Source organism: Devosia sp. XK-2 (assembly GCF_037113415.1).
In the GTDB taxonomy this organism is placed as follows: domain Bacteria; phylum Pseudomonadota; class Alphaproteobacteria; order Rhizobiales; family Devosiaceae; genus Devosia.
Genome location: NZ_CP146608.1, coordinates 1073640 through 1130880, shown reverse-complemented (window position 1 = coordinate 1130880; position 57241 = coordinate 1073640). Strand labels below are relative to the sequence as shown.

The 57241-nt window shown below is 61.2% G+C and carries 52 protein-coding genes and 1 pseudogene (2 of these 53 only partly in view); 24 read left to right on the top strand and 29 right to left on the bottom strand.

Annotated features, from left to right (window positions below; genetic code table 11):
- Positions 1–3815 carry the 3' portion of an NAD-glutamate dehydrogenase gene (locus tag V8Z65_RS05440; RefSeq protein ID WP_338723051.1) on the top strand. Its footprint begins 859 nt before the window's first position, so 3815 of the gene's 4674 nt are visible here — the last part of the coding sequence; its start codon lies off the left edge, out of view; its stop codon occupies positions 3813–3815.
- Between the two features lie 16 nt (positions 3816–3831).
- Here the strand turns inward: V8Z65_RS05440 and V8Z65_RS05435 are convergent, their stop codons facing one another.
- The 4 genes from V8Z65_RS05435 to V8Z65_RS05420 form a co-directional block, all read right to left on the bottom strand.
- The gene (locus tag V8Z65_RS05435) at positions 3832–4566 is read right to left on the bottom strand and encodes an amino acid ABC transporter ATP-binding protein (RefSeq protein WP_338723050.1); all 735 of its coding nucleotides are present in this window, start codon (positions 4564–4566) and stop codon (positions 3832–3834) included.
- Complete coding sequence (locus V8Z65_RS05430) at positions 4544–5203, bottom strand: amino acid ABC transporter permease (RefSeq protein ID WP_338723049.1); 660 nt, start codon at positions 5201–5203, stop codon at positions 4544–4546. The genes V8Z65_RS05435 and V8Z65_RS05430 overlap by 23 nt, the downstream gene beginning before the upstream one ends.
- Entirely contained in the window at positions 5203–5871 is a 669-nt protein-coding gene (locus V8Z65_RS05425; RefSeq protein ID WP_338723048.1) for an amino acid ABC transporter permease, read from the bottom strand. The genes V8Z65_RS05430 and V8Z65_RS05425 overlap by 1 nt, the downstream gene beginning before the upstream one ends.
- A gap of 69 nt (positions 5872–5940) precedes the next feature.
- Positions 5941–6723, bottom strand: a complete 783-nt coding sequence (locus V8Z65_RS05420) for a transporter substrate-binding domain-containing protein (protein WP_338723047.1) — start codon at positions 6721–6723, stop codon at positions 5941–5943.
- Between the two features lie 388 nt (positions 6724–7111).
- Between V8Z65_RS05420 and V8Z65_RS05415 the strand changes: the two genes are divergently transcribed.
- From V8Z65_RS05415 to V8Z65_RS05370, 10 genes are all read left to right on the top strand, one after another.
- On the top strand, positions 7112–8059 hold the full coding sequence (locus V8Z65_RS05415; RefSeq protein WP_338723046.1) for a class 1 fructose-bisphosphatase: 948 nt from the start codon (positions 7112–7114) through the stop codon (positions 8057–8059).
- 122 nt (positions 8060–8181) lie between these two features.
- A complete protein-coding gene (locus V8Z65_RS05410; RefSeq protein ID WP_338723955.1) occupies positions 8182–9438 on the top strand; it encodes an AGE family epimerase/isomerase in 1257 nt (418 codons plus the stop codon).
- A 62-nt stretch (positions 9439–9500) separates the two neighbouring features.
- A complete protein-coding gene (locus V8Z65_RS05405) occupies positions 9501–10286 on the top strand; it encodes an SDR family NAD(P)-dependent oxidoreductase (protein WP_338723045.1) in 786 nt (261 codons plus the stop codon).
- Between the two features lie 96 nt (positions 10287–10382).
- The gene (nadC, locus tag V8Z65_RS05400) at positions 10383–11255 is read left to right on the top strand and encodes a carboxylating nicotinate-nucleotide diphosphorylase (RefSeq protein ID WP_338723044.1); all 873 of its coding nucleotides are present in this window, start codon (positions 10383–10385) and stop codon (positions 11253–11255) included.
- Positions 11252–12076, top strand: a complete 825-nt coding sequence (cysQ, locus tag V8Z65_RS05395; RefSeq protein ID WP_338723042.1) for a 3'(2'),5'-bisphosphate nucleotidase CysQ — start codon at positions 11252–11254, stop codon at positions 12074–12076. Before nadC ends, cysQ begins: the two co-directional genes overlap by 4 nt.
- 186 nt (positions 12077–12262) lie before the next feature.
- The gene (locus tag V8Z65_RS05390; protein WP_338723040.1) at positions 12263–12811 is read left to right on the top strand and encodes a PadR family transcriptional regulator; all 549 of its coding nucleotides are present in this window, start codon (positions 12263–12265) and stop codon (positions 12809–12811) included.
- 17 nt (positions 12812–12828) lie between these two features.
- A complete protein-coding gene (locus V8Z65_RS05385) occupies positions 12829–14046 on the top strand; it encodes an efflux RND transporter periplasmic adaptor subunit (protein ID WP_338723038.1) in 1218 nt (405 codons plus the stop codon).
- A gap of 41 nt (positions 14047–14087) precedes the next feature.
- Positions 14088–17393: an efflux RND transporter permease subunit gene (locus tag V8Z65_RS05380; protein ID WP_338723037.1), complete on the top strand. Its 3306-nt coding sequence runs from the start codon at positions 14088–14090 to the stop codon at positions 17391–17393.
- 116 nt (positions 17394–17509) lie between these two features.
- Positions 17510–17740 (top strand): type II toxin-antitoxin system prevent-host-death family antitoxin, encoded by a 231-nt coding sequence (locus V8Z65_RS05375; protein ID WP_338723036.1) that lies wholly within the window; start codon positions 17510–17512, stop codon positions 17738–17740.
- Between the two features lie 3 nt (positions 17741–17743).
- Positions 17744–18124 (top strand): type II toxin-antitoxin system death-on-curing family toxin, encoded by a 381-nt coding sequence (locus tag V8Z65_RS05370; protein WP_338723035.1) that lies wholly within the window; start codon positions 17744–17746, stop codon positions 18122–18124.
- Here V8Z65_RS05370 and V8Z65_RS05365 read toward each other — a convergent pair.
- Positions 18121–18945 (bottom strand): LysR family transcriptional regulator, encoded by an 825-nt coding sequence (locus tag V8Z65_RS05365; RefSeq protein ID WP_338723034.1) that lies wholly within the window; start codon positions 18943–18945, stop codon positions 18121–18123. The two genes, V8Z65_RS05370 and V8Z65_RS05365, sit on opposite strands and share 4 nt — an antisense overlap.
- A 92-nt stretch (positions 18946–19037) precedes the next feature.
- Here V8Z65_RS05365 and V8Z65_RS05360 point away from each other — a divergent pair, with 92 nt between their 5' ends.
- The gene (locus tag V8Z65_RS05360; RefSeq protein WP_338723033.1) at positions 19038–19439 is read left to right on the top strand and encodes an MAPEG family protein; all 402 of its coding nucleotides are present in this window, start codon (positions 19038–19040) and stop codon (positions 19437–19439) included.
- A 164-nt stretch (positions 19440–19603) separates the two neighbouring features.
- Here the strand turns inward: V8Z65_RS05360 and V8Z65_RS05355 are convergent, their stop codons facing one another.
- The 10 genes from V8Z65_RS05355 to V8Z65_RS05310 form a co-directional block, all read right to left on the bottom strand.
- Positions 19604–21499, bottom strand: a complete 1896-nt coding sequence (locus V8Z65_RS05355) for an ABC transporter ATP-binding protein/permease (RefSeq protein WP_338723032.1) — start codon at positions 21497–21499, stop codon at positions 19604–19606.
- Positions 21499–21819: a metalloregulator ArsR/SmtB family transcription factor gene (locus V8Z65_RS05350; protein WP_338723031.1), complete on the bottom strand. Its 321-nt coding sequence runs from the start codon at positions 21817–21819 to the stop codon at positions 21499–21501. Before V8Z65_RS05350 ends, V8Z65_RS05355 begins: the two co-directional genes overlap by 1 nt.
- A 148-nt stretch (positions 21820–21967) precedes the next feature.
- Positions 21968–23686: a LysM peptidoglycan-binding domain-containing protein gene (locus V8Z65_RS05345; RefSeq protein ID WP_338723030.1), complete on the bottom strand. Its 1719-nt coding sequence runs from the start codon at positions 23684–23686 to the stop codon at positions 21968–21970.
- Positions 23687–23859: 173 nt separating this feature from the next.
- Entirely contained in the window at positions 23860–25503 is a 1644-nt protein-coding gene (gene cimA, locus V8Z65_RS05340) for a citramalate synthase (RefSeq protein WP_338723029.1), read from the bottom strand.
- Between the two features lie 18 nt (positions 25504–25521).
- Complete coding sequence (locus tag V8Z65_RS05335) at positions 25522–26016, bottom strand: GFA family protein (RefSeq protein WP_338723028.1); 495 nt, start codon at positions 26014–26016, stop codon at positions 25522–25524.
- On the bottom strand, positions 26016–26489 hold the full coding sequence (locus V8Z65_RS05330) for a GFA family protein (protein WP_338723027.1): 474 nt from the start codon (positions 26487–26489) through the stop codon (positions 26016–26018). Before V8Z65_RS05330 ends, V8Z65_RS05335 begins: the two co-directional genes overlap by 1 nt.
- Positions 26476–26859: a VOC family protein gene (locus tag V8Z65_RS05325; protein ID WP_338723026.1), complete on the bottom strand. Its 384-nt coding sequence runs from the start codon at positions 26857–26859 to the stop codon at positions 26476–26478. Before V8Z65_RS05325 ends, V8Z65_RS05330 begins: the two co-directional genes overlap by 14 nt.
- Positions 26860–26925: 66 nt before the next feature.
- On the bottom strand, positions 26926–28344 hold the full coding sequence (gene cysS / locus V8Z65_RS05320) for a cysteine--tRNA ligase (RefSeq protein WP_338723024.1): 1419 nt from the start codon (positions 28342–28344) through the stop codon (positions 26926–26928).
- Positions 28345–28597: 253 nt separating this feature from the next.
- The gene (locus V8Z65_RS05315) at positions 28598–29047 is read right to left on the bottom strand and encodes a cytochrome c (RefSeq protein WP_338723022.1); all 450 of its coding nucleotides are present in this window, start codon (positions 29045–29047) and stop codon (positions 28598–28600) included.
- A 111-nt stretch (positions 29048–29158) separates the two neighbouring features.
- Complete coding sequence (locus V8Z65_RS05310) at positions 29159–30166, bottom strand: fumarylacetoacetate hydrolase family protein (RefSeq protein ID WP_338723021.1); 1008 nt, start codon at positions 30164–30166, stop codon at positions 29159–29161.
- Between the two features lie 141 nt (positions 30167–30307).
- On the opposite strand from V8Z65_RS05310, the gene V8Z65_RS05305 reads away from it, so the two are divergent.
- Positions 30308–31447, top strand: a complete 1140-nt coding sequence (locus V8Z65_RS05305) for a DUF2865 domain-containing protein (protein ID WP_338723020.1) — start codon at positions 30308–30310, stop codon at positions 31445–31447.
- Here V8Z65_RS05305 and gltX read toward each other — a convergent pair.
- Together gltX and V8Z65_RS05295 are read right to left on the bottom strand one after the other, a co-directional pair.
- Positions 31392–32720 carry a glutamate--tRNA ligase gene (gene gltX / locus V8Z65_RS05300; protein WP_338723019.1) on the bottom strand — a complete coding sequence of 443 codons (1329 nt, stop codon included), beginning with the start codon at positions 32718–32720 and terminating at the stop codon, positions 31392–31394. The genes V8Z65_RS05305 and gltX overlap by 56 nt on opposite strands.
- Positions 32717–34384, bottom strand: a complete 1668-nt coding sequence (locus V8Z65_RS05295) for an NAD+ synthase (protein ID WP_338723018.1) — start codon at positions 34382–34384, stop codon at positions 32717–32719. Before V8Z65_RS05295 ends, gltX begins: the two co-directional genes overlap by 4 nt.
- Positions 34385–34627: 243 nt before the next feature.
- On the opposite strand from V8Z65_RS05295, the gene V8Z65_RS05290 reads away from it, so the two are divergent.
- Positions 34628–35053: a response regulator gene (locus tag V8Z65_RS05290; protein WP_338723017.1), complete on the top strand. Its 426-nt coding sequence runs from the start codon at positions 34628–34630 to the stop codon at positions 35051–35053.
- A gap of 35 nt (positions 35054–35088) precedes the next feature.
- Here V8Z65_RS05290 and V8Z65_RS05285 read toward each other — a convergent pair whose 3' ends face one another.
- From V8Z65_RS05285 to rpiA, 5 genes are all read right to left on the bottom strand, one after another.
- Entirely contained in the window at positions 35089–36615 is a 1527-nt protein-coding gene (locus V8Z65_RS05285; RefSeq protein WP_338723016.1) for a PAS domain S-box protein, read from the bottom strand.
- A gap of 94 nt (positions 36616–36709) precedes the next feature.
- The gene (locus V8Z65_RS05280; protein ID WP_338723015.1) at positions 36710–38086 is read right to left on the bottom strand and encodes a 3-deoxy-7-phosphoheptulonate synthase class II; all 1377 of its coding nucleotides are present in this window, start codon (positions 38084–38086) and stop codon (positions 36710–36712) included.
- A 78-nt stretch (positions 38087–38164) separates the two neighbouring features.
- Positions 38165–39538: a glutathione-disulfide reductase gene (gor, locus tag V8Z65_RS05275; RefSeq protein ID WP_338723014.1), complete on the bottom strand. Its 1374-nt coding sequence runs from the start codon at positions 39536–39538 to the stop codon at positions 38165–38167.
- Positions 39539–39772: 234 nt separating this feature from the next.
- Complete coding sequence (locus V8Z65_RS05270) at positions 39773–40249, bottom strand: DUF2059 domain-containing protein (protein WP_338723013.1); 477 nt, start codon at positions 40247–40249, stop codon at positions 39773–39775.
- Between the two features lie 71 nt (positions 40250–40320).
- Complete coding sequence (gene rpiA, locus V8Z65_RS05265) at positions 40321–41019, bottom strand: ribose-5-phosphate isomerase RpiA (protein ID WP_338723954.1); 699 nt, start codon at positions 41017–41019, stop codon at positions 40321–40323.
- Positions 41020–41268: 249 nt separating this feature from the next.
- On the opposite strand from rpiA, the gene V8Z65_RS05260 reads away from it, so the two are divergent.
- Positions 41269–41859, top strand: coding sequence for a L,D-transpeptidase (locus V8Z65_RS05260; RefSeq protein WP_338723012.1), 591 nt, complete (start codon positions 41269–41271; stop codon positions 41857–41859).
- Between the two features lie 93 nt (positions 41860–41952).
- Entirely contained in the window at positions 41953–42966 is a 1014-nt protein-coding gene (gene moaA, locus V8Z65_RS05255) for a GTP 3',8-cyclase MoaA (protein ID WP_338723953.1), read from the top strand.
- On the opposite strand, the gene V8Z65_RS05250 is transcribed toward moaA, so the two are convergent.
- Together V8Z65_RS05250 and V8Z65_RS05245 are read right to left on the bottom strand one after the other, a co-directional pair.
- Positions 42963–43370 (bottom strand): VOC family protein, encoded by a 408-nt coding sequence (locus V8Z65_RS05250; RefSeq protein WP_338723011.1) that lies wholly within the window; start codon positions 43368–43370, stop codon positions 42963–42965. The genes moaA and V8Z65_RS05250 overlap by 4 nt on opposite strands.
- 9 nt (positions 43371–43379) lie before the next feature.
- Positions 43380–43859 carry an Lrp/AsnC family transcriptional regulator gene (locus V8Z65_RS05245; RefSeq protein WP_338723010.1) on the bottom strand — a complete coding sequence of 160 codons (480 nt, stop codon included), beginning with the start codon at positions 43857–43859 and terminating at the stop codon, positions 43380–43382.
- A gap of 299 nt (positions 43860–44158) precedes the next feature.
- Between V8Z65_RS05245 and V8Z65_RS05240 the strand changes: the two genes are divergently transcribed.
- Together V8Z65_RS05240 and V8Z65_RS05235 are read left to right on the top strand one after the other, a co-directional pair.
- Entirely contained in the window at positions 44159–45691 is a 1533-nt protein-coding gene (locus tag V8Z65_RS05240; RefSeq protein WP_338723009.1) for a HAMP domain-containing sensor histidine kinase, read from the top strand.
- Between the two features lie 71 nt (positions 45692–45762).
- Positions 45763–46404, top strand: coding sequence for a DUF6683 family protein (locus V8Z65_RS05235; RefSeq protein ID WP_338723007.1), 642 nt, complete (start codon positions 45763–45765; stop codon positions 46402–46404).
- Here V8Z65_RS05235 and cobT read toward each other — a convergent pair.
- The gene (gene cobT / locus V8Z65_RS05230) at positions 46401–47420 is read right to left on the bottom strand and encodes a nicotinate-nucleotide--dimethylbenzimidazole phosphoribosyltransferase (protein ID WP_338723005.1); all 1020 of its coding nucleotides are present in this window, start codon (positions 47418–47420) and stop codon (positions 46401–46403) included. The genes V8Z65_RS05235 and cobT overlap by 4 nt on opposite strands.
- Positions 47421–47484: 64 nt before the next feature.
- On the opposite strand from cobT, the gene V8Z65_RS05225 reads away from it, so the two are divergent.
- Both V8Z65_RS05225 and V8Z65_RS05220 read left to right on the top strand, forming a co-directional pair.
- Positions 47485–48336, top strand: coding sequence for an adenosylcobinamide-GDP ribazoletransferase (locus V8Z65_RS05225; protein ID WP_338723003.1), 852 nt, complete (start codon positions 47485–47487; stop codon positions 48334–48336).
- A gap of 62 nt (positions 48337–48398) precedes the next feature.
- Positions 48399–49085, top strand: coding sequence for a TIGR02281 family clan AA aspartic protease (locus tag V8Z65_RS05220; protein ID WP_338723002.1), 687 nt, complete (start codon positions 48399–48401; stop codon positions 49083–49085).
- A 67-nt stretch (positions 49086–49152) separates the two neighbouring features.
- Here V8Z65_RS05220 and V8Z65_RS05215 read toward each other — a convergent pair whose 3' ends face one another.
- Both V8Z65_RS05215 and dusA read right to left on the bottom strand, forming a co-directional pair.
- On the bottom strand, positions 49153–50856 hold the full coding sequence (locus tag V8Z65_RS05215) for an alpha/beta fold hydrolase (RefSeq protein WP_338723001.1): 1704 nt from the start codon (positions 50854–50856) through the stop codon (positions 49153–49155).
- Between the two features lie 165 nt (positions 50857–51021).
- A complete protein-coding gene (gene dusA, locus V8Z65_RS05210; RefSeq protein ID WP_338722999.1) occupies positions 51022–52014 on the bottom strand; it encodes a tRNA dihydrouridine(20/20a) synthase DusA in 993 nt (330 codons plus the stop codon).
- A 47-nt stretch (positions 52015–52061) separates the two neighbouring features.
- Here dusA and V8Z65_RS05205 point away from each other — a divergent pair.
- Positions 52062–52262: pseudogene (locus tag V8Z65_RS05205) on the top strand (pyocin activator PrtN family protein); the annotation flags it as partial.
- Between the two features lie 32 nt (positions 52263–52294).
- On the opposite strand, the gene V8Z65_RS05200 reads toward V8Z65_RS05205, so the two are convergent.
- Positions 52295–53386 (bottom strand): acyltransferase, encoded by a 1092-nt coding sequence (locus tag V8Z65_RS05200; RefSeq protein ID WP_338722998.1) that lies wholly within the window; start codon positions 53384–53386, stop codon positions 52295–52297.
- Positions 53387–53907: 521 nt separating this feature from the next.
- On the opposite strand from V8Z65_RS05200, the gene V8Z65_RS05195 reads away from it, so the two are divergent.
- The 3 genes from V8Z65_RS05195 (at position 53908) to V8Z65_RS05185 (ending at position 57191) form a co-directional block, all read left to right on the top strand.
- The gene (locus V8Z65_RS05195; protein ID WP_338722997.1) at positions 53908–54357 is read left to right on the top strand and encodes a universal stress protein; all 450 of its coding nucleotides are present in this window, start codon (positions 53908–53910) and stop codon (positions 54355–54357) included.
- A gap of 73 nt (positions 54358–54430) precedes the next feature.
- Positions 54431–55804, top strand: coding sequence for an FGGY-family carbohydrate kinase (locus V8Z65_RS05190; protein ID WP_338722996.1), 1374 nt, complete (start codon positions 54431–54433; stop codon positions 55802–55804).
- A 37-nt stretch (positions 55805–55841) separates the two neighbouring features.
- On the top strand, positions 55842–57191 hold the full coding sequence (locus V8Z65_RS05185) for an NAD(P)/FAD-dependent oxidoreductase (RefSeq protein WP_338722995.1): 1350 nt from the start codon (positions 55842–55844) through the stop codon (positions 57189–57191).
- Here V8Z65_RS05185 and V8Z65_RS05180 read toward each other — a convergent pair.
- On the bottom strand, positions 57128–57241 hold the 3' portion of the coding sequence (locus V8Z65_RS05180; RefSeq protein ID WP_338722994.1) for a DMT family transporter. The gene runs 801 nt beyond the window's last position; 114 of the gene's 915 nt are visible here — the last part of the coding sequence; its start codon lies beyond the right edge, outside the window; it ends in the stop codon at positions 57128–57130. The genes V8Z65_RS05185 and V8Z65_RS05180 overlap by 64 nt on opposite strands.

Here is a 57241-nt window from a genome sequence, read left to right as displayed (position 1 = left end):
GGGCGGCGAGCGGCGAATTGCGGGTGGTGGGGCATTATACGGCGCAGGCTCTGGCCACGCCGCACACCGAGGTGCCGATCATCCGGCGCAAGATCGCCGAGGTGATGCGGCAGTCCGGCGTCGACCCGCTAGGCCATGCGGGCCGCACCCTGCTTGGGGCGCTGGATAGTTATCCGCGCGATGAACTGTTCCAGATCGACACGGCGCAATTGGCGGAGTTCGCCGGGACCATTGCCGGTCTTTATGATCGGCCGCGCGTGCGCGTTTTGCCGCGCATCGACCGGTTCGACAATTTCGTCTCCATTCTCGTTTACGTGCCGCGCGACCGCTATGACGGGACTGTCCGGGCGCGGATCGCCGATTATCTGGCCGGTATCTATGACGGGCGGGTCTCGGCCTATTATCCCAATTTCCCCGAGGGCGACCTGGTTCGGCTGCATGTCATTATCGGGCGCAATGGGGGCGCCACGCCGCGGCCTGAGCGCCGGGAGCTGGAGGTGAGCGTAGAGGCCCTGACCCACGATTTTTCCGACATGCTCATGGCGGCGGCGCCCGAAGCGGGGCGGGCCAGCGACTGGAAACAGGCCTTTTCCGCCGCCTATCAGAGTCGAAACAGCGCCACCGATGCCTTGCGCGACATCGGCGTCTTCGAGGGCCTAGGCGACGATGGCATTGCCATTCGGCTTTCGACGCGGATCGGCGCGGATGGCACGCTCAGCCTCAAATTCTACCATGAGGGCACGGCCATTCCGCTTTCGGACCGGGTGCCCATGCTGGAGCATTTCGGCTTTCGGGTGATCGACGAGCGGACCTATACGATCGTGCCGCGCGACGGGGTCGCGCGCTATCTGCACGACATGGTGATCGAGCTCGCCGAGGATGCCGGCATCGACATATTGGCGCGGGCCGAAGCGATCGAGGCCGGGCTGCTGGCCGTGTGGAACGGCGATACGGAGAGCGACCAGCTCAACTCGCTGGTCACGCTGGCGGGCCTGGACTGGAGCGAGGCGGCGCTCTTACGGGCACTTTCGCGCTATCTGCGACAGGTCGGCACATCGCATTCGCAGCGCTATATCGCGCAGGCCATGGTGACGCAAAGGGGCGCGGCGGCGGCTCTGGTGGCGCTGTTCGCGGCACTGCATGATCCCATGCTTGCGGATCGTGAAGCAGCGGCAGAGACGGCGCGCGGCCAGATTGCCGCTGAACTCGACCGGATCACCTCACTGGACGAGGACACAATCGTCCGGCGGTTCCAGAACCTGATTGAAGCGTCGCTGCGGACCAATGCCTGGCAACGCAACGAGCAGGGCCACAGGCGACCGGCCCTCGCCATCAAATTCGACAGCGGCAAGGTGGAGGGCATGGTTGCCCCCCGGCCCTATCGCGAAATTTCGGTCTATTCGCCGCGCGTCGAAGGCGTGCATCTGCGGTTCGGAGCCATTGCCCGCGGCGGCTTGCGGTGGTCGGACCGGCCGGAGGATTTCCGGACCGAGGTGCTGGGGCTGGTCAAGGCGCAGCAGGTCAAGAACGCGGTCATCGTGCCTGTCGGTGCCAAGGGTGGATTTGTGCCCAAACGACTTTCTGCCGGCATGGCGCGCGAAGCGTGGCTGGCGGAGGGCACGGAAAGCTACAAGATATTTGTCGGCACGCTGCTCGATGTAACGGACAATCTGGTCGAGGGCGTGGTGGTTCCGCCCGCCGACACGGTGCGGCGAGATGGCGACGATCCCTATCTGGTTGTGGCCGCCGACAAGGGGACAGCGAGCTTTTCCGATATCGCCAACAACATTGCCATGGCGCGCGGCTTCTGGCTGGGCGACGCTTTCGCCTCGGGCGGTTCAGCGGGCTATGACCACAAGAAGATGGGCATAACGGCCCGCGGCGGCTGGGAGGCGGTGAAACGTCATTTCCGCGAAATGGACCGCGATATCCAGAAAGAGCCCTTCACCGTTGTCGGCGTGGGGGACATGAGCGGGGATGTGTTCGGCAACGGCATGTTGCTCAGCCGCGAAATCCGGTTGGTGGCGGCATTCGACCATCGCGATATCTTCATCGACCCCAACCCGGATGCGGCGGCGAGCTTTGCCGAGCGCGACAGGCTGTTCAAGCTGCCGCGGTCCAGTTGGCAGGACTATGACAAAAGCCTGATCTCGCCCGGTGGCGGGGTATTTTCACGCGCGCTCAAATCCATTCCGCTGAGCGCCGAAATCAAGGCCCTGCTTGGCCTGGACAAGGATGCGGCGACGCCGGCCGAGGTGATGAAGGCGATCCTGATAGCCGATGTGGACCTGCTCTGGTTCGGCGGTATCGGCACCTATATCAAGGCGGCTGACGAGGATGACAGCGTGGTGGGCGACCGCGCCAATGATGCGATACGCGTTACGGCCGCCGACATTCGCGCCAAGGTGGTGGGCGAAGGCGCCAATCTGGGCGTGACCCAGCGCGGGCGTATCGCCTATGCACTCCGGGGCGGACGCATCAATAGCGATGCCATCGACAATTCGGCCGGCGTCAATTCGTCCGACCTTGAGGTCAATATCAAGATCGCCATGGCTTCGGTTGTCGCGTCGGGACAATTGGCGATGGCGGAGCGCAATGCATTCCTCGCCTCGATGACCGAGGAGGTGGCGGCGCTGTGCCTGCGCAATAATTACCTGCAGACCCTGGCCATATCGCTGGCCGAACGCGCGGGGCTGGCGGAATTGCCCGACCACCGCGTGCTGATGGAGGACCTGGAAGCGCGCGGTCTGCTCAACCGGAAAGTGGAGTTTCTCCCCAGCGATGCGGTAATGGATGCGCGGGCGACAGAGGGCAAGGGCCTGACCCGGCCGGAACTGGCCGTTATCCTGGCCTATGCCAAGCTGACCCTGTTCGATGATCTGCTGAACGGCACCGCCGTCGACGATCCCTATCTGGCTGGCGAACTGTTCCGCTATTTCCCCGAGACGCTGCACAAGAGCTATCCCGAGCAGGTTGAAAGCCATCGGCTGAAACGCGAGGTGATTGCCACGGTGCTCGCCAATGCCATGATCAATCGCGGCGGGCCCGCCTTCGTGTCCGAACTGACGGCAGCGACCAGCGCCAGCGCGGGCGAGGTCGCACTGGCCTATGCGGCGGTGCGCGATGCCTATGGCCTGAGCGCCTTGAACGCGGAAATCGACGCATTGGACGGCGCCTTGCCCGGTTCGGTGCAATTGGCTCTCTATGCACAGGTGGAGGCCCTTTTGCGGCAGGAGGCATTGTGGTTCCTGCGCAATGGATCGGTTACCGAGGGGCTGGCCGAGCTGGTGGCGCGACACCGCGAGGGCGTGGCGCAACTGATCGCGACAGAGGGACTGCTCCCTGCGGACCAACGCCACTTGCTTGACGTTCGGATCAGCAATCTCGCAGCGCAGGGCGTTCCCATCGCTCTTGCGGAGAGTATCGGCGCCCTGCCCTTCCTCAGCCATGCCAGCGACATCGTCCTGGTAGCCGAGCGCAGCGGTGTTGATGTCGTGAGTGCAGCCAAGGCCTATTTCGGCGTGGCCGGGCTGTTCGACCTGTTCCGTATTATCGAAGATGGCCGCGCCATCATTCTGGGTGACCGTTTCGACAGGATGGCGCTGGACCGCGCATTGGCCAATCTGATGCGGGCGCTGCGCGACCTGACGTCTGACGTGCTGGCGGCGGGCTCGGTTGACGACTTCGTATCGCGCGGCTCGGTGGGCGTGGCCCGCAGCGTCGCTGCCGTCAAGGAACTAACGGAGGGGGGCATCACCGTTTCGCGTCTCAGCGTGGCTGCCGGTTTGCTCGCCGACCTGGCGCGGGAATCCTGAAGGGACAGGCGGCCAGTCAGGCCGCCTGGCTCATTCCCAGGAATTGCTGCAATTCGGGGGTCTTTGGATTGGCAAAGACCTCTTCGGGCGGCCCGATTTCGTGAACCCGCCCCTGATGCATGAAGACGACGCGCGAGCAGACGTCGCGGGCAAAGCGCATTTCGTGGGTGACCATGACCAGGGTCATGCCCTCGGCGACCAGCCCTTTGACCACGGCCAACACCTCGGCCACCAGCTCAGGATCGAGCGCCGAGGTGATCTCATCGCACAAAAGGGCGATGGGCTGCATGGCCAGGGCCCGGGCGATAGCCACGCGCTGCTGCTGCCCGCCGGAGAGCTGGTCGGGATAGGCGTCGAACTTTTCACTCAACCCCACGCGCTCAAGCATGTCGCGGGCGATGGCGGCGGCCTGCTCCTTGGGTGTTTTCTTGACCACCATTTGCGAGAGCATAACGTTGCGGCCTGCCGTCAAATGCGGGAAGAGATTGAACTGCTGGAAGATCATGCCGACCTTGAGACGCAATTCGCGCAGAGCGCTGGCATCGGTCAGCAATTGCGCTCCGGACACCGAAATCGACCCGGAATCAATGGTTTCCAGGCCATTGATGCAGCGCAGCAGGGTCGACTTGCCCGAGCCAGACTTGCCGATGATGGCAATGACTTCACCCCGGGCAATATCGATGTCGATGCCCTTGAGCACTTCGTTTGAGCCGAAGCTCTTGCGGACGTCAGTGATGGCTATGAGCGACATTGAGTCTTTTCTCCAGGATCTGGCTGGCCTTTGAGAGTGGCCAGCAGAGGCAGAAATAGATGAGGGCGACCAAGCCATAGACCAGGAAAGGCTGATAGGTGGCATTGGTGACGACGGTGCCGGCGCGGGTCAGCTCGATAAAGCCGATGATCGAGGTGAGCGCCGTGCCCTTGACCACCTGCACCGAGAACCCGACCGTGGGCGGGATGGCGACCCGCATGGCCTGAGGCAGGATGACGTAGCGCAATTGCTGGAAATAGCCCATGCCGAGGCTGGACGAGGCTTCCCACTGGCCCTTGGCAACGGACTGCACGCAGCCGCGCCAGATCTCGCCAAGAAAGGCCGCCGACCACAGGATCAGCGCCAGACCCGCCGCCAGCCAGGCCGGGACCGAGATACCGAACAGGACCAGCCCAAAAAAGGCGAGAAAGAGCTGCATCAGCAGCGGCGTGCCCTGGAACAGTTCGACATAGCCGCGGCCCACAAGACGCAGCCAGGGCCGACTGGAAATGCGCGCGAACAAGATCAACAGCCCAACGAGGCCACCACCGGCAAAGGAGACCAATGAGAGCACCACGGTCCACTGGGTAGCGATGAGCAGATTGCGCAGGATGTCGAAAAAGGTGAACTGGGCCATCACACCTTCCTCCGCGGGAAGATCAGCCAACCCACGCCGTCAAGCAGTTTGCGCAGCACTATGGCAAGGGCCAGATATGTCAGGGTCGCGATCAGATAGGTTTCGAAGGCCCGGAAGTTGCGCGACTGCACGAAGTTGGAAGCAAAGGTGAGGTCTTCCACAGCGATTTGGGAGACCACCGAAGAGCCGAGCATAACGATGACAATTTGCGAGGCCAAGGCCGGCCATATCCGTTGCAGAGCCGGCACGAGCACAACGTAGCGGAAGGTCTGCAGCGGTGTCATGGCGAGGCTCGCGCCAGCCTCGAACTGTCCGCGGGGCGTGGCCTGAATGCCGGCCCGGATGATTTCGCAGCTATAGGCGCCCAGATTGACCACCATGGCGATATTGGCGGCCTGCAGGGCGGTGAGTTTCAGCCCCAATGACGGCAGGCCGAAGAAAATGAAAAAGAGCTGGATGAGAAAGGGCGTATTGCGGATCAGTTCCACATAGGCGGCGACGGGCGGCTTGAGCCAGCCCGGTCCAAGCGCACGGACCCAGGCGCAGACGATGCCCAGCAGAACGCCGAGCGCGGCACCGACCGCGATGAGTTCAATGGTGATGGCCACACCATTGACGAAGACCGGCAGATAGTTCGCCAGCCAATCGAAATTCCATTGATACTGCATTGACCTCGCCCGCTTCAGATACGCTCGCGAAAATGCCGCCCGATCAGAGCCGGACGGCATTCATTGGCTTTAGAGGTCAGCCGGCAAATCGGCCTTGAACCAGGTCTGTGAGATGGCGTTGAGTGAGCCATCGGCCTTCATGTCGGCGATGATGGTGTTGACCGCATCGAGCAGAGCCGGCTCGTCCTTATTGAGGCCGACATAGCAGGGCGAGTTCTTGACCAGGAATTTGAGCTCGGGACGCCGCTGCGGGTCGCGCTCGAGTATTGCGGCAGCAACCACATTGCCGGTGGCGATCACATCCACCTGCCCGGACAGGAAGGCCGATATGGTGCCGTTGTTGTCCTCGTAGCGACTGATCTCGACGGTTTCGGGCACCAGCTCGGTCAGCGTCAGATCTTCCACCGAGCCGCGGGTGACGCCGACGCTGACGCCAACCAGGTCTTCAGGACCGGAGAGGGTAAGGTCGGCCTCGCCGAAGACGCCATTGTAGAAAGGCGCATAGGCATTGGTGAAATCAATCACCGCTTCGCGCTCGGCATTTTTGCCGAGGCTGGAAATAACCAGATCGACCCGGTCGGTCTGCAGATAGGGAATGCGATTGGCGCTGGTGACCGGCACAAGCTCGACGCCGACGCCCAGACGGTCGGCAATGGCCTTGGCCATATCGATGTCATAACCCACAGATTCCATGCTGAGACCGACGCTGCCGAAGGGCGGGAAGTCCTGCGGCACCGCCACGCGGATCGTGCCCCGGGCCTTGATATCGTCAAGCGCGTCGGCATGGGCGGGAACGGCGGCTGCGGCCAGAAGGCCGGTTGCAAGACATGCGATGAATGTGCGGCGTAGCATTAATTTGTCCCTGTCTTCTGTTCGAAGCTTTGTCAGTCGCCATTCGGCTTCCGTCGCCGTTGAGTTTGCAATTGCCGTGCCAGAAGCTAACCTGCTGGTATCGCCTATATTGTCGATATGGAGAGCGCCGTTATGAGCATGAGCCTCGCAAGCGCGTCGCTCAATTGCTCAGTTTTTAGGCATTCTGCAAAAACTTGCAGACCTGCATCCAAATTCAGCAAAGGAGTGAGGTCGATCGATCACGCCAGCCGGACGCGGCTTCCATCGTCACCTTCCCCTTTTGAAAGAAGGCGCCGCAAATCGGGCTCATGGTGAACTGCTCTAGGCCGAAAGTCGGCCTTGCCTGGCGAAGCCCGTTTGGGAGAGTGGGCGCAACAAGGAGATTTGCATGACCGACCTGGCTCATTGGCTCAAGGGCCAGACCGCGGACCACTCGCTTGCCAGCGCCGTGCTGTCGATGGCTGCTGCAGGAGCCGAGCTTGCCGACATTCTCAGGCTGGCGCCCATTGCCGGACAGACAGGACTTGCGGGCTCGGACAATGTGCAGGGGGAGGCGCAAAAGGCGCTGGACGTGATCTCAAACGACATTGTTTTGAATCACTTGCGGCAAAATCCGGCCATTTCGATTCTGATCTCGGAGGAATTGGATGAAGCCGTTGATCTATCGAGTCAGGGGCCGCTCATCGTCGCTACCGATCCCCTGGATGGATCTTCAAATCTGGACGTAAATGTCACTGTCGGAACGATCTTTTCTGTTCTGGCGAGCGAAGGTGGCCTTTTGCAGAAGGGGCGCAACCAATTGGCGGCCGGTTATGTCGCCTATGGTCCGGCGACGAGTCTGGTCGTGCGGATCAGCGGCGCGACCAGCGTGTTCACGCTGGATAGGAACGGGGCGTGGCTGCAAACGCTGGCGGAAGCAAAAGTGCCCCAGGCTTCGGGCGAATTCGCCATCAACACGGCGCGGGAGCGCTTCTGGGATGCGGCGACGACGGGCTATGTGAAAGAAAGCGTGGCAGGCGAAACCGGGCCGGCCGGCAAGCGCTACAATATGCGCTGGGTCGGCTCCATGGTGGCCGATATCCACCGCATTCTGATGCGCGGCGGCATCTTTCTCTACCCACTCGACAGCGAAACGAAGGCCAAGGGTGGGCGGTTGCGGCTGCTCTATGAGGCCAATCCCATGGCCTGGCTGATCGAGGGCGCGGGAGGACGTTCGACGACTGGCGCGCAAGGCATTCTGGATATTGAGCCCGAGCACATTCACCAGCGGGTGCCGGTGATCCTTGGATCGGCCGATGAGGTGAGGCGGGTGGAGGAACGGTACGCGCGGGAATGAGCCGTGGCAGCCTGGCATGGAGGTCAAGGCGAGAATTGCAACGTTCTTATTGATTGGGTAGAACCCGTGCGGAGATGAGCCGGCGGTCCGATTGCGCCGGATGGGAGAGACCTTTGAACACGATCGCCACCACCCTGCCGGAAACCAATTGGGGCGCCTGGCAGAAACGCCCCTTCCATCGCCAATATCTGATGACGCAGGCGAGCCGGTTGTTCGACTTCTTCGAGGCGGCATCGCTCAATCCCAAGGGCGGATTTTTCGAATTGTCAGATGAGGGGCTGCCCCTGACGCCTGACAATGCGGTGCGACAGATTCACGTCACGACCCGCATGATCCACTGTGCCACCATAGGTGGCCTGATCGGGCGGCCCGGATCGGACGAAATCGTCGATCATGGCATGCGTTATCTTTGGGAGAAGCATCGCGACCAGCGCCATGGCGGCTATGTCTGGTCTCTCAATGACGATGGTTATGTCGACGCCAGCAAGCAGGCCTATGGCCATGCGTTCGTGTTGCTGGCCGGGGCGAGCGCCAAACTGCTTGGCCATCCGCTGGCCGACAAGGTGATCGCCGACGCCACAGAGGTGATCGAGCAGCGCTTCTGGGACAAAAAGGCCGGGGCGGTGCGCGAAGAGTTCGCCAATGATTGGGGGCAGATCAGCACCTATCGCGGTCAGAATTCGAACATGCACCTGACCGAGGCCCTGATGGCCGCCTATGAGGCGACAGGGGAAAAGGAATATCTGAAAAAGGCGACCAGGATCGCCGACCTCATCATCAACCGCAACGCGGCCAAGCTCGACTATCGCGTGGCCGAGCACTTCCATGAGGACTGGAGCCTGGACAAGGACTATCTAGGCTCCGAGATGTTCCGCCCCTCGGGGACCACGCCAGGGCATGCGCTAGAGTGGTCGCGCCTGTTGTTCCAGCTCTTCGTGCTCTGCCGCAAGGAGCATAGCTGGATGACCGAATGCGCGCGCGGCCTGTTCCGCCAGGCCATCGAGCTGGGCTGGGACAAGGTGCATGGCGGCTTCTTCTACACGCTGGACTGGAACAACCAGCCGATCATGCGCGAAAAGTTGTGGTGGCCCATTGCCGAGGCGATCGGCGCGGCCGCCTATATTGGCTCCTATGACCATGACGACTTCTACCAGCTCTGGTATCGCAAACTGTGGGATTTTGCCGAGAACCATGTGATCGACCATGAGCGGGGCGGCTGGCACAGCGAACTGACCGAGCAATTGGTGCCCACTTCGCGCCTGTTTGTCGGCAAGCCCGACCTTTACCATGCACTGCAGGCCTGTTTGATCCCGCTTTATCCGGTGACCGGCAGTCTCACTCACGGGATTATCGAGCAGGATCACCCCAAGCGCCTCTAGAGCATTTCTGACAACCATTGCCCGATCTTCGCGTTTGCGTCAGACAAAGCGGAGACACGGCAATGACTTTTCTGGATGGCAAGGTGGCGCTGGTAACCGGCGCAGGATCGGGGATCGGCAAGGCAACGGCGCTGAAGCTCGGGCGGGAAGGCGCAGCGGTTGTCGTCATGAGCCGGACACGCAGTGAGGTCGAGGCGACGGCCGCGGAGATCGAAAACGCGGGTGGCAGGGCCTGGGCTGCGGTGAGCGATGTCACGGATGATCAAGGCATGCGCGCGCTGGTGGCCGAGACGCTGGGCCAGTTCGGACGGCTCGACATCGTGGTGGCCAATGCCGGCATCAATGGCGTGTGGGCGCCCATTGAAAGCCTGACACCGGAGGAGTGGGACAAGACCATCTCGGTCAATCTGCGCGGCACTTATCTCACCATTCACCACGCAGTGCCAGCACTGGAGGCCGCCGGCGGCGGCGCCATCGTCGTAGTGTCCTCGATCAATGGGACGCGTACCTTCACCTCGCCCGGCGCGAGCGCCTATTCGGCAAGCAAGGCCGGGCAGCTCGCCATGGTCAAACAATTGGCCCTGGAGCTGGGGAGGCGGAAAATCCGTATCAATGCCGTGTGTCCCGGCGCCATTGAAAGCGACATCAAGGACAATACCGAATATCGCGACAGCGAGAAGGCCGGAATTCCCGTGACCTTTCCCGAAGGCGATATCCCGCTGACTCAAGGCAGGTCGGGCAAGGCCGAAGACGTTGCCGATGTTATTGCCTTCCTTGTCTCGGATGCCGCACGGCACGTGACCGGCAGTCCGGTCTGGATCGACGGAGGGCAGAGTTTGCTGCGCTAGGGTTCTGCGGCACAAAACCATACCCTTTAGCGCTGTTGTCAGGCTGGGATGCGCGTCGTAAAGCACAAGCCAAACAAATGTTTCCGGTGAGTTTGCATGACCGCCCTGCCCGCTCAATTGCCGCGCCTGATCGTGGAACGTGCCGTCGCGGCAGCGCTAGAGGAAGATTTGGGCCTGGCCGGCGACCTAACGAGCCAGGCGACATTGGCACCTGATGCGGTAGCAAAGGCGACGCTTTCGGCGCGCGAAGCCGGGGTAATTGCCGGCCTAGATCTGGCCGCCGCTGCCTTCCGGCTGGTGGGCGACGGGGTGCTTTTTTCTCCCCGGCTCGGCGATGGCGACCGCATTGACGCCGGCGGGATAGTCGCCGAGATTTCGGGCCCGGCACGCCTGGTGATGTCGGGCGAGCGAGTGGCGCTCAATTTTCTCAATCATCTGAGCGGCATTGCCACGCAGACACGGATTTATGCCGATGCCATTGCCGGCACGAGGGCGCGCATTTGCGATACGCGCAAGACCACACCGGGATTGCGGACCTTTGAGAAATATGCGGTCCGCTGCGGTGGGGGCAGCAATCATCGCTATGCGCTCAACGACGCCATCCTGATCAAGGACAATCATATCGCTGTCGCAGGCAGCGTCACGGCTGCCTATAAGGCCGCCGAGGCTTTTGCCGGGCATCTGGTGGCCATCGAGATCGAGGTGACGACGCTAGCGGAACTGCACGAAGCGCTTACTGCCGGTGCGCGGGTGATCATGCTCGACAATATGGACAATGAACTGCTGCGCCAGGCGGTCGAGATCAATGGTGGCCGCGCGACGCTCGAGGCATCGGGTGGCGTCAAACTGGAGCGCCTGCGCTCGATCGCCGAAACCGGCGTTGACTATATTTCAACCAGCCAGATCACGATGGGCGCCACGCCGCTCGACCTGGGACTGGATGTGGTGATCGGCGAGGCCCAACCATGATTGGCCTGGCCGGTTCGCCGACAGTCACGGACATCGCCGTGGATGCTGCGATCATCGCGGCCGAGGTTATCTGCGATGTCTATAATCGCCCCATTCATGTGGTGACCAAGGATGACGGCTCGCCGGTAACCGAAGCTGATGCCGCTGCCGAGACTGCTATCATCCACCGCCTGTCGGAAACTGGCCTGCCCGTGCTGGGCGAGGAGAGCGTCGCCGCCGGCATCGTGCCTGTATTGGGTGAGCGCTATTTCGTTGTCGATCCACTCGACGGCACCAAAGAATTCATCAAGCGCAATGGCGAGTTTACCGTCAACATTGCGCTGGTGGAGCATGGCCGCCCTGTCATGGGTGTGGTGCTGGCGCCGGCAAGTGGCGACATTTTCGTGGGCGATCAAAGCGGTGCCTGGAGCGGTCGGGTTGTCGAGGGTGCGGTGGTGGATCGCCGCGCCATCCGCGTCGGCTTGCTGCCGCGCCCACGCATAGTGGCCAGCCGCAGCCATGGCCATGCCGCGCTGGAGCAATTGTGCCGGACGCTGGATGTCGAAAGCGATGTCTCTGTGGGGTCCTCGCTCAAGTTCTGTCTGTTGGCGCGGGGAGACGCGCAGCTTTACCCGCGATTTACCCCCACATGTGAATGGGATACCGCGGCCGGACAGGCTGTGCTTGAAGCGGCAGGCGGCGCCGTGCTGACGCTGGACGGTGCGCCCATGCGCTATGGCAAAGGGGAGTTGAAATTCCTCAACCCCTATTTCGTCGCGGCGGCGAGCCGGGACCTGGCCTTGGCCGGGGCCAGTGAAATGCGGCGTCTGATCGGTTCGTGACGATTGGTCGCGTTGCGGGCGCGACTGTAAAGGTTCTTGTTAGGTATCAGCAGTTAAGCACCAGACATGCAATCTGTGCTTAACCGATCTGCGCATTGTTCTGTCCCGTAGTGCTTGCAGCAGGCACCACAGCCATATATAGGCCGAGCATATATCGGACCGAAATATGATCACGGGATCGCGCGCATGAACGTCAGAACGCTCTGCCTTTCCATTCTCTATGATGGAGAGGCCAGTGGATACGACATTCGCCGGATGTGTACGGAAGGCAATTTCGCCTATTTCGTCGAGGCTAGCTATGGCTCGATCTATCCGGCATTGGCGCGGCTCGAGGATGATGGCCTAGTGGCCAGTCGGACCGAGCAGCAAGCGGGCAAGCCATCGCGCAAAGTCTACACCATTACCGAGGCCGGCAAGGCCGCTTTTTGCGCCGAACTCAGCGAACCGCTGGGCGAGGACATGTTTCGCAGCCCATTCCTGCTATTCGCCCGCTTCGCACATATTTTGCCGCGCGAACTGGTGGAACAACGCTGCAATGAATTCCTCAAACGGTCCATTGAGGGCCGGGAAAAACTGGACCAGGTGACTACTGAGCATAGCTGCAATGCAGCAGATATGTGGGTCATTAATTACGGACGTGCAGTATTGAAGGTTGCGGAGGAGCATTTCCGCACCCATATGCACGAACTGATCACAATGGCGCGAGCCGAGCCGCACAAAGGCGCGGCGGAATAAGGGGCGAGAAATACTTCATGCGTGCACTGCTTTCTTATGGGCTGGCCCTTGCTATCCTGCTGCTTGCAGGTGGCTGGCTGGCAACCGGAACTCTCGTCCAGGGCGGACAGGGCCCAGGCAATGGCGAAAAGCCGATCATTTCGGTCATCGAGGGCGAGGAACATGGCCCGGTGGCGACGGCGCTGAGCGATGCCGGGCTGCTGGCCGAGCATCATGAGCCCGAAGTCGACCCGGCACTGACCATCGCCCAGCGCAATGAAGAAACGACCGGTGCCAGCGCGCCGCTGCAGAGCGTGCGCATCCAGCGGTTCACGGCCCAGTCCATGCCCGTGGAAGTGCCGCTGCGTGGCCGCACCCAGGCCAAGGCAACCGTGACCGCCGTGGCCGAAACGGCTGGCACTGTGGATGTGGTGCATGTCACCAAAGGCCAGCGCGTGGATGTAGGCGATCCGCTTTGCACCCTTGACCAGGGCACCCGCGCGGCAGCCGTAGCCCAGGCCGAGGCGGCCCTGGCGCAGGCGCAGCTCAATTTCGACACCAATGCCGATCTGCGCGAGCGTGGACTGGCGGCCGCCAATAGTGCGACGGCCGCCGAGGTAGCCCTGGCCCAGGCCCAGGCAGGTCTGGACAATGCCAAGGCGGAACTGGATCGCACCGAGATCGTGGCCAAGGTGGCCGGCCTCGTGCAGGATCCGGTCGCCGTGGCCGGGACCATGCTCAATGTTGGTTCCCCATGCGCCACGATCGTGCAGCTCAACCCCATCGTCTTCACCGGCATGGTGCCTGAGGCGCATATCGGTTTGGCTAAAACCGGTCTTGAGGCCACCATCAAGACGGTTACCGGCCAGAGCGTGGAGGGCGAGGTGACCTATGTTTCCTCGGTTGCGGACAATGCCACCCGCGCCTTCCCCGCGGAAATCGAAATCCCCAATGATGACTTCGCTATCCGCGATGGCGTCACCGCCGAAGCAATCGTCAATATCGGCACGACGCCGGGGCACCTGCTGCCACAATCTGTCCTGACCCTGAATGACGATGGCATTCTGGGTGTGCGGACGGTGGAAGATGGCGTTGTGGTCTTCTACCCGATCACCATTGTGAGCGACACGCGCGAAGGCGTGTGGGTCACGGGCCTGCCTCTGATTTCCGACATCATTACCGTCGGACAGGAAAATGTGAATGCCGGACAGGCCGTCGACGCCAGCCCGGTGACCGCTGAAACCACTGCAAGCTAGGGACGCCAGCCATGCTCGATTTCATCGAAAGAATCCTCAGGATGCCGCGCGTTGTCCTGACGATTATGGTCATTGTGCTGGCCGCAGGCACGACCGCCTATATATCGATGCCCAAGGAAAGCTTCCCGGCCATCGACGTTCCCTATCTTTATGTCTCGATCAGCCAGTCCGGCGTTTCCCCGCGTGACGCGGAGAACCTGCTAGCCAAGCCGGCCGAGGAAGAGCTCTCTAACCTGCCCGGGTTGAACAATATCAGTTCGACCTCGACCACCGGGCATACTTCGATATTCCTCGAGTTCGACATCAATACCGACAAGGATCAGGCCCTGGCCGATACCCGCGCCAAGATGGATGCGGTGAAGGCAAAGCTGCCTGACGAAGCCAATGATCCGGTCGTTTCGGAAATCGACTTCATCGGCCCGATCATGTCGGTGGCCGTCTATGGCACCGCGCCGGAAAAGGAACTGGTGCGTCGGGCGGAGCAATTGCAGGACGCCCTGGAAGCCATTCCTGAAGTGCGGGAGGCCAAACTTTCAGGCGCTCGCAAGGAACAGCTCGAAGTGCGCGTGGACCTGCTGCGCCTGGAGGCTTACGGCCTGACCGCCAGCCAGCTCTTCGACGCGCTGGCCCGCAACAATATGGTGGTTGCCGGTGGCACTCTCAATACCGGGCAGGGTTCGTTTAATGTTGAAGTGCCGGGCCTGATCACCACTGCCGAGGACGTTTTCAACCTGCCGCTCAAGACCGACGGCAATACGGTTGTGACCTTCGGGGACGTTGCCACGATCACCCGTACCCTGGCGGATGCCACCGAATATACCCATGTCAACGGCTCCCCTGCCCTGATCATGGGCATCTCCAAGAAGCTGGGTACCAATATTATCGACACCTCCAACAAGGTGCGCGAGGTGACCGCTGAGGTCGCCAAAGACTGGCCGAGCGGGGTTGCCTACTCGTTCTTCCTGGATCAGGCGGAAACCACGACGGCCCTGTTCCGTTCGCTGGAAGCGGCGGTGCTGACTGCGGTGGCCCTGGTGCTGATTACCTGCGTTGCGACGCTGGGCGTGCGGCCTGCCATCATGATCGGCATGTCGATCCCGCTCTCGTTCATGATGGCGTTTCTGGTCGCGCAGGGCCTGGGCATGACCATCAATATGATGGTGATGTTCGGGCTCGTGATTGCGGTGGGCGTGCTGGTCGACGACCCGGTGGTGGTGGTCGAATATGCCGAGCGAAAGCTGCAGGAGGGCATCCCCAAGCGGGAAGCCTTCATCATGGCCATGCGCAAGATGTTCGTGCCGGTGGTCGGCGCCACGGCGACGACGCTGGGTGCGTTCATCCCGCTGCTGTTCTGGCCCGGCATTATCGGCAAATTCATGAGCTATCTGCCGACGATCGTGATTATCGTGATGGTCGCCTCGTTCATTTCGGCGCTGATCTTCATGCCGGTTATCGGTTCGCTTATCGCCTCCACGCATGTGGACGAGAAAGAGAAGGCCAAGGCCGATATCGTGATGTATCCGGACAAGTTCGACGCCAAAAAGGTGGGCGGCCTGACCGGCATCTACGTGCGGACGATGGAAAAGCTCCTACATTGGCCGCTGCCGACGCTGGCCGTAGGCTTTGCGATCATTGCCACCATTTTCGTGTCCTATGCGATGAACCCCACCGGCTCGGAGGCCTTCCCGGCATCTGAACCCGAATTTGCCACGGTCGCCGTTGTGGGACGCGGCAACTACTCGCCGGAAGAAATCCGCGACATGCTGGTGGAGATCGAGAACGAGCTCACTCAGGTCCAGGGCATCCAGGACGTGATCATGCAGTTCGGCTCGAACGGCGCCTTCAGCACGATGCCGCCCGACACGATCGGCAATTTCCAGCTTCAGCTCACCAAGTGGAGCGAGCGCCTTCCGGCCGAGAAAATCTTTGCCGACATCCGTGATCGGGTGAAGGACATTGCCGGTCTCGACATCCAGCTGCTGGCGGCCGAGAGCGGTCCGCCGGCCGGCAAGGACATCAATATGCGGGTGGAAAGCACCAATTATGATGACCTTGTTCCCGTCGTGACGGCTATCCGCGACCATCTGGCAAGCTGGCCGGAAGTGGTGGATCTCGAGGACGGACGGCCCTCGCCCGGTATCGACTGGCAGATCACCGTCGATCGCGCCGAGGCCGGCAAGTACGGCATCGGCGTGCGCGAACTGGCACCCTATGTGCAGTTGGTGACATCGGGCGTGAAGCTGGGCACTTATCGCGATGCCAATACCGGCGATGAGCTCGATATCCGGGTGCGCCTGCCCAAGGACGAAAGGACGTTCGACGCGTTCGACTCCATGCGCATTGCCACCGCACAGGGGCTCATTCCGGTTTCCAACTTCATCGAGCGGCAGGCCGTGCCCAAGGTGGCCAATATTGCCCGCCGCAACCAGGTCTATACGATGAATGTGGCGGCCGGGCTCACCGACCTGCCGGAGGGCGTCTATGCCGCCGACAAGGTGAAGGAACTGCAGGCCTGGATTGACCAGCAGGATTTCCCTGATCGCGTAACGGTGGAATTCGGCGGTGCTGAAGAGCAGATGGGCGACGCCAATGCCTTCATCATGCAGGCCATGGTCATGGCGCTGGCGATCATCTTCTTCGTGTTGCTGCTCGAATATAACAGCTTCTACCAGGTGATGGTGACCCTGACGACGGTGGCCATGTCGGTGGCCGGGGTGCTGCTGGGCATGCTGGCCACGGGAATGTCCTTCTCGGCCATCATGACCGGGCTCGGCATCGTGGCGCTGGCAGGCATCGTGGTGAAGAACGGCATCGTGCTGATCGACACCTATAACGATTACCACCGGCACCAGAATGTCGAGGCGGTCAAGGCCATGCTGCTCACCGTGAGCCAGCGCGTGCGCCCGGTGCTGCTGACCGCATTCCTGACCGCGCTGGGCGTTATCCCGATGTGGGCCAATGTGGAGTTCGACTTCATCCGCCGCGAGATCGTGGTGGGCGGTATTGCCGGCTCCTGGTTCGTTCACCTCTCGGCCGCGCTGGTTTCGGGCCTGTTCTTCTCGACGGCCCTGACGCTAGTAATGGTGCCGGTTATGATCACCGCACCGACCGTGATGTGGGCCCAGATCAAGTGGCTCGGAACCATTTTTGCGGCGATTGGCGCCTGGCTCGCCAGCCCCTTCCGCCGCAAGGAAATGGCTGCGCCCGCGGGCTTTGACGGCATGGCCGTGGAAATCCCGGATGATATGGACAGCGCCAAGCGCTACATCGTTTCCAAGGATGCAGGCCTCAAGGAAAAAGAGGCCAATGGCGTCACGGTGGTGAGCAGGAGGGATGCGGCGGAATAACCGCATCGCTTCAGTGAGTGAAAAAAGGCCCGCAGCGATGCGGGCCTTTACTTTTTAGCCATTTTAGCTGAATATTAAGTTAGCTAATTCAGCTGATGGAGCCGACCATGGGGACCATGTCCGCAACCGATGCCAAGAACAAGTTTGGGCAATTGCTGGAATTGGCCCGAACGGAGCCTGTCCGTATCCAGAAAAATGGCCGTGATGTTGGTGTCATGGTTTCCCCCGAGCAGTTCGCTGCCATGGAGAAGCAAGGCGCTATGCCCAAGGTACGCCCTGCGATCGATGAGCTCATGCAACGCAGCATGGAGCGGCGCAAATCGCTCTACGAGGCCTTGGCCAAATAAGCGATGTCTATCACCTACCTCACGCTGGATGAGGCCCTGCGAATACATGAATTGCTGATTGAGACATTCGGTGGCGCGGGTGGTGTACGCGATCCGGGATCGATCGAAGCTGCACTGCTGAGGCCCCAAACGGGCTACTATGCTGACCTGGTGGAAGAAGCTGCCGCGCTATGGGAAAGCCTGGCGATGAACCATGGCTTCGTTGACGGAAACAAGCGCGTCGCCTACGCCTGTGTAGAACTTTTCCTGCAGTTAAATGGCGCTGACATTGCAGCCGAGAACGACGAGATCGAGCGCTTCATTTACGGCCACCTTGAGGCCAGGACGTTCCACAAGGACGTGTTAGAGGCATGGTTGCGAGGGCATACGACCTCGCTTGGCTAGGCAGACAAAAACGCCTCGAACAATGCCCTGATACGGGCCGTCTGGCGCAGTTCCATGGGGGTGAGCAACCAGATGGCGATGGAAAAAGCCGGCTCGTCGGCCAGGCGAGTGAGACCGGGCGATTGGCCGGCGAGAGCTGAGGGTACCAGCCCTGCCCCCAAACCGGTTTCGACGGCTCGATACATCATCAGTGGTGTCGGCACGCTGGCCTGCGGCCGGGCAGTGGGATGGACGCGCCGGAGCCAGCGGGCAGCAGGCTGGCTGCAATCGCGATTGCCATATTCGAGCCAGGGCATGGTTTCGGGATCGGCGGCAATGTCGGCGCGGGCATAGGGATAGAAGTCGAGCTTGCCCAGTTCCCGTCCAAACAGATGGTCGTCAGGCGAATTGGTGGCGCGCAGGGCGACCTCGGCTTCGCGCCTGGACAGGTTGCGCAGTTCCGACCCAACTTCGACAGCCAGGTCGATCTGCGGGTGCCTTGCGCGGAAACGGGTCAGGACGGGCATGTAGAGCCAGGCCAGCGCGTCCACCGTTGTCAGTTTGATATGACCTGTCAGACGGTGATCACGGCCGGTAATGTCACGTTCCAGCCCTGCCAGTTCGGCCTCGATCCGCCGCGCACTTTCAAGCAGGCGTTCGCCTTCCGGCGTCAGCATGACACCATCGTCCCGCCGATCAGCCAGGCGGGCGCCGAAATGGGCTTCGAGCTCCTTGAGCTTTCGCGAAATGGTTGTATGCGCAACGCCGAGCAGCCGCGCAGCTCCGGTGAAGGTGCCAGCGCTCTCGAGTGCGGCGATGATGGCGAGATCCGTAGAACGCATTGAACATTCCTGCACATTCAACGCCAAAACATGTGCGTTTACTGTGCGACAATGAACCATGATATTCCGCGCATTACCAGCCAGGAATGCTCATGATGTTTGCCTCCATCCCCCTGCTCACCGCCGGTGCCCTTGTCTTTATTTCGGCCGCCGTCCAGCACCTGAACACAGTCGGATCAAGGGGACTGGCTTTCATCTTCACGGACCGATCGACCCCGCTTGGCCGGGAGGGATTTTCAGGGAGGGCAGCAAGAACGCTGCAGAACAATCTGGAATCGGCGGGCATGGTCGTTCCTGCCGCCATGATTCTCGTTGTGACAGACGCGGAGAATGCTCTCATTACCGGGGCTGCGTTGACCTACGCCGCTGTTCGTATTGGGTTCACGCTGAGCTACTGGGCTGGCATCAACAAGCTGCGCTCGTTCTTCTGGGGCGTTGGCATGGCCACGATCATCGTTCTCACTCTCAACGCGGCCCTGGCCGTTCTGCAATAGGGCAGTTCAGTAGTAGCCAGGTTGCCGCGCCTTTGCCGCCTCCCCCTTTTGGGGAGGATCGAGGGATACCGGTCGTCCGCAAGGCCGCCGCCACCCCTCCCCTCCATGGGGAGGGCGTGAGAACCGCGATAGAGTGAACGTGAAACGATCCGAGGAGTGGTTGACTACTCCGCGGCAGGAAGGCCGCGCTTGACGAAGCCGTCGGGGTCATCCTGTGTACGTGCCAGAAGTTCGGCGGCCTCATTGGCCTCGCGCTGGCGATTCCACATCTGAGCGTAAAGGCCCGCCTGCTGCAGCAGTTGCGCGTGATTGCCCCGTTCGGCGACCTGCCCATCCCGCAAGACCAGAATCTCGTCGGCATTGACCACGGTGGACAGACGGTGGGCTATGACCACGGTGGTGCGATTGCGCGACACCTCGTCAAGAGCGGCCTGAATGTCCCGCTCGGTCTTGGTGTCGAGCGCGGATGTCGCCTCATCCAGGATGAGGATGGAGGGTGACTTAAGAATAGTGCGGGCAATGGCCACGCGCTGCTTCTCGCCACCAGACAGCTTCAGGCCGCGCTCGCCCACCGGGGTTTGGTAGCCCTTGGGCAGAGTCTCGATGAAATCGGCGACCTGCGCCATGCGTGCAGCTTCGCGCACTTCGTCGGCCGAAGCACCGGGACGACCATATTCGATATTGTAGCCGATGGTATCGTTGAACAGGACCGTGTCCTGCGGGACCATGCCGATGGCCGAGCGCAGGCTTTCCTGGGTGACGTCCCGCAGGTCCTGGCCATCGATGGTCACGCGCCCGCCTGTCACATCGTAAAAGCGGAACAGCAGGCGCGAAATGGTGGATTTGCCCGCGCCGGTGGGGCCGACAATGGCCACCGTCTTGCCGGCAGGCACTTCGAAGCTGACGCTTTTCAGAATTGGACGATCGGGATCGTAGTGAAAGCTAACATCCTCGAAACGGATGACCGGACCCGTGACGGCAAGGGGCCTGGCCTCTGGCTTGTCCTGGATCTCGGGGTCCTGATCGAGCAGCTTGAACATCTCTTCGATGTCCGTAAGGCCCTGGCGCAACTCACGATAAACGAAACCGATGAAGTTGAGCGGTCGATAGATCTGCATCAGGAAAGTGTTGAGCAGGACGAAATCGCCCAGTGTCAGCCTGCTATCCATGACGCCCAGAATGGCCATGATGGAGATGATGAGGAACCCGCCGTAGAAAATGACGGCCTGACCAAAATTGAGGAAGCCGAGCGAGCTCCAGATGCGAATGGCCGAGCGCTCGTAGCCTTCCATGGCCTTGTCGAAGCGCCTGGCTTCCATCTCCTCATTGGAGAAATATTTGACCGTCTCGAAATTGAGCAGGCTATCGATAGCCTTGCCATTGGCATCGGTATCGCTGTCGTTCATGGCCCGGCGAATGGAAATGCGCCAGTTGGAAGCCTTGATCGTGAAATAGAGATAGGCCCAGATCATCACGACCAGCACGCCAAGATAGCTGATGCCAAAAAGCCAGACGAAAATGACTGCCACCACGACGAATTCGACAATGGTGGGGGCAATGTTGAGCATGGCGAAGCGGACGACCGTCTCGATGCCCTTGGTACCACGCTCGATAACGCGGGAAAGGCCGCCGGTGCGCCGCTGCAAATGAAAGCGCAGAGAGAGGCGGTGCATATGGTGGAAGGTCTGCAGCGCCAGCTTGCGCACCGCGTGCTGACCGACACTGGCAAACCACACGTCACGCAGTTGCTGGAAACCGGCATCGACAATGTTGCCGACTACATAGGCGATGACGAGAACCAGCGGTATGGCCAGCCCCAGGATCAGCGTCTTGTCGGGACTGGTCCCATCGAGACTGTCTATGATCCCTTTATAGGCGAAGGGAATGAGCGTGGTGGCGACCTTGCTGGCCAGTAGCGCCGCCAGCGCCATGACCACACGCATCCGCAGGTCGGACCGGTTTTCGGGCCACATATAGGACCAGAGATTGCGAACGGTCGAGAATACCGAGCCTTCGTCCGCGCTGACGGACGGTTTCTTTTCAGCGCTGTCTAAAGCCATCAGGCCTGTTCCGTTTCCTTGTTGGCGGCGATGGGCGCCAGCCCCTTGAGGAGACCTCCGAAGGCCGAGTTGAGTTCGGCCAGCCTGTCATGGCGGAGGCAGTAGCGATTGCGCGTGCCATGCGGCTTGCGCTCGATAAGCCCCGCATCGAGCAGGACCTTGATGTGCTGAGATACAGTCGATTGCGCCAGGGTCAGGCTATCAGTGACGTCGGCGCAACAACATTGGCCCTGCTGCTGGGTAGCCAAGATACGCAGGATTTCCAACCGTACCGGATGCCCCAGGGCACGCATGGTATTGGCAATGTCATCGTCACGCATGGCGCAGTGCTCGGCAGGTGGCGACCGCGACAGCTTGTGGGCCCCGCGATCAGTTCAATCGGTGAATTGCGATGAAAGATGGGGGCTGTTGCGGCGAAAATCAATAGGTGGAAAAAAACGGCGCCGCCTGGCGCCGTTTTGGTGTGGATTATGGATCCAGCGCCTCCTGGGGCAAATCGAAGACCTGCCCCGGATAGATGCGGTCCGGATCACGGATTTGCCCGGTATTGGCCTGGTAGATCGTCGTATATTTGAGGCCTTCGCCATAGACGCGGCGCGCAATGGTCCAGAGATTGTCGCCACGACGGATTATCGCCTTGCCCGACGCGAAGCGCTGCGCTTCCGGATCGCCCAGCGACACCGCGACCATTGTGGGCACTGCGGCCTCGGCGGAGGCCGGTTCGGCAGGCTCGGATGACGCTGGCTCAGGCTCGACCGCCTCCGCAACCTCCGGGGTTGTCTCAGGTTGGGCTGCGGCCTCGACTGTGGTCCCCTCTTGCGGGGCGACCGGCTGATCCCGGGTGGCGGCGGGTTCGTTTTCGGCGACCGGTTCGGTCGCTTCTGCCGGCTCACTACTCTCGTCCGTCTGCGCAGGGGCGGCGGCCGCCGGCTGCTGGTCGACCGGTTCGGTTACCGGCGCCTGAGCAATGTCGACCGGTGTTTCGGCCCCCGGCACATCTACCACGAAATCCACCTCGGCCCGCGCGACAACAGCAGCCGAATTGGGGTCGAGCAGATCGGCGCGAACCCGCTGGTTCGGCGCATCGAGCACCGGCCCTGCCTCGATCAGCCAACGGCCCTCCTCCACGGTGGCATCGGCGACGAAAGCATCGTCGACATAAAGGCGAATGATGCCACCTTCCGGACCGGCACCGGCGAAGAAGGCGCGGTCATTTTCGATCTCAATGGCGTCGATAGTCGGCGGCATTGCGGCCACCTGGCTCTCCGCGGGCTCTGGCGTGGCCGCGGCCACAGGTTCAGCAGCGGGCACGGCCGGTTCGGCCTCGGGCTGCGCTGCCACTTCCATTGCTGCAGCGGATTCCGTCTCGTTGGCCAACGGGGTCGGCTCGGCGGGCGCTGCAGCCGGTTCTGGTTCGACAGTATCTTGGACCTGCGACGGCTCCGCGCTCTCGGGCGCGGCAGATGACGCCGATGGTTCGACAGCAGCGGCGCTTTCCGGCGATGGCGCATCTGGCAGTGCCGCGACCTCCATGGCGGGTTCTGCGGCCGGCACACTTGGGGCGCCGTCATCATCGGCGGCGGCGGCTTCAACCGATTCCGCCGTTTGGGCGGGCTCGGTCGCTGTACCGGCTGGCTCGGCGTTGGTCGCATCCTCAGTGGCTGTCTCCGCCTCGGGCGCTGCCGCAACCTGCGTCGGGGCGGTCAGGCCCTGGAGCACTTTGCTGGCCTCGCCAGGCTTGCTGGCAACCACCAGGGGCTGGCTGGTCTTGTCTTCGTTGATGACGACGATGAAGGAATCCTCGGCCGTGCCGGGCTTGCCCTCTTCGCCCAGGGTGATCTCAAGCCCGCCGGGCGCGAGTGGCGTGTCGGGCACGAATACCCAATCGCCGCTGGCTTCCACCTCGACAGTGCCGAGCAGGTTGCCATTGGCAAAGACCTCAACGCGGCTACCCGGAGTACCACTACCAGCAATGACCACGGACCCATCGGGCTCAGCGCGCAATAGGCCGAACGTGGCCGCGACCAGTTGATCGACATTGGTGTCTGGTTCGAGGTCCGCTGGGGGCGTGACGTCCAGCGCGGGTTCGGCCGGAACGACCTCCTCCTCATTGGCGGTCACTTCGTCCGCGGGGGCGTCTGCTTCGGCAACCGCTGGCGCGGCCGGGATCAGGCCCACTTCGGCCATTTTGCCGCGCAGGCATTGCCCCATGCCATCGGGGCTGTTGAAACAGGTGACAATCGATGGACCGGACAGAACGCCAAGAACAACGAGTAGAGTGACTGCCGCTGCCCCGATCGTCAGAGCCAGAGGTCGTTTCGGAGCGGTTTCGGCCAGTTTGCCCTCCCGGTATCGTCCAATTAGCCGGCGATCGCTCTCGCCCGGCTGGTGTTTGCCCCCGTCGTCGAATCCTGAGCCGCAGCAGCCTTCAACAACTTGTATGTGATTGATTCATACAGAGCTTCAAACGAGGCATCAATGATGTTGGGCGATACGCCAATGGTTACCCAGCGCTCGCCTGTTCCATCGCGACTTTCAACCAGTACACGGGTGACCGCGCCCGTGCCGCCGTCCAGGATACGCACCTTGAAGTCCACCAGCTCCAGATCCTCGATCTGCGAGGAGTATTTGCCCAGATCCTTGCGCAGCGCCTGGTCGAGCGCGTTGACCGGACCATTGCCTTCGGCCACGGACATGAGCAATTCGCCATCGACCCTGATCTTGACCACGGCCTCGGTGACGGTGATTTCCTCGCCCATGGCATTGTGCCGGCGCTCGACCATGGCCCTGTAGTTCTCGACATCGAAAAAGTCGGGCAGCGTGCCCAGAACGCGGCGGGCCAGCACAGCAAAGGAAGCGTCGGCGCCGTCATAGGAATAGCCGCGAGATTCGTGCTCTTTGACAGTGGCCAGCAGCTTTTCGAGGCGTGGATCGTCTTTTTCGATGCTGATATTGTGGCGCGCCAGCGCGGTGAGCAGGTTGGATTTGCCCGCTTGCTGAGAAACCATGATGGCCCGTTCATTGCCCACGCTTTCGGGCGGCACATGCTCGTAGGTGGAGAAATCCTTGAGCAGGGCAGAAGCATGAATGCCTGCCTTGGTGGCGAAGGCGGACGCTCCGACATAGGGCGCCTGCCGGGCGGGGGCCCGATTGAGCCTGTCGTCAAAAGCGCGCGAAATGTGGGTCAGGCGTTCGAGATGCTCGGGCGTGACGCCGGTTTCGAAGCGCTCGGCATAATAGGGCTTGAGCACCAATGTGGGGATGAGCGTCACCAGATTGGCATTGCCGCAGCGTTCACCCAGGCCGTTCAGTGTGCCCTGGATCTGGCAGACGCCAGCTTCGACAGCCGCCAGGGCATTGGCGACAGCCTGGCCGGTATCGTCATGGGGGTGGATGCCCAGCCGGTCACCGGGCGCCACGGTCATGACGTCCTTGACGATTTCGCGCACTTCGGCGGGCATGGTGCCGCCATTGGTATCGCATAGCACCACCCAGCGGGCGCCGGCCTCAAGGGCTGTCTTTACGCAACCAAGCGCATAGTCACGGTTGGCCTTATAGCCATCGAAAAAATGCTCGAGATCGACCAGGGCTTCCTTGCCGGCCGCGATGGCAGTGCGAACGGAATCCGTGATGCCTTCAAGATGCTCGTCGGTGGTGGAGCTCAGCGCCAGCTCGACCTGATAATCCCAGGCCTTGGCGACATAGCAGACCGCGCCCGCCGCCGAATTGACCAGCCCCATGACGCCCGGATCGTTGGCCGCGGAGCGCCCCGCCCTTTTGGTCATGCCAAAGGCGGTGAACACAGCCTGTCTGGTCCGAGGTGCGTCGAAAAACGCCGTATCGACCGGGTTGGCGCCAGGGTAGCCGCCCTCGATATAGTCGACACCGATCTGTTCGAGCATTCCCGCAATGGCGATCTTGTCCTCGAGTGAGAACTCGATGCCGGCGGTCTGCGCGCCGTCGCGCAGCGTGGTGTCGAAAAGATAGAGGCGGGTGCGGGACATAGGGGGCCTAACTCGGAACTACTGCTTTGGGGGCCAGGTGTCGGTGTCGTGATCGGGGTGCTGGTGCGAACTGGCCTGAATGGCGCTCCACCAAGCCTCGCGATCCGGCGCCTCAGTAATGCCGCCGTCTTCGATGGACGGCAGTGTCTCAAACCAGGGTACCCGGCTTTCATTGCCGGTGTTGGCGTGCGGCGGGAACAGTTCGGGATGATCGAGCGAACCGATGGTGAAATTGACGCGATTGCCGGTGGTATCGTCGTAGAAAAGTGGCGTGCCGCATTGGGCACAAAAACCGCGATCGACATGATCGGAAGACCGGAAACGGGCCGGGGCGCCACGCGTCCAGGTGATCGCTTCGCGCGGCGCGGCAACCAGCGCGGCAAAGATATTGCCAACGGCCTTCTGGCACATGCGGCAATGGCAGATGTGGGAATTGTCCATCATCTCGGTGGCATGATAGCGCACGGCGCCGCATTGGCAGCCGCCACTGACCTCCATTTTGTAGCGATCCATCAGCTCTCCTCCTTGATTGGCCAATCATTGGTATCGTGATCGGGGTGCTGGTTGGAATGGATGCCGGCCATGAAATCGCGCCATTCGTCGCTGACCTCGTGCCGCTCAGGCAGGCTGGTCAAACCATCAAAGAAGGGCAATTTGTCGGTGAGATTGACCTGAATTTGAGGGGCGGCGACGGTCGGATCGTCAAAAGCGCCGATGGCCAGTTCCAATCCGAAGCGGGTTTCGTAGGCGAGCGGGGTGCCACAATCGCCACAAAAAGCGCGACGGGCCGCATTGGAGCTTTGGAACCATTTGGGTTCGCCGCGGGTCCAGGTGGCGTTATGCGCTGTCACCAAGGGTCCGAAAAAGCCGCCAAAGGCCTTTTGGCACATGCGGCAATGGCAGATGGAAGGACGGCCGAGCCGAGTGACGCGGAATCGCACCGCGCCACACTGGCAGCCACCCGTATAAGCTTCAGCCTGGGGCATGACACACCACTTCGATATTGTTGCCATCGGGATCGATGACAAAGGCCGCGTAATAATTGGCGCTGTAGTGCTCGCGGAGGCCTGGCCCGCCATTGTCCTTACCGCCAGCGGCGACGGCCGCCGCGTAAAAAGCGTCGACCTCGCCCCGCGTTTCAGCGCGGAAGGCATAGTGCCGGCCAGGGCCCACTTCCCGGCTTTCGGTCAGCCAGAAGTCGGGGTGGTCCTTGCCATAGCCGCCCACCTTGAAGCCGCCGGTAAATTCTTCCGGCACCTGATTGAGCAAGGTTATGCCCAGTGGCCCAAAGATTGCGTCATAGAAGGCTTTAGCCTTGTTCCAGTCCGCGACGAGGATTCCGACGTGATCAAGCATGATTCCAACTCCGGTTTAGGGAGTGGGGATATGGGTCGAACCGGGTGACAGAGAGTGGCAGGAGGGTCACCGCTTGACCTCCCATTTCGTCTGACGCTGCCCAGCCTCGTCCTTGTAGTCCATCAGGGCGATGCCCTGTTCGGCCAGTTCGTTGCGGATAGCGTCGGCTTTGGCGAAGTCTTTGGCGTTGAGGGCATCGAGGCGAGCCGATATCCGGCTTTGAACTGCGTCGGTTTCGATCCCTTCACCCGAAAACCAACGCGTTGCCGTATCCGTTAGCAGACCCAGCAGGGCCGCGCTGGCCTTGAGCGAGCGCATGGCGGGCATGGACCCCTTGGCGGCCTCGACACGTAATTCATGCAGCGCCCGGACAGCTGCCGGAGTATTGAGGTCGTCATTGAGCGCGTCGACCATGTCAGCGCAGAAAAGTCCGCCTTCGGCCGACACGTCGCCCACGGCGCGATACCAGCCATTGAGCAAAGCCTCGGCCTCATCCAACCGCTTCACCGTGAAATCGATCGGTTCACGATAGTGCGTCATCAGCATGGCCAGGCGCAGGACCTCGCCGGGCCATTTGCGGCCGCCGAAGTCTTCGGTTTCGAGCAGTTGGTGGATGGTGAAGAAATTGCCCAGGGACTTGGACATTTTCTGGCCTTCCACCATGAGGAAGCCGTTATGTACCCAGACATTGGCCATGGCGTGTGAGCCGTGAGCGCAGCGGGACTGAGCGATTTCGTTCTCGTGGTGGGGGAAGATGAGATCCAACCCACCGCCGTGGATGTCGAAAGTCTCGCCCAGATAGCGCTCGGACATGGCCGAGCATTCGATATGCCAGCCGGGACGGCCGCGGCCCCAAGGGCTGTCCCAACCAGGTTCGTCGTCCGAAGACAGCTTCCAGAGCACAAAGTCCGCCGGGTTCTTCTTGTGCGCATCGACTGCGACGCGAGCGCCAGCGAGATTGTCTTCAAGGTTGCGGCCGGAAAGCTGGCCATAATCGGGCATCGACTGCACGTCAAACAGCACTTCGCCACCTGCCTCATAGGCATGGCCGCGCTGGATGAGCGAGGCGATCAGCTTTTGCATTTCGGCGATGTTTTCGGTGGCGCGTGGCTGGATCGTCGGCTCAAGGCAACCCAGCGCCGCAACGTCTTTCTGATATTGTGCCGCCGTGGTTTCGGTGACCTTGCGGATGGCTTCATTGAGCGGCAGATCGGGATGGTCGCGCAGGGCGCGAGCGTTGATCTTGTCGTCGACGTCGGTGATGTTGCGCACATAGGTGACGTTCTCGGCACCATAGATATGGCGCAGCATGCGGAACAGGAGATCGAAAACGATGGCGGCGCGACCATTGCCGATATGGGCAAAGTCATAGACCGTGGGACCGCAGGCATAGAGACGCACATCGACCTCGTCCATGGGCGTGAAGGGCGCCTTGGAACGCGTGAGCGTATTGTAGAGAGAAAGCTGCGGCTTTGCCGTGGTCATCGAAGGGTCCTGTCGGCCAGACAATATCGATCGCTCTGGCGGGAGAGCCTCTATCCACAGGATGCTATCGGGATGAAGAAGACCGCTCCGCCAACGCTTGGGTTAGCAGGTAATAATGCAGCCGGTAATGATGCATTTGATCTTCATGGCGCGGAGATTGGCCGGGCGCCGCCAATAAATCAAGCAAAAACAAAAAAGGGCGGTCCGAAGACCGCCCTATCGCTTTGGAGGCGAATTGTTTGGCGGGAGGCGGTCAGCTCCGGAACTGCTGGTGGCACTGGCCACAGGTGCCCATGAGCGTCTTCAGAGCCGCAGCATAGCCGGCTGCGTCGCCGGCCTCAGCGGCCGCAAGACCGGCCTCGGCAGCGGCCTGTCCTGTTTCAGCGATGGCGGTGAAGGCATCCCAGTTTTCCCAGATGGCCGGCAGGGCCTTGCTGCTGCCCACAATGGAGCCTTCGGGGAAGAGAGCGGGAATGTGGCTGTAATTGTCCCGCAGCGTTGTCATGGCGGCCACCGCCTCGGCGCCGGAGAGATTGCCCGCTACGCGCAGGATGCCGCCATCCTCTTTCATGAGTCCCTGGCGCATTTCGACTGCCTCCTCAGGGGTCGCTGGTGGTGTGAAGGCGTCCTGCGCGATTGCCGTAGCGACGCCGATGACTGCAAAGGCAGCTAAGGCAAGAGCGGTAACCTTACGGTTGAGCATCAAATGGTTCCCTCAAAGATGATGTTGCACCGAAGCGGGCCCCTCTTCCCGTCTGAGGCACGATTGCATGGCTTTGTGACGCCCCCAACGGGCACACGCGAATGTTATCGGCTAGTCCGACAGAAGCACGACAGATTGATCGATATCACCAAAAACCGAGCGGCCATCGCCGTTTACGGCGCCGATCCGGACCTGGTCACCAGGCTGCAGGAAAGGTGTACGCGCTCGGCCATATTTGGCCTTCTCTGCCGTGCGGGCTTCGGCAATGCACGCAAAGCCAATGCCGTCCGGCTTGAGGGGCAAGGTCTGGTCATGCGGATTTGACACCGTTCCGCCGCCAATAATGGTGCCCGCAGCGAGATAGCGCGTGCGCGCCGCCTCGACGATGAGGTCGGCGAAATCGAAATGCATGCCCACCCCGGCATTGGGGCGGCCATAAAGCTTGTCATTGACCTCGACGCGAATGGGCAGATGCAGGCGATTGTCCTGCCAATGGGCACCCAGGCTCGCTGGCGTGATGGCCACTGGCGCAAAGGCGGTCGAGGGCTTGGCATGGAAGAATCCGAAACCGTTCTGCAGGTCGTCAACAACCAGCCGGCGCAGGGAAACGTCGTTGAGCACGGTCACCAGCCGAATCGCGGCCGCTGCCTGTTCTCGGGTCGCGGCCATGGGCACCGGCCCGATGATCACGCCCACCTCGGCCTCGAAGTCCAACGCCAGATCGTCGGACGGGACCACGATCGGTGCGGTCGGAGCCGACAGCGAATCGGAGCCACCCTGGTAGAGCAACGGACGGATCGATTGCAGTTCCTCGTCTTTGCTACCTTTGAGAGACCGTACCCGTTCCAGATGGCTCATGTAGGCCGAGCCGTCGATCCACTGATAGGCGCGTGGCAGTGGCGCATGGGCGGATGTCGGATCGAATACCTGCCCGGCAATTTCCCCCGCATCGAGTTGTTGCGAAAGGGCCGTGAGGGCAGGCTCGGCATGCTGCCAATCGTCCAGCGCCGCCTGCAGGTTGGGCGCGATCCGCCCCGCAGATACGCAGCGCGAGAGATCGCTTGAGACGACCACAAGCTGGCCATCGGGGCGGCCATTGCGCAGGGTGGCAAGTTTCATGGGGCGGTCTCCTTGGTGGCGGTGTTGCGCGGACGCGCTACCGCTGGGCAAATCAGGCGGGTATAATGTTGCCACATGGCCTAGCGATCAATTAAGGGCGGCTGAACGCAGGCGGTTGCGACCCGCAGACGGGAAAATGGTGTGAACTTCAATTCTGTGCGGCTGCGGCCCTTCCTCCTTCTGATCCTTACGGCGTTGCTGCTGGCTCTTGACGTGCGGGCGGCCCATGCGCAGGCGGCGCAATGCGCGCAGCTGCAATCTGCGCTGGCCCAGTTCGACCGCAATAGCGACTTCCAGCGCATGGGAGGCGATTCCAATGCGGCGCGGCAATTGCAGCGGCAGGTGCAGCAGGCCGAGAGCCGTTATATTCGCGAGGGCTGCAATGACGATGCCCGGGCCGGGCGGGTTTTGACGCGCCAATGTCAGCTCATCGCAAGGGACGTGTTGAGCCTGAGAGATGATTATGCGCAGGTGAGCCAGGCGGTCGAGAACGCCAATGCCGTGGCCCAACAGCGCGAGGCCATCTTACAGGAAATGGCCCGCTTCGGCTGCAATGCGGGTTCCAGCGCCACCTTCACCCGCGAACGGCAGAATATTTTCAACCGCATTTTCGGGACGACGACCGAGAATGACTTCACCAATGGCGACTTTATCGATGGTGGCGATTATTGGGGCTATCAGGGCTATAATACGGTCCGCACCGTCTGCGTGCGGCTGAGCGACGGCTACTTCTGGCCCATCAGCTATGCCACCTTGCCCGACTATGTCGGCAATGACGCGATCAGCTGTCAGCAGATGTGTCCCAATACCGCGGTGGAGCTCTATTATTACAACAATCCGGGTGAGGAACCCGAGCAGATGCGCAGCATCAATGGCGTGCCCTATATGTCGCTGCCCAATGCCTTTGCCTATCGCAACGCCTTCGACAAATCGGCAAGCTGCAATGCGGCGCCTGTCGCCGATGGTTCTGTCACGGTTGTCGCCGCGGAGGATGGAAGCAACCGGGCCATGCTGGACATTAACGGCCTGCGCATTCCCATGCCCCTGCGCGATCCGCGAGGCGTTACCCCGGTGCAAGCGGCGCCAGTCGAACAGGTCGCCACCGTTGCACTGGCCGATGTCCCTCTGCCCCGTCCGCGCCCGGCGGGTCCGGGCGAAATCGCCCGCCAGCGCAGCGCGCCGGCCGAACCCGACTTGCGGATCGTCCGGCTGGGCGGGAAAAGTGTCAGGGTAGTCGGTCCAGACACGCCTTACGCCCAAGCAGGACAAGCAGGGACTTGAGTTCTGGGCCGTCATGGCGGCCTGTCAGCGCCAGCCTGAGCGGCATGAACAATGCCTTGCCCTTGCGGCCAGTGCTGGCCTTGAGCGCGTTGGTCCAATGGCTCCAGGTCGTGTCGTCCCAGGGTTCGGGCGGCAAAAGTGCCTTGGCCAGCGCCAGAAATTCGCGATCCTCTTCAGCGATGACTGGCTCGACAGGGCCGGTGACAAGCTTTGACCATTCCGCGATGTCGGGGAACTTGACGAGGTTCTCGCGCAGCAGCGTCCACATAGCCTCGCCTTCAAGGCCTAGCGCACTTAGCCGAGAGGCCGCCGCCTCATAGGGCATGGCATGGAGCATGCGGGCGTTGAGCGTATCGAGTTCGGCCGGGTCGAAGCGGGCCGAACCGTGCGAGATCATCGAAAAATCGAGCTTTTCGGCAATCGCGTCGAGGCTCTCATAGGGTTCGACCGAAAGGCTGGTGCCGGTAAGGGTCGCGACGATGGCGATGGCGATCGGCTCGTATCCCTCGGCGCGGAAATCTGCAATGGACTGACTGCCGAGACGCTTGGAGAAGCCCTGCCCCTGGGCATCCGTAAGCAGATTGTGATGGCCGAAAATCGGCGCCGAGGCGCCCAGCGCCTCGAATATCTCGATCTGCGTGCCGGTATTGGAGACGTGATCTTCGCCGCGAATGACATGGGTGATGCCCAGGTCGATATCGTCGACGACCGAGGGCAGCGTGTAGAGATAGGACCCATCGGCGCGGATGAGCACAGGGTCGGACATGGATGCGGTATTGACCGTCTGCGGTCCCTTGATGAGGTCGTCGAAATGTATCGGGCGGCCATCGAGCTTGAAGCGCCAATGGGGCGCGCGCCCTTCGGCTTCAAGCCGCGCGCGAGCTTCATCGGTCAGGTTGAGCGCGGCACGATCATAGATGGGCGGCTTGCCGAGGAGCCGGGCGCGGGCCCGCTTGCGGTCGAGTTCCTCCTCGGTCTCATAGCAGGGATAGAGACGACCGGCGGCGATCAGCCGCTCGCGGGCAGAGTCGTAAAGCGCAGTGCGCCCAGACTGACGGACCAAGAGGTCAGGTTTGACCCCGAGCCAGGCCAGATCGGCCTCGATACCATCAGCGAATTCGCGGGTGGAGCGCGCCAGATCGGTATCGTCCATGCGCAGCACATAGCGGCCGCCTTGGCGGCGAGCAAAGTACCAATTGAGCAGCGCGGGCCGGGCATTGCCCAGATGGATGCGACCGGTGGGGGACGGCGCCCAGCGAACGGTTACGCTCATCCGACTGTCCCATCCTTATAGCCGTTGGTGATAGGGTATTTGCGGCCCTGCCCGAAGGCGCGCGGGGTCAGCTTTGGGCCGGGCGCAGACTGGCGGCGTTTATATTCTGCGATATTGAGCAGACGCTCGATGCGCCTGACCAGGGCCGCATCGTGACCGCGCGCGACGATTTCGCCCAGAGCCATTTCCTCTTCGACAATGCAGGTCAGGATATCGTCCAGAACCGGATAGGGTGGCAGGCTGTCCTGATCTGTCTGGTCGGGGCGCAATTCGGCGCTGGGCGCCTTGTCGATGATCGATTGGGGGATGACCTCCCCTGCCCGACCAAGGCAGTCGCCGGGCACGTGCTTGTTGCGCCAAGCGGCCAGGGCATAGACATCCATTTTGAACATGTCCTTGAGCGGATTATAGCCGCCATTCATGTCGCCATAGATAGTGGCATAGCCAACGCCCATTTCGCTCTTGTTGCCGGTGGTCAGCAGCATAGAGCCAAGCTTGTTGGACACAGCCATGAGGATGGTGCCGCGCATGCGCGACTGGATGTTTTCCTCAGCAGTGTCGACAGGCCGATTGCCAAAAATGGGCTGGAGCTCGTTGACCGCATTGTCCACCGGATCACCGATAGCGACCACGTCGTAGCGCACGCCCAGGCGGTCAGCACAATCCTTGGCGTCGCGCAGGCTGGCCTCGGAGGTGTAGCGATAGGGCAGCATGATGGCGTGGACCTTTTCGGGCCCAAAGGCATCGGCGGCCATGGCCGCGACAACGGCACTATCGATGCCGCCCGAAAGGCCAAGCACCACATGGGAGAAGCCGTTCTTGTGGACATAGTCGCGCAGGCCCAGGACACAGGCGCGCCAAGGCGCCTCCTCGACCGAGGTCAGCTCCCGGACATGCCCATTGGTGCAGGTCCAGCCCTCTTCGCCGCGCACCCAGTCCGAAACGATGAAATCGGGTTCGAAAGACTTGCCCTGCAGCACCAATTTGTCGCCCGGCTCCATGGCGAAGGAGGCACCATCGAAGACCAATTCGTCCTGCCCGCCGACTTGGTTGAGATAGAGCATGGGGACACCATCCTCGGCCACGCGGGCGCGAACCAGATCCTTGCGGATATGCTGTTTATTGGTCCAATAGGGCGAACCATTGGGGCATAGCATGATCTCGGCGCCACGCATGGCCAAATGCTCGCAGACAGCCGCATGCCAGATATCTTCGCAGATCGGAATACCGACCGAGACGCCCTTGATAGTGACGGGCAATGGCAGCGGGCCGGGCTCGAAATAGCGCTTCTCGTAGAAGACATCGCTATTGGGCAGTTCGCGCTTGTAGCGCAGGGCGGTGATCTCGCCATTTTCCGCTACCAGAACGGCATTATGCAGTCCAGTCACATCGAGCCAGATGGTGGGTAGCACGAGCACCACATCCGTGCCCTTGGTGTCCGCAACCAGATCACGCGCAGCGGCCACAGCGTCCTTCACGAATTGATGCTTAAACAGCAGATCGTCCGGGAAATAGCCGGTCAGGAACAGCTCGGAGAGCATCAGAATGTCCGCGCCCGCTGATTTGGCATCATCAAGAGCCTTGCGGGCCAATGCCAGATTGCCGGAAAGATCACCGACTTTTGGATTGAGTTGGGCAAGCGCGATGCGGAGTTGGTCGGTCACGTGGAACTGGCCTGGGTGCGGAAAACAGGACCATCCAGCTGCAGGCCGGATGCGGCGCAAGGATTAGCCGCTCACCCCTGCCAGAGCAAGCGGGGCAATCACTTCTTGCCCCGTGGTAGGGGTTTGGCGAGACATTGCACCCAGAATCGCACATCAATTCCTGCCGGAGACGCAACCAAACCGCCGTTTGCGTATTCCAGGTAGACCATTACTATTTAGTATCGTGCCTGAAGACTGCTTGAGATGACCTATCGAATTCTGATTGTCGAAGACGAGATTTTCGTCGCGGCCGAAATTGAGGACGTCGTTGCCGACATGGGCCATGTGCCGGTGGCAATTGCGGCCGACCAGAAAACGGCGCTCGCTCATGCAAATCAGGCCGATATCGCCCTGGTGGACCTCAATCTGCGCGACGGCCCAACCGGAACGACAATCGGCAGGATGTTGGCGCAAACCCACGGTGTCACAGTCGTGTTCATTACGGCCAATCCTTCGCAATTGGGCGACGGAGTGCCGGGCACTTTGGGTGTGCTGACCAAGCCCGCAAATGATCGAGACATTCGGGATGTTGTTTCGTTTGCAGTGGCCAAGAGGGCCGAAAAAGACGCGAAACCTCCGGCTCGCATGAAACTGTTCGACTGGGGCGGGCCGATGTCGTTCGCACACTAGCTCGGATAGGGCGCCGTCCGCGATCGAAGCCAGACCTAGCTGAGCGGCGCTGACGACAAGCGCGACGACCGGTCGAGCGCGTCCGGAGGCACAACGACGTAGACGACAAGACCGTCGGCATTCCATTCGCGCCGTAAAGTGCCTCGCATTTGCCCCTCAACAGACAGGCTCACAAGCCGCGAACCAAAGCCGCCCGGCCTGTCCGGTGTGGCGACCGTCGGCCCGCCCTGTTCGCGCCACGTCAGGTGATAGCCGTCATCGCCCTTTCGTCCCGAAATTTCGATCGTACCGTCCTGTGTGCTCAAGGCGCCGTATTTGGCGGCATTTGTCGCAAGTTCGTGAAATAGCAGGGCCAATGGCGTCGCCGCAGCGTCATCGACCAGGGCGTCGTCCCCAATGAACCGGATGCGCGACAATCCCTCTGAGTTCTCGCTATAGGCTCGCATGAGCCGCTCAATCAGAGCCGAAAGCTTTCCTTGGCCCGATGCGCCGCGCGCCGTGTAATTCTGTGGCCGTACAAAATCGTGCGCTTCGCCAAGGGCGTAAATACGTTGGCGCAACTGATCCGCAAATGGCTTGGCATCCGGATCATCACGTGCTGACAAAGCGATAATGCCGTTGAGGACGGCGAAAATGTTCTTGATGCGGTGGCTGAGCTCCTGAGCCACCAGTTCTCGTTCCTGAGCAGCCAGGCGCGATTCATGGATGTCGGTGCAGGTGCCAATCCAGCGCACGATCCTGGAATCCGCATCGCGAATGGGCAGCGCTCGCCCCAGTGTCCATCTGTATTCGCCGCTATGGTGTCGAAGCCGATATTCGATCTGATAGGGTTCGCCGGTGGCTAAAGAGTGGCGCCATTGCTGCCAAGCCCGCGCCTGGTCATCCTGATGAAACATGCCGTTCCATCCCTCGCCGTCCGTCGACCCAACCGGCACGCCTGTATATTCGTACCAGCGCGCATTGTAGTAGTCGTGGTGCCCGTCGGGACGGGTCGACCACACCATTTGCGGCACGGCGTCGGCCAAGGTGCGGAACTGCAGCTCGCTCTCCGCCAATGCGCGTTCCGCAAGCAGGCGATCTGTTGTCTCGTGTACGATGCACAAGGTGCCCATTGATTGTCCGCTATCACCAACAATGGGGCTGTAGTGCAGATCCATCCAGCCCGATTCGAGCCGCCCGTGACGGTTTAGAACAAGCTCCTGATCATGTAGAACCCAGGCCTCACCGCGCAGTCCCCGTTCGATATTGGTCCGATTGAAATCGGCGATTTCAGGCCACGCCTCCAAGGCAGGCATGCCGAATATGGCGGGATGCCTTTGGCCGGCAAACTTTGCGTAGGCGTCATTGTAAAGGAGAATGCCTGACTGGCCGACCAACATGACCATGGGCGTCGAGGCAACCATGATCGTGCGGACGCCACCCTTGAGGCTCTCGGACCAGCCCGGGATTGGGCCCAGCTCGTTCTTCGACCAGTCGAACTCGTTGAAGAGTTTTACTGTTGGGTCTTTTTCCAGATGATAGCGAAGTTCAGGCGAAGCATTAGGAAATAGCGAGTTCGGCATGGACCACTCAGATTGATCGCGACGCTACCGAGACAAGCTGTTTGATGCGCGCCGAGATCATCTAACGCGCAACTCACGATTTGGTTCAAATCAATTATTCGCCCGCGAGGCGACTTTCGCGCGGCGGCTTTTGGGCGTGAACCTCCTCAGCGACGAGGAAGGCTAGTTCCAGCGCCTGACTGGCATTGAGACGCGGGTCGCAATAGGTGTTGTAGCGGTCCGAAAGCGTGGCCTCGGTGACCGCGGAAACGCCTCCGACGCATTCTGTCACGTCATCACCGGTCATTTCGATATGCACACCGCCGGCATAGCTGCCCATTTCGCGATGCACCTCGAAGAAATTCTTCACTTCCGCCAGCACCCGGTCGAAGGGACGAGTCTTGAAGCCAGTCGATGCCTTGATGGTATTGCCATGCATCGGGTCGCAGCACCACACAACGGTACGGCCGGCCTTCTGAACAGTCTCGATCAGACGCGGCAGATGCTCATGCACCTTGTCGGCGCCGAAACGCGAAATCAGGGTGATACGGCCGGCTTCGTCGGTGGGGTTCAACCGGTCGAGCAAGCGCAACAGATCGTCATTGGCGAGGCTGGGGCCACATTTGATGCCAATAGGATTGTTGATGCCTGCGAAATATTCGACATGGGCCTCATCCGGATTGCGCGTGCGATCGCCGATCCAAAGCATGTGGCCTGAGGTGGCGTACCAGTTATTGGTGATCGAATCCCGGCGCGTCAGCGCCTCTTCATAGCCCAGCAGCAGGGCTTCGTGGCTGGTGTAGAAGCTCGTCTGCTTGAGAGCGGGCGTGTTCTCGGGATTGATGCCGAGCGCCGACATGAAGGTGATGGCGTCGTCGATGCGACGGGCCACTTCCTCAAAGCGTGCATCCCAGCTCGACCCTTTCATGAAACCCATGGTCCATTCATGGATGCGGGTCAGCTCCGCATAGCCGCCCATCGAGAAGGCGCGCAGCAGGTTCAGCGTGGCCGCCGACTGGCGATAGGCCATCAGCAGGCGATTGGGATCGGGCAGACGGGCCGCTTCGGTAAAGGCAATGTCGTTGATGATATCGCCGCGGTAGGACGGCAGTTCGATGCCGTCGATGGTCTCGGTATCGGCCGAACGCGGCTTGGCGAACTGGCCGGCCACGCGACCAACCTTGACCACGGGCTTGGACGCGCCATGGGTCAGCACTACCGCCATCTGCAGAAAGACGCGGAAGAAGTCGCGGATATGATCGGCGCCGTGTTCAGCAAAGCTCTCGGCGCAATCGCCGCCCTGCAGCAGGAAAGCCTCGCCACGAGCAACAGAGGCCAACCGGGATTTCAGCTCGCGCGCCTCGCCAGCAAAGACAAGCGGGGGAAAGCTTGCCAATTGGCGCTCGGCGTCTTCAAGCGCAGCCGGATCGGGATAGGCCGGCACCTGCCTGATCGGCTTGTTGCGCCAGGAGCTGGGGGTCCAGGTGGTCATTGTCAGTCTCGCTTCACGCCGGGCACGGCTAATGCGGGCGCTCTAGCAAGCCAGAGCGCCCATGCCAAGGAGAAAGGCTCAGACCCGCTTGCCGTCACGATAGACGTAGGTGGGGGCCTTGAAGGTTACGAGCTCCTCGGCGGCGGAGGGATGCAGGGCAATAGTGCGGTCGAAATCGGCCTTGGTGGCGCCCATGCCCACGGCAATACCAACGAGCTGGATCATCTCGGCGGCGCCAGGACCCAGTAGATGAACGCCGAGCACCCTGCCCTCGTCCTTTTCGGTGATGAGCTTGAGAACCATGCGCTCGGTCCGGTCGGACAAGGTGTTCTGCATCGGGCGGAACCGGGCGACATAGACATCGATGTCGTCATGGGTCGCGGCTTCCGCCTCGGTGAGGCCGACCGTGCCGATCTCCGGCTCGGCAAAGACGGCCGTGGGGATCAGCGAGTGATCAACCTTGAGCGGATTGTCATTGAACACTGTCTCAGCAAAGTACCAGCCTTCGCGAATTGCCACGGGGGTAAGCTGGGCGCGATTGGTGACATCGCCGACCGCGTAAATGGAGGGTACCGAGGTCTGCGAATATTCGTCCACGGCAATCGAGCCGTGCTCCGTCAGCTTCACGCCGGCGGCCTCCAGACCCAGATCCGCAATATTGGGGCGGCGGCCGGTGGCGAACATAACGGCGCCAAAGGGCGCTGACACGCCATCGCTGAAGGTGACTGTAATATCATCCCCGGTCTTGGCCAGCGATTTGACGTTGGTCTGATAGATGAGACGAATGCCCCGCTCGGTAAGGCCCGCTTCGAGCCCACGGCGCATGTCTTCGTCAAAGCCGCGCAAGATGCAATCGCCGCGATAGATGATCGTCGTATTGACGCCCAGGCCGGCGAAAATGGTGGCAAACTCCACCGCGATATAGCCGCCACCCTCGATCAGGATCGAATGCGGCAATTTCGGCAGATCGAAAGCTTCATTGGAGGTGATGCCCAATTCCGCGCCGGGAATATCGGGAATGAACGGGTGCGCACCGGTGGCGACAAGGAGATATCTGGCGCTCAGTTCGCGCCCGTCACGGACGAGGCGAATGCCGTTGGGACCGGTGACAACGGCGCGGTCGCGGATGATTTCGACGCCGGGCTTTTCAAGATTGCTGGCATAGGCATGCTCAAGCCGCGTGATTTCCTTTTCCTTGGCGGCAACCAGCGTGGGCCAATCGAAACTGGCGTCGACCTGCCAGCCAAAGCTCTCGGCCACATCGAACTGGTCGCGGAACCGAGCGGCATAGACATAGAGCTTTTTGGGCACACAACCGCGGATAACGCAGGTGCCGCCGACGCGGAACTCCTCGACGATGGCCACTTTGGCGCCGTAGGTTGCCGCCATCCGCGCGGCCCGTACGCCACCAGAGCCGGCTCCGATGACGATAAGATCGTAGTCAAAATCCATTCAAGCCCCCTGCGCGATTGTTCGCATGACAGCACATCAATGCCTTCATCGTCTAATACCGATGAATATGGGACGCGCTTCGCATAAAAAAAGACCCCGCACAAGGCGGGGCCCTTATCCGAGAGGCTGTCGCTCCTGGAGCGAAAAGCGTTCCGATTGCATCGGAACGCCGCTTTCTATTTGTCGTTGCGGTGTTTTTGCGGAAAACCGCTACCCACTTTTCCGCGCGCCGCTTTAGAGCTCGACGCCGTTGTCACGCAGTTCGGCGCGCACCTTGGCGAAGAATTCGGTCCGCAGATTGTTGGTGTAAACCTGCAGGACGCGGCGAATGTCCTGGTTCAGATCGGAATTGGCCTGAGCAAGCTTCTGACCGACCGGAGACTCGTAAAAGGCAACGATCTCGGTCAGTTCCTCAAGGCTGAAATAGACGGCGTAGACGCGGGCAAACTGGTCGAGCAGTTCGCCTTTGCGGCCATTATATTCCTTGATCACTTCCCCGATGGCATCGCTGGTCTGCTGCTGAATTTCGGGATTCTGAGTGACGATCTGGCGCAAGGTATCGATGCCGATTTCCACCACCGTGGTCTCAAAAACAGCGCCACGATCAGTCAGATCAATATATTTACGCGCCATGGCAAGCTGCTCGGGGGCAACTTCCTGGGCCATGACCGGCGCCACGGCGCCAACAGTGCCGGCGATGAATGCGGCCATTACCATGGCCTTGGCGCCCTTTGCCCAGTTTCGATTTGTCCAGAATGCCATCTTGTCTCGTCCCACGCTGGTCATTTGCCCTTGAGAAGTGTTTCTACGCCATTCGGCGTTGCCACATAAGCCTTGCGGCACATTTTGAGGAATAGTCCATGCTGGACGACGCCCGGAATGTCCAGCAGCTCGTTTGAGAGCGCTTCTGGCTGCGAAATGCGGCCAAAAAAAGCATCAAGGATGAGATGTCCCCCATCGGTGATGAAGGGCTCGCCGGCCGCTGTTACCCGCATTTTGAGCTCGCCCTGCGCGTGGTGACGTTTCATCACCGCTGCAATGGCATGCCGGGTCGCTCCCAGTCCGAAACGGTTGACCTCCACCGGAAGGGGGAAGCGGCCCAGCGCTTCAACGATCTTGGAGCTGTCGGCAATCACGATCATGGCATCGGAGGCCGCAGCTACAATCTTTTCGCGCAGCAATGCGCCGCCACCGCCCTTGATGAGATTGAGTGCGGGATCGATCTCGTCGGCACCATCGACCGTCAGGTCCAGACGATCGAGCGTGTCCAGATCCGACAGGGGAATACCGCATTCCCGCGCCTGCTTCGCCGTCGCCTCCGAGGTCGGAACGCCAACGATGTCGAGCCCCTGTGCCACGCGCTCGCCAAGCAGATCGACAAAATGGCGGGCGGTCGATCCGGTGCCCAGCCCCAGCTTCATCCCGGAGGTTATTTCGGCGACCGCACGGGCCGCGGCCTCGCGCTTCAGTGTTTCGCTCATCTGGTTCATCCTCGGCCAATGCCGGGCGGTTTGGCAGGGGCTCGCCTGCAAAGTCAAGCAGGCAAAAATATCGCATTGAGGGATTGGTAACCCGCAGGTGTAACCGACTGGCAACACAATATGGCGATGATGGGCCATCTATGGCGAAAACGGGGCAGCACCCTTCCAGCCAAATACGAGACCGAGTAAGTAGCGCAAATCGTCGCGGGCGCGAATCAGGCCAGCGCATTTGAGAGGCCAAGTGGAAGCATGAGCATCATCAGAATTGCATTGGCGATCAGCATGGCGGTATTGCTGTCTTTAAGCACAGTGCTGACGTCCAGTGCGGCTTTGTGGTATAATCCCGATACCAATCAGTTCGAAGAACGCTCCGCGAGCGGCAACCGCAGCGGCGGCAGTCCGATCCGCAAGCAGATCGTGGACTATTCGACCAATTACAAGCCCGGTACGATTGTCATCGAGACCAGCGAGCGCCGGCTTTACCTGGTGCTGGAAGATGGCAAGGCGATGAAATACGGCATTGGCGTTGGCCGTGACGGCTTCCGCTGGTCCGGCACCCATCGCATTACCCGCAAGGCGGAGTGGCCGGGCTGGACGCCACCGCCGGCCATGCGCAAGCGCGTTCCCGACCTGCCGGCCTATATGCCGGGCGGTCCGGATAATCCGCTCGGTGCCCGCGCCCTCTATATCGGCTCCACCCTCTATCGCGTGCATGGCACGTCCGAACCCTGGTCGATCGGCCAGGCGGTGTCCTCGGGCTGCATCCGCCTGACCAATGACGACGTCACCGATCTCTATGAGCGCGTAAAGGTCGGCGCCCTGATCGTCGTCCGGCACTGAACGGAAACAAGTTTTGTAAGAAGAGCCGCCAAATTGGCGGCTCTTTTCTTTTGTGCGCTTTGCCTGGCCGCGCCGGCCCGCTACACTGCGCCCATGACCGTCTCGTCCACTCCACAGCGCCCCCTGATCGACAGCTTTGGCCGACGCATTTCCTATTTGCGTATTTCGGTGACGGATCGGTGCGATTTCCGCTGTGTCTATTGCATGGCCGAAGACATGACGTTCCTGCCCAAGAAGGACATTCTGAGCTTTGAGGAAGTGGAGGCCATCGCCAATGCCTTCATTACCAGGGGAACCACCAAGATCCGGCTGACCGGCGGCGAACCGCTGGTTCGGCGCGATATCATGGCCCTGGTGCGCAGCCTGGGTGGGCGCATCGGCAATGGCCTGGACGAATTGACTATCACCACCAATGGCAGCCAGTTGCAAAAGCATGCCGACGGGCTGTTCGCGGCCGGCGTTCGGCGGATCAATGTTTCGCTGGACACGCTCGACGAGGCCCGCTTCGCCCAGATAACCCGACGCGGACGTTTGGGCGATGTGCTTGCCGGCATCGGCGCCGCCCAGGCGGCGGGGTTAGCTGTGAAGATCAACATGGTGGCCATGCGCGGCGTCAATGACGACGAGATCGAGACCATGATGGAATGGGCCCATGGCGGCGGCATGGGCCTGACGCTGATCGAGGGCATGCCGCTGGGCGAGGTGGGCATTGACCGGGTGGACACCTATCTGCCGCTGCGCGAACTGCATGACAGGCTCTCTCAGCGCTATGGCTTTACCAAGCTGGACAAGCGTACCGGCGGGCCTGCCCGCTATGTGCATGTGGCAGAAACGGGCGGCACGCTGGGCTTTATCACGCCCATGAGCCACAATTTCTGCGAAAGCTGCAATCGTGTTCGTCTGACGGCGACCGGCCAGCTTTTCCTCTGTCTTGGGCAGGATGATCAGGTCAATCTGCGCGACGCCTGGCGAAACGGCGGGCCAGCGGCGCTGGACGCGGCGCTCGATCACGCCATGATCATCAAGCCCAAGGGGCATGACTTCATACTGGACCGGACGCATGACGCACCGGCAGTGGCTCGTCATATGAGCGTTACCGGCGGCTAAGCCACTCTTTGCGGAGCGCGCTCGATCAATTCGACCAGAACGCCATCCGGGTCCCGGACGAAGGCGACACGGCGGATCATTTCGGGATTATAGGCGTCGCGCGGCGCCTCGGCGATTTCGACGCCCGCCTGGGCAAGCATTTCAATCATCTCATCGACATTGTCATAGGCCAAGGTCAGATGGCGCATCCCCGCCTCTGACATGGGCACATCGCGAAACCGCCCTGCTCCGCCCTTGGGTGCCACCACTTCGAGCATGCCGCCGCCAGCATCGAGAAATGCCAGCTCGCCGCCCTCATTGGGCTTACGCAGGACAAGATGCAGGCCCAGAAGGCCACAATAGAAGGCGATGGTGCGGTCCATATCGCCCGACGTCATCCCGATATGCTCAAAGCCGAGCAGCATGGACGATGCCTATTTGTCGTCGTCGGAGATGATCGCGAAATCGAGCGGCAAGGCGGTGGTATATTTGATCTGGCCCATGGCGAAGGCCGAGCTGACATCGGTCAAATTAATCTTGCCGATCAAGCGCTTATAGAAGGCGTCGTAGGCGCCGATATCAGGCACGACAACGCGCATAAGATAGTCGACATCGCCGCTCATGCGATAGAATTCCACCACTTCGGGGAATTCATCGATGACACCGGAAAATTTGCGCATCCAGGCGTCGTTGTGCTCATTGGTTTTGACCGAGACAAAAACGGTCACGCCCACATTGACCTTTGCCGGATCGAGCACGGCGACGCGGCGCTGGATGATCCCGTCTTCTTCCATCTTCTGGATACGCCGCCAGCAAGGCGTCGTGCTGAGGCCAACCTTACGGCCGATCTCGGCCACGGGCATGGTCGCATCCTTCTGCAGAAGGGTCAGGATTTTCCGGTCAATCTTGTCCAATGCCATTTCGAGCCTTTGAAATCAGATTTTACGTCGAGCGCATTTTGCAGCCGCGCGCACCACCACAACTGCCATACCAGCGAGGATGGCGCAATATTATTGCTCATTGCAATTGATCGAAAGTTGCAGGCCTTACTTAACCCTGTCTCGCGCCGTTGAGCCAGCGCTATCTTTGCGGCCAGGCACAATGGCGCGAAACACGGGACAATCGCGCGACGATTTCATCCCCTGTTAACCACGGCGCCCCTAAGGTTCGACGGTGAGCGTCGCGAGCGCGTTCTTGTTCGCATCATTGAGTAATGAGTAAGTTTTCCATGTCGGTCCACGACACCAGTGTCCGTGCACGCCCCGGACGCGACGGCAAGCGAACAGCACAGAAAGCGGTGCTCGAAGCCCGCCAGCGGCTGACGTCGAGCTCAGGCACGCGGGCTGACTTCGATTTCGAACTCATGCATGACTATGCCGATTCCCGCATCGGGGCGGCGCTGCCCATGGCAGCAATTGTCTGCATTCTGGCCATTGTGGCCAGTTTCTGGGTCCCGATCATGGTCACCGCGATTTGGGCGGGCCTGGTGATCACCAGCCTTCTGGTGGTCGTGGTGACGGCGCGGCGTTTCAAGGGCACCGACCCGGCCAAGTTCAATGCAGCACGCTGGACTACCAAATTCGTTGCTGCCGAAAGCATCGGGGGTGTGGCCCTCTCGCTTCTGGCCCTCTTTACCTTTGTGACTGACCCCGAAGCGTTGGCGCCGGTGATGTTCGCCATGGTGCTGGTCAGTATCGCCAGCAATGCCATTGCCACTCATACCCTGCCCCCGGCCACGCTGATGAGCACGTTGCCCGTCACGATCACCGTATCGATCTCGCTGATCGCGCTGGGCGGGACGCTCAATTATACGCTGGCGGCGGTGGCCATCTGTGGCGAGATATTTTTCGTCTATCTCGCCCGGCAATTGCATCACTCCGAACTCGAAACGATCAGCCATCAGGCCGAGAAGGACACGCTGATCTATGAGCTGGAAGAAGCGCGCAACATGTCCGACGAGGCCCGGCGGCATGCCGAGCAGGCCAATATCGCCAAGAGCCAGTTTCTGGCAACGATGAGCCACGAATTGCGCACGCCGCTCAACGCCATTATCGGGTTTTCCGAGGTGCTCAAATCCGAGTTGTTGGGGCCGCACCAGGTGCCGCAATATAAGGAATATGCTGGCGACATTCACGCCAGCGGCCAGCATCTGCTCAACCTCATCAACGAACTGCTCGATCTCAGCCGTATCGAGGCGGGCAAATATGAACTCAATGAAGAAGTCGTCTCGCTGGTCGATATCGCCGCCGACTGCCGCCGGATGATGGAGCTGCGCGCCAAATCCAAGAATATCGACCTGGTCTTCAGCGTCGGCGACAATCTGCCAAAGATCTGGGGCGACGAACGTGCCATTCGCCAGGTGGTGCTGAACCTTTTGTCCAACGCGATCAAGTTCACCCCGCAACAGGGCAAGGTCGTGCTGGTGGTGCAGCGCAGCGGCGATGGCGGGCAGCTCATCTCGGTCAAGGACAATGGTCCGGGCATTCCCGAAAGCGAGATCGAGACGGTTCTGTCGTCTTTCGGTCAGGGCTCGCTGGCGCAAAAAACGGCAGAGCAAGGCGCCGGGCTCGGCCTGCCGATCGTCCAGAAAATCATGGATCTGCACCAGGGCCGCTTCGACCTTTACTCCAAACTCCGCTTCGGCACCGAAGTGATCGCAACCTTCCCGCGTGCCCGGGTGATGGATGCGCTGGCGCCGGTGGTTGAAAAGCGCAACAAGCTCGAGATCTATTCGGAAGCCGGCTGAAGGACGCTGCCTGGCTCGCCTGCCGAATTTTCGCCGTGATCGCGGTGAGGATCGAACGCCCCGGAGGGCCGATGACCATACGCGCGATTCTGACTGCCGTTCTGCTGTTTGCGGTGCCCGCAGGGGCGGTCGCGCAGGACGTGGCACCCCAGGCCGGCGATGCGGCCGGAGCGCTTTTCGACACCAGCTACCGGCCGTCTCCGACCTTGTCGGCTCGAATACAGCGCGAATTTCTGTCGAGCGTCCGTTGGTCTGCGGGCGCGGACGCCCGCGACCGCCTGCTGGCGGCTTTTTCCGAACGGTCTCCAACCGAAATCTGGCAGGAGCTCGTCGCGCCCGATGGCCTGACGACCAATAATGTGACCGACGCGCTGACCGCCTACTGGATCCTCAACTGGGTCGCGGCCAATGGCGCCTATTCCCTCGAGATCGACAGCCGCCCCGTCCAGAAGCAGTTGGCCGAAGCCTTCGCCAATGATGCCAATTTTCGTGCATTGAACGATCAGCAGCGCCAGGAGATGGCTGAGGGTTACATTCTCAATTTCCTGGTTGAGCATGCTGCGCTCAATGTGGCGCTGGAGCAGCAGGACGTGGAGACTCTCACCCGGCTTGGCACTGCGGCGGTGCGGCGGTTCCGGAACCAGATGAAGATTGACCTGCTCTCGGTTGTGCCGGGGCCCGAGGGTTTCGTGGCCAAGCATATAACGGATTAGGCGGACTTTCCGCTGACGGCGGCGCTTTGGAAGGTCGCCATATTGTTGTGCAGGTGCAGGGCCGTCTTGGCCATGACCGCGGCAAGAGCCGCGCCACTGCCCTCGCCCAGCCGCATGCCCAGATCGAGCAGACCGGTCTGCCCCATACGGGCCAGCACATCGGCGTGGGCGCCTTCGGTCGAGACGTGGGCGAACAGGCAGTGATTGATGGCCGCGGGATTGATGGCATGAGCAATCGCAGCAGCCGCCGTGGCCACATAGCCGTCGATAATGACGGGCACTTTCTGGTGGCGAGCGGCGACCAGTGCGCCCAGCATGGCACAGATTTCGCGGCCGCCGAGGTGGGCCAGGATGGCCAGCGGGTGATCGAGCGCGCTGCGATGGAGCGCCAGGGCGCGATCAACGGCGTCGGCTTTGCGCTTGAAGCCTTCGTCATCGACGCCGGTGCCGCGGCCGACCCAATCGGCGCCATTTCCACCATATAGGGCCGCATATATGGCCGCAGCAATGGTGGTATTGCCGATGCCCATTTCACCCAGGCAGATCAGATCGGGTTTTCCGGCAACCGCCTCCATGCCATAGGCGATGGTGGCCGCGCACATTTGGTCGTCGAGAGCCGGTTCCTGCGTGATGTCGCCGGTCGGCAGTTCCAGCGCCAGTTCAAAGACGCGCAGATTGATCTCGTGCAGCCCGCAGATCTGCGAAATGGCCGCGCCGCCATTGGTGAAATTGGCAACCATCTGTGCGGTCACTTCGCGCGGGAAGGCAGAAACGCCCTGATCGGTCACGCCGTGATTACCGGCAAAGATCGTCACCATGGGATTATCGAGACGCGGCTTGGCGCGATGCTGCCAGCGGGCCAGGAACTCGACCAGATATTCGAGCTGGCCCAGAGAGCCGGGCGGCTTGGTCAGTTGAGCGTCTCGTTCACGTATCGCCTCGACGGCCTTCTCATCGCCATCGGGCACGGCCACGAGCAGTTCGACAATGTCGGCGAAGACGGGATTGAGTGGCATGGCAGGTCCGGCGCGATATGGTAGGAAGGCGGGGTCTTGTTGCCCATAACGGAGCGAAAAGCAATTGACCCAGGAGCGGGCGGAATCCGGCGCAGGTGACCGGATAGACGATAGCAGCCGCGACACCTATCGCCCGACGCCAGCCGGGCGCAGCCTGGGCCTCAAGCACGATATGATCATGGCGCTGCGGTTCTTTTCCCGCTTGCCGACCGGGGAGACGCCCCATGAAAAGCCCGAACTGGGGCGAATGGCCATGGCGCTGCCCTTCGCCTCAGTCATCATGGGCATTGGCCCGGTCGCGCTTTTGGGGGGCACATGGCTGGGCCTGCCAGGCTATTTTGCGGCGGCCCTGGCTGTCGCCGCCATGGTCATGGTGGGGGGCGGCATGATGGAGGACGCGCTGGCCGACGCCGCGGACGGGCTGTTCGGGGGCTCGACGCCCGAACGCCGCCTCGAAATTTTGAAGGACAGCCGCCATGGCACATTTGGCGTGGCGGCGCTATGCCTGTTTCTGGTGCTCCGTGTCACCGCCATTGGCGGCATTGCAGCGCTGAACCCGCTGGCGGCGGCAGGGCTATGGCTGGCGGCCAATATTGCCGGGCGGTCCGGCGCATTGTGGGTAGCCGTTGCCCTACCCCCGGCGCGCGCCGATGGCGCATCGGCCACCGCGGGTGCGTTGCCCGCCTCACGTTTCGCAATCGGCGCCGTATTGGCGCTGCTGCTGGTTTTCGTGATTGGCGCACCGGCTTCGAGCCTATTGGGCGTCATCGCCGCCGTATTGGCGGTGGGGCTGGTCGTGTGGGGCTGGACAGCACTTTGCCGCGCGCTGGTGGGCGGACAAACCGGCGACCTGATCGGGGCCGCGGCGGGCCTTGGGGAAATCGCCGCGCTCACCGTTCTGCTCATCTTCGCCTGACGCCTTGAAATTGACGCGGCGGCGCCCTTAATCCTGAAGATAGGCAAGAGGGCAGCAGGCACATGATTTTTATCGGCATCGCGTTGATCGTCGCCGCGGGTATCGTGCTGCTGATCAGCGCCGATGCCGGCAGCCTTATTGGCCTGACACAGATGCAGACGGCCCAATTGATGCCGCTGCTTGTGCTGCTCATCATCTTTGCAGGCGGGCTGTTTACGCGCCGCCATCGGGCCTCCGAGCTGCTTGGCGGCCTGATGCTGTGGGCGGGTCTTTTTGGCGTGGCGATGGTCACCTATGCCTATCGCGATGAACTGCTGGGGGTGGTCGGGCGCGTTGCCGGCGAGTTTCAACCCAGCGTCGCGCTCGTGGACAGCGAAGCGGGCACGGCGACCTTCCGGCGTGGCATGAGCGGACATTTCGAGGTCAATGCTTCGATCAATGGCCATACAACGCCGATGATCTTCGACACCGGCGCCAGCGCCATCGTGCTGACCATTGCCGATGCGCAGGCGGCGGGCGTCAATGTCGAGGGGCTGCGCTATACCGTGCCGGTTTCGACTGCCAATGGTCGCGGGCTGGCCGCCCGGGCGCGGCTGGACAGTGTCGAGGTGGGCGGCATTGCCCGGCGCAATCTAACCGCCTTCGTGGCCGCTGAGGGTGCGTTGGACACCAGCCTGCTCGGCATGACGTTTCTAGAAACACTCAGCCGCTACTCGGTAACGCAGAACTCGCTCGAACTGGTCGACTAGTCACGGCGCGCGCCAATAAAAAGGGCCGGTCGCAGGACCGGCCCTTTCCGTCTCGTCAGATTGCCGATCAGCTAACGGCGAACTGAATCGCCTGACTGCTCACAATGTACCAGGTGACAAACAGCGCGTTGATGAACGCGCCCGGTAGATAGCTGCCAGTGCGCCGCCAGGCGAAGGTCGAAAGGAACGCGACGATAGCCAGGAGCGGCACGAACTGCATGCCGATCACGGTGTTTAACGGCTCGTTGGCGCTGAACAGGTGGCCCGTGAACAGCAGCGTGAGATATTGCAGGCCCATAAAGAGGATGAAGCCCACGATCATCACCGCCACGTTGGACAGGTATTGAGCCAGGCGGCTATCGGTGCGCACCGAAAGGCCTGTGTGAAGGCCACGCAGGGCGAGGACGAAATAGACGGTGAACGGCACCAGGTAGACAAGCGCGATCTTGGTGCGGACGAGGTCGAGCGGCTTGAGTGCCACCACCCAGAAGCGGAAGTCCACCTTGAACAGGAAATCGGTGGCGATAACGGCAATATAGCCAATGCCCACAGTGGCCAGGGCGATCAGGACTGATCCCCAGATATCACCGCGGCCCTCGACCTTGTCGCCTTTGAACACAAAGCCCAGAGCGAAGATGATGAGACCGTTGAGGACCGCCCAGAGCGCAACCTGACTGGTAAAGCTTTGCGGCAGGATGGCGGAGGCCGGGAAGACCAGCGTGGCCCAGTAGAAGAACGGATAATAGGTCAATACCGGGATGAGGGTGGCGAGTGCGAAATGCAGCCACCATTTGCCGCTGCGCTTGGCATAGGCGGTGCCGGCGGGCTCCTTGCGCAGATGGGCGAAGGCCTGGCTGCGCAGCAGCATGTCAAAGGCACCGGCCAGCAGCACAACAAAGCCAATTAGCGCGATCAGCGTGCCAATTTCCTTCCAGAGCCAGATCTGGTCACCGGGCGGGATGGGCTGAGCGCCTTCCAGGGTCTGGTCGAACCAGGCAATGGCGTCGCCAATGGCCTCGGTCGAGAAGTGATCGCCCGGGTGGGTGGTATTGGGCTGGTGCAGGATGCGGGCGGTGCCGTCTTCGATGGAACCATAGACCTGGCCAACCACGACGGGTTCGGTGACGCCGAAAGCCGTCTGCAGTTTTGCGCTCTCGGGCATGTCCTGGGCGCGTTCGACGCCCCACATGAAGCCGGAAAACTCGTCGAACTTGGAGAAGACGACGGCCAGGTTGCGCGGCCAGGTGGTGTCGCCTTCCTTGGCGAAGGGTGCGCCGGTGCTGGAGCCTTCCAGCACGATTGCCTTGTATCCGTCCGGCATGGCGGCCGCAGCGGCAAGGACCGTCCAGCCACCCATGGAATGGCCTTCAAGGCCGATATTGTCGGTATCAACGAAATCGAGCGAGCGCAGATAGGCCAATCCTCCTGGACCGCCAAAGCCATTGGCGAAGGCCGGGGCATCGGAATAGCCGTGCCCGCCCTGATCGAGCGCCAGCACGACATAGCCGCGGCGGGCAAATTCGATGGCGAACCCATCCTGGGTCTCGCGGCTGTTGAAGTAGCCATGCACGGCCAGGATGGCCGGCGCTTTGTTTTCGGCGGAGACGCCGGGCGGCACATAGAGCAGGCCGCTCAGGACCTGGCCATTCTCGCCGTTAAAGCGGAGATCGCGAATGGTGATGCCGCCAGAAGTCTGGATGAAATGCGCAAGCAGTGCGCCAAGCAGGATGATGACCCATCCCGCATGAAACAGACGATTTCGTATTTTCATTTGAGAAGCTCCCCCAGCGCTGCTGAACCGATTCAGCAGCTCATATGAGGCTCGCTTATACCATATGGCGAAACAAAACGAAACAAAACGAAAGCACTATTCACATGACACAATGGGGCAATGCCGGCGTCGGCGCCGACAATTGATGGTGTAGGAGAGGACGGTTCAGACCGCGGCAGGAAGCGGGGTTCGCTCGACCGCGTCGAGGGCGCGCGCAAAAACCTCGGGCCCCGCATTGGGCCGGCAGGCATCCACGCTCATGATCTGGCGGAATTGACGCGCGCCCGGACGCCCGTTTGCGAGGCCGAGCATGTGCCGGGCAATGGCATTGAGCCGGGCGCCCTGGCGCTGCTGAGCCTCGGCATAGTCAGCCATGGCAGCCATGATAGCGGCCAGATCGGGCACCGCCCTTGTGTCGCCGAAGAAGCGCGCATCCACCTCGGCCAACAGCATGGGATTGTGGTAGGCGGCGCGACCAAGCATGACGCCATCCATATGCCCCAGATGCTCGGCTGCTGCCTCCAGCGTTTCAATACCGCCATTGATCATGGTGGGGAGCGGCGCAAGACGCGCACCAAGCCGATAGACACGCGGATAATCGAGCGGAGGAATGGTGCGATTTTCCTTGGGGCTCAGACCCTTGAGCCAGGCCTTGCGGGCATGCACATAAAGCGCATCGACACCGGCGGAAACCATGGTATCGGCGAAGCGGTCCAGGCTTTCCTCAGTATCCTGGTCGTCGATACCGATGCGACACTTGACCGTTACGGGACGGTCGGTGGCGTCGCGCATGGCGCGTACGCAATCGGCCACCAATTCCGGTTCGGCCATGAGGCAAGCGCCGAAGCGCCCCGATTGCACCCTATCGGAGGGGCAGCCGACATTGAGATTGATCTCGTCGTAACCGAAGCTCTCCGCAATGCGACAGGCCTCGGCCAGTTCGGCCGGGTCCGAACCGCCCAATTGCAAGGCAACGGGATGCTCGACATCGTCAAAGCGCAGGTGGCGTTCAGCGTCCCCATGCACAATGGCGCCGGAATTGACCATTTCGGTAAATAGCAGGCTGTGGCGCGTGAGCAGGCGATGCAGGAACCGGCAATGCCGGTCCGTCCAGTCCATCATGGGCGCGACGGAGAATTTCCTATTTCTAGCAATCATTTATCTACGGCGAGATTGTACGAGCTGGCACGGTCGGCCTCTGTGGTATGCGGACTCATTTTCATTCAACTTCAGCGTGCAGACCGCAATATCCCACTCGACAGGTCCGTCGCGATTTCTTTGCCCACCGGACACTCCCGAAATTTCTCCGCAAGCTCGGTTCAGGCGACGTAGCCTTGCTGGTCATGCCAATAGAAACAAGTCAAAAATGTGCCAAGGCTATCTATTTGCAGGATTTGGCGGACCACCTTGATCGGTCATCCCGCCCCTGTGGGGAGGATCAGGGATGGGTGCCTGTCCGCGACGTCGTGGTCGGCAACTTGTCTTTGAGGCGGGATATTGGCTCTTCAATCGCGTACCAGGAGACAGTCGCCAGCAAGATCGAAAGTGCTGAAATGACCACGAAGGTTCGGGGGTCCGTTACGAAAAGCTCCGGCACGACCTGAACGACGAGCCACCAAACCATCAGATGGTAGATGTAGACACCGTAGCTAATGGTGCTCAGAAATCGGACGATCGGGTTTGAAAGCACCCAGCCGATGAGGCCGCCATAGCCATGGAAGGCGCCCACCACGATCGCACACAGGGCGGGCTGCATAAGGAGGCGGTATGTCTCGGAGTGCCCGAAGCCTTCCCACAAGAACAGGGGGGATGCCAGTACGACAATGCTGGCTAGCAATGCCGGCTGGGAGCGCAGGACTTCCGCCACTTTGGCGTTGGTCGTGAGGAGATAGGCTAGCGCGCCCGCCGCGATCGGGTCGGCGGAGAACACGAAGAAGGTCCACCAGCCGTTGACCCCAAGATGACCGCCATTAACCCTCAGGAAGATCGTTCCAACAAGGATCCCCAGAACCACGACATAAATCCGCTGAATGGGAAGCAATAGAATGACCAGCGGCCAGATTAGGTAGTATTGCTCCAGAACGTTCAGGCTCCACAGATGTCCAGCGATCCAGGGCTTTGTGCTCTGAGTGAGAGAGAAGTAGATATTGGACAATTGCAGCAAGTGCCAACCGAAGCTGGCCCGAAATCCGTCCATGTCGAAGACGAGAGCGAAGAGTACCAGCACCAGGAGGGCGGGAAACAATCGGATGGCCCGCCGCGCATAGTAATTGGCGACGTTTACCTTTCGACCACTCAACTTGGCCTTATAGAGAATGTGGGTGATCAGAAAGCCGCTCACCACGAAGAACAGCGACACTCGCAAATGCTCAGTCAGCGGATCATTGTTCCAGAAATGGACGTAGAGCACCCCGACCATGGCCAGAGCTCTCAGGCCATCTATCTGCACGCGGCGCGCATTCGTCGCCTGATCGCTTGGAGCGGAGGCAGCTGGCAGTGCGGTCGTTGTCGCGATCTCGGCTTCAAGCATCGGCGTTCTCTAGAGCTTTGAACGGATAGCCGCGGCGCCTGGCCTTAAGTCTCGGGAACGGAAGTCTTGTGGTGCACAGATACGGTGCAGTTCTTCAACCTGTCAGCGGCGGGCGGCCAAAGACTAAGTAGTCAAGACCAGATTAGCATGCCGAAAAGGTCAAACACCAGTGCCCCGTTTGCGCGCCACGCCCGTGCGCAAATCTGCTGGCCTGCCCGTCCGGGGGCTCTATCGCCGACGGCTAGTGCGCTGCCCACAGGTGAAGCGCCAGTTAAGTACCGCCCATAGGCGCGATGGCAAAACGCCGAGCGCGTTCCAGAGGGGTCGCGATTTCTGCAACCTGCTGCTGCACAGGCGAAAGCTCCATGTTTTACGGGCCAGGGCGGCATCGCCGCCGTTTCGTCATGGTCCGAAATAGATCGGAAGTCGCGCTGGCGCAATGCGCCAACTGATTTGGATCAAAGTCCCTGCCCTTGCGTTGTGTCAGTGTGTGAGCACATTAAGCGTCAAGGGAGTTCGCCATGTATTCCAATATCGTGTGTGGTGTCGATGGTTCGGACCTGTCCAGCAAGGCCCTGCGTCATGCGGTGGCCTTAGCCGCCAAGACGGGTGGGAAGGTTACCGCGGTAACGGTGACGGAGCCTTCGATCATCGTGGCGCCGGGCGCCGAAATCATGATGGTCGATACCAGCGCCATTATTGCCGATCTCGACAAAGCCAAGGCGGAATCGGCGAAAGCCATTCTGGCGGATGCAGACAAGATCGCCGGCGAAGCAGGTGGCAAGATTTCTGGCATGCATGTGGCCAATAGTCCGGCCGCCGAAGGCATATTGCAAGCGGCCAAGGAGGTGAATGCCGATCTCATCGTTATGGGTTCGCATGGGCGGCGGGGGCTGGGGCGCTTGCTATTGGGCAGCCAGGCCGCCGAGGTTCTGGCCCATACCGAACTGCCGGTGCTCGTGGTGAAATAGAACTAACATGTCAGCGGTGGCATGGTGGCGGAAAATGGGCTAAAGCCGCAACATCTGTTCTTGCGGGCTTGCCATGACCGAGACCATTCCCCACCACGTCGCCGTCATCGATATTGGCAAAACCAATGCCAAGGTCGTCCTGATCGACACCAGGACAGGACAGCAGGTCACCTCGCTTGGACGCCCCAATACTATCCGTAAGGAAGGGCTCTATCCGCATGCCGATGTCGAGGGCCTGTGGACCTTTATTTGTGGTGCGCTAACCGCCCTGCACGCCGAACATGGCATTGACGGGATTTCGATTACCACCCACGGGGCGACGGGGGCTTTGCTTACCGGCGAGGAACTGGCGCTGCCAGTGCTCGATTATGAGTTCGACGGACCGGAGGAAACGTCCGGCGAATATGACCGGGTGCGCCCGGACTTTGCGGAAAGTCTCTCGCCGCGCCTGCCCAATGGCCTCAATTGGGGGACGCAATTATTCTGGCAATCGCGGCGGTTTCCCGAGCAGTTCGCGACGGTTACCGCGATTGTCCCCTACCCCCAATATTGGGCCTGGCGGCTGACGGGCGTGCTGGCAAGCGAGGTCACCTCGTTGGGCTGCCACACCGATCTTTGGGCGCCCGATCGGGGCGATTTTTCCTCTATGGTGGAGGCGCTAGGTTGGCGGGCATTGTTCCCCGAGGTCAGGCCCGCGGTCTCCATTATCGGCACGTTGCGCCCAGAGATTGCCGCACAAACCGGCCTGCTGGCAACGACGCCGGTGACCTGCGGCATTCATGACTCCAATGCGTCGCTGGTGCCGCATCTGGGGCAGCATGATGAGCCCTTCACCATCGTCTCGACCGGCACATGGTCGATCCTGATGACGGTTGGCGGCGGCACAGCCGCGCTCGATCCGCGCAAGGACAGCCTGGCCAATGTAGATGCCTTCGGCCGCGCCGTGCCGACCGCGCGCTTCATGGGTGGACGCGAATTCGATGTGCTGGTGCCCGAGATTACAGAACCGAGCCGGGCCGACATAACCTTTGTTATCGACAATGATGTGCAGGCATTGCCGTCCTTTGTTCCCGGCGTCGGGCCCTTTGGCGAACGGGCGGGCAATTGGACCGTGGACCCAGACAGTTTGACGCCCCGACAGCGGACGGCTGCCGCCTCGCTCTATCTGGCCCTTATGGCGCGAGCCTGCCTGGATCTGTGCGGCCTTGGGCGCTCTATCACGCTGGAGGGGCCACTGGCCCGCAACCGGCTCTTTGGAGCGATGCTCGCTTATTTGACCGGCGTACCGGTAGCGGCGTCGGGCGACGCCACTGGAACCAGCCTGGGCGCCAGCCTGTTGTTTGGTGGACAACTGCCCAAGACTGGTGGCAGCCATGCATTGGCGCCACTGCAGGCCGAGGGGCTGGATGACTATGTAAAGAGGTGGCGATCGCGCGTCGTGCCCTAGATCACCGTCCGACAGGCCAAAGCCGAAGGAGACTGCCATGACCACTCGCAGACATCGTGTCGTAATCGTGGGTGGCGGTTTCGGTGGGCTGGCGGCGGCCAAGGCTCTAGCGCGCGTCGGTGTCGAGATCGTACTGATCGACCGGCGCAATCACCATCTGTTCCAGCCGCTGCTCTACCAGGTCGCGACAGCCGCGTTGAGCCCTTCGGAAGTAGCCTGGCCCATCCGCCATCTGCTGCGGCACCAGAACAATGTTCGTGTGCTGATGGGCACGGTCATCGGGATCGATATCGAACAACGCCACGTACTGCTCGAAGATGGCGAGCCCGAACCCTTTGACAGCCTGGTATTGGCGACCGGGGCTCAACACGCCTATTTCGGCCACAACGAATGGGAAAGGTTCGCGCCGGGCCTCAAGACGGTCGAGGACGCCACGGCGATCCGGCGCAAATTGCTGTTGGCCCTGGAAGCGGCCGAGCGGGAAATCGATCCCGACCGGCGGCGCGCCCTGCTCACCTTCGCCATTATCGGCGCCGGCCCGACCGGGGTGGAAATGGCGGGGGCGATCATCGAATTGGGGCGGGCCAGCATCAGGGGGCAGTTCAATTCGCTCGAGCCCAGCGATTTGCGGGTCGTGCTGATCGAAGGCGGGGAAAGGGTGCTGCCCAACTTCGCCCCGGACCTGTCTGATTATGCGCTTGCTGCGCTGAGACGAATGGGCGTGGAGGTCGAGCTGGGGCAGATGGTCAGCGCAGTCGATGCCGAGGGTGTCAATTATGGCGAGAGGCGCCTCGCGACGCATACCGTCGTCTGGGCCGCAGGCGTTGCCGCTTCGCCGGTGGCCAAATGGCTCGGCATAGAAGGTGACCGCGCCGGAAGGGTGACGGTTGGACCGGACCTGTCCGTTGCCGGGCTGGACAATATTTACGTGATTGGCGACGTGGCCAGCGTCATGCAGGACAATGGCAAGCCGGTTCCGGGCGTCGCTCCCGCGGCCAAACAGGAAGGCAAATATGTCGCCCACGCGATCGAGCAGAAGCTCAATGGCCAAACGCCTGACCCATTCCGATACAAGCATGCCGGGGATCTGGCGACCATCGGCAAGAGTTCGGCCGTGATCGATTTCGGCTTCACCAAGGTCACGGGTTGGCTGGCCTGGTGGCTATGGGGCTTTGCCCATATCTATTTCCTGATCGAAACGCGCACACGCATCTTCATCACGATGAGCTGGCTGTGGATTTACCTGACCGGGCAACGCAGCGCCCGGCTCATCACCCATGGTGATGCAACCTGCGCCAGGCCGCTCGAAGAAGTGGACGAAAATCAGCGCTCGGAGACCACCACCGTCTCCGGCTTGGCCAGTCGCCGTTCGCGCAACCAGATATAGAGACCGGAGCCGATGACGATCGGTGCGCCGACATAGAGCCAGATATCGGG

Excerpts from the sequence above, each read along its gene's own strand:
- V8Z65_RS05200 (WP_338722998.1), bottom strand. The coding sequence starts at position 53,386 with ATGCTTGAAGCCGAGATCGCGACAACGACCGCACTGCCAGCTGCCTCC.
- V8Z65_RS05380 (WP_338723037.1), top strand. The coding sequence starts at position 14,088 with ATGCCGCGCGTTGTCCTGACGATTATGGTCATTGTGCTGGCCGCAGGC.
- V8Z65_RS05405 (WP_338723045.1), top strand. The coding sequence starts at position 9,501 with ATGACTTTTCTGGATGGCAAGGTGGCGCTGGTAACCGGCGCAGGATCG.
- V8Z65_RS05285 (WP_338723016.1), bottom strand. The coding sequence starts at position 36,615 with ATGCCGAACTCGCTATTTCCTAATGCTTCGCCTGAACTTCGCTATCAT.
- V8Z65_RS05355 (WP_338723032.1), bottom strand. The coding sequence starts at position 21,499 with ATGGCTTTAGACAGCGCTGAAAAGAAACCGTCCGTCAGCGCGGACGAA.
- V8Z65_RS05250 (WP_338723011.1), bottom strand. The coding sequence starts at position 43,370 with ATGCTGCTCGGCTTTGAGCATATCGGGATGACGTCGGGCGATATGGAC.
- moaA (WP_338723953.1), top strand. The coding sequence starts at position 41,953 with ATGACCGTCTCGTCCACTCCACAGCGCCCCCTGATCGACAGCTTTGGC.
- gor (WP_338723014.1), bottom strand. The coding sequence starts at position 39,538 with ATGGATTTTGACTACGATCTTATCGTCATCGGAGCCGGCTCTGGTGGC.
- nadC (WP_338723044.1), top strand. The coding sequence starts at position 10,383 with ATGACCGCCCTGCCCGCTCAATTGCCGCGCCTGATCGTGGAACGTGCC.
- V8Z65_RS05325 (WP_338723026.1), bottom strand. The coding sequence starts at position 26,859 with ATGCTTGATCACGTCGGAATCCTCGTCGCGGACTGGAACAAGGCTAAA.
- cysQ (WP_338723042.1), top strand. The coding sequence starts at position 11,252 with ATGATTGGCCTGGCCGGTTCGCCGACAGTCACGGACATCGCCGTGGAT.
- cobT (WP_338723005.1), bottom strand. The coding sequence starts at position 47,420 with ATGCCACTCAATCCCGTCTTCGCCGACATTGTCGAACTGCTCGTGGCC.
- V8Z65_RS05195 (WP_338722997.1), top strand. The coding sequence starts at position 53,908 with ATGTATTCCAATATCGTGTGTGGTGTCGATGGTTCGGACCTGTCCAGC.
- cimA (WP_338723029.1), bottom strand. The coding sequence starts at position 25,503 with ATGTCCCGCACCCGCCTCTATCTTTTCGACACCACGCTGCGCGACGGC.
- V8Z65_RS05220 (WP_338723002.1), top strand. The coding sequence starts at position 48,399 with ATGATTTTTATCGGCATCGCGTTGATCGTCGCCGCGGGTATCGTGCTG.
- cysS (WP_338723024.1), bottom strand. The coding sequence starts at position 28,344 with ATGACCACGGCAAAGCCGCAGCTTTCTCTCTACAATACGCTCACGCGT.
- V8Z65_RS05260 (WP_338723012.1), top strand. The coding sequence starts at position 41,269 with ATGAGCATCATCAGAATTGCATTGGCGATCAGCATGGCGGTATTGCTG.
- V8Z65_RS05290 (WP_338723017.1), top strand. The coding sequence starts at position 34,628 with ATGACCTATCGAATTCTGATTGTCGAAGACGAGATTTTCGTCGCGGCC.
- V8Z65_RS05370 (WP_338723035.1), top strand. The coding sequence starts at position 17,744 with ATGTCTATCACCTACCTCACGCTGGATGAGGCCCTGCGAATACATGAA.
- rpiA (WP_338723954.1), bottom strand. The coding sequence starts at position 41,019 with ATGAGCGAAACACTGAAGCGCGAGGCCGCGGCCCGTGCGGTCGCCGAA.
- V8Z65_RS05385 (WP_338723038.1), top strand. The coding sequence starts at position 12,829 with ATGCGTGCACTGCTTTCTTATGGGCTGGCCCTTGCTATCCTGCTGCTT.
- V8Z65_RS05350 (WP_338723031.1), bottom strand. The coding sequence starts at position 21,819 with ATGCGTGACGATGACATTGCCAATACCATGCGTGCCCTGGGGCATCCG.
- V8Z65_RS05415 (WP_338723046.1), top strand. The coding sequence starts at position 7,112 with ATGACCGACCTGGCTCATTGGCTCAAGGGCCAGACCGCGGACCACTCG.
- V8Z65_RS05420 (WP_338723047.1), bottom strand. The coding sequence starts at position 6,723 with ATGCTACGCCGCACATTCATCGCATGTCTTGCAACCGGCCTTCTGGCC.
- V8Z65_RS05360 (WP_338723033.1), top strand. The coding sequence starts at position 19,038 with ATGATGTTTGCCTCCATCCCCCTGCTCACCGCCGGTGCCCTTGTCTTT.
- V8Z65_RS05425 (WP_338723048.1), bottom strand. The coding sequence starts at position 5,871 with ATGCAGTATCAATGGAATTTCGATTGGCTGGCGAACTATCTGCCGGTC.
- V8Z65_RS05280 (WP_338723015.1), bottom strand. The coding sequence starts at position 38,086 with ATGACCACCTGGACCCCCAGCTCCTGGCGCAACAAGCCGATCAGGCAG.
- V8Z65_RS05215 (WP_338723001.1), bottom strand. The coding sequence starts at position 50,856 with ATGAAAATACGAAATCGTCTGTTTCATGCGGGATGGGTCATCATCCTG.
- V8Z65_RS05365 (WP_338723034.1), bottom strand. The coding sequence starts at position 18,945 with ATGCGTTCTACGGATCTCGCCATCATCGCCGCACTCGAGAGCGCTGGC.
- V8Z65_RS05315 (WP_338723022.1), bottom strand. The coding sequence starts at position 29,047 with ATGCTCAACCGTAAGGTTACCGCTCTTGCCTTAGCTGCCTTTGCAGTC.
- gltX (WP_338723019.1), bottom strand. The coding sequence starts at position 32,720 with ATGAGCGTAACCGTTCGCTGGGCGCCGTCCCCCACCGGTCGCATCCAT.
- V8Z65_RS05270 (WP_338723013.1), bottom strand. The coding sequence starts at position 40,249 with ATGGCCGCATTCATCGCCGGCACTGTTGGCGCCGTGGCGCCGGTCATG.
- V8Z65_RS05330 (WP_338723027.1), bottom strand. The coding sequence starts at position 26,489 with ATGCCCCAGGCTGAAGCTTATACGGGTGGCTGCCAGTGTGGCGCGGTG.
- V8Z65_RS05240 (WP_338723009.1), top strand. The coding sequence starts at position 44,159 with ATGAGTAAGTTTTCCATGTCGGTCCACGACACCAGTGTCCGTGCACGC.
- V8Z65_RS05375 (WP_338723036.1), top strand. The coding sequence starts at position 17,510 with ATGTCCGCAACCGATGCCAAGAACAAGTTTGGGCAATTGCTGGAATTG.
- dusA (WP_338722999.1), bottom strand. The coding sequence starts at position 52,014 with ATGATTGCTAGAAATAGGAAATTCTCCGTCGCGCCCATGATGGACTGG.
- V8Z65_RS05235 (WP_338723007.1), top strand. The coding sequence starts at position 45,763 with ATGACCATACGCGCGATTCTGACTGCCGTTCTGCTGTTTGCGGTGCCC.
- V8Z65_RS05185 (WP_338722995.1), top strand. The coding sequence starts at position 55,842 with ATGACCACTCGCAGACATCGTGTCGTAATCGTGGGTGGCGGTTTCGGT.
- V8Z65_RS05310 (WP_338723021.1), bottom strand. The coding sequence starts at position 30,166 with ATGAAACTTGCCACCCTGCGCAATGGCCGCCCCGATGGCCAGCTTGTG.
- V8Z65_RS05435 (WP_338723050.1), bottom strand. The coding sequence starts at position 4,566 with ATGTCGCTCATAGCCATCACTGACGTCCGCAAGAGCTTCGGCTCAAAC.
- V8Z65_RS05430 (WP_338723049.1), bottom strand. The coding sequence starts at position 5,203 with ATGGCCCAGTTCACCTTTTTCGACATCCTGCGCAATCTGCTCATCGCT.
- V8Z65_RS05345 (WP_338723030.1), bottom strand. The coding sequence starts at position 23,686 with ATGGCCGAAGTGGGCCTGATCCCGGCCGCGCCAGCGGTTGCCGAAGCA.
- V8Z65_RS05190 (WP_338722996.1), top strand. The coding sequence starts at position 54,431 with ATGACCGAGACCATTCCCCACCACGTCGCCGTCATCGATATTGGCAAA.
- V8Z65_RS05335 (WP_338723028.1), bottom strand. The coding sequence starts at position 26,016 with ATGGATCGCTACAAAATGGAGGTCAGTGGCGGCTGCCAATGCGGCGCC.
- V8Z65_RS05390 (WP_338723040.1), top strand. The coding sequence starts at position 12,263 with ATGAACGTCAGAACGCTCTGCCTTTCCATTCTCTATGATGGAGAGGCC.